Source organism: Brevibacillus sp. FSL K6-6036 (assembly GCF_037964015.1).
GTDB classification, from domain to species: Bacteria; Bacillota; Bacilli; order Brevibacillales; family Brevibacillaceae; genus Brevibacillus; species Brevibacillus borstelensis.
Genome location: NZ_CP150173.1, coordinates 3,709,990 through 3,767,660, shown reverse-complemented (window position 1 = coordinate 3,767,660; position 57,671 = coordinate 3,709,990). Strand labels below are relative to the sequence as shown.

Sequence of the window (57,671 nt, the reverse complement as noted above, 5' to 3'; positions counted from 1 at the left end):
GCCGCTCAACAAGGATGGCGGAGGCGGTCTCGTCGGACTTCTTTACACATACAAACAGAAGAATGACGGATACACCCTATTGGAAATCACGCCTTCGCACGTCATTGCCGATGTGCTGGGAAAAGGGAAAAACATCAAATTGATGGAAGATTTCGAACCTCTTGCCCGGATCCAGAGCGATATTTACCTGCTGTCCGTCCCGGCAAATAGCGGGATCAAGGACTTCGACGACCTGGTAAGGCAGGGCAAAGACAAGGAAATATCCTTCGCCGGCATCAGCCCGGGGGGGCTGGACGACTTGACATTGAGCGCTCTGGCTGATGCCACCGGAATCAAGATCAAGTTCATCCCTTACAAGTCCGGTTCAGAGGTCAAAGCGGCGGTTCTGGGCGGAGAAGTCGACGTGTACTTCGACAAGCTGATCTCAGCGGTGTCATACATCCAAAACGAGAAGGTAAGGCCGATCGTCGTGCTGCATGATGAACGGGTGACGCAAATCGAAGAGTTGAAGGACACCCCGACAACGGTGGAAAAGGGGATTGATTTGACGATAGGCTCCTGGCGCGGATTTGCCGTAAAAAAAGATACGCCAGCCGAGGTGAAGCAGTATTTGATCGACAAAATGAAAGCGGTTTATGAGACGGACGAGTACAAGGAGTTCGCCAAACAAAATCTGGCAGATATTCGCGAGGGGTTCCTCGGCCCGGATGATTTCAAAAAAGAGTGGGAAGAGCAGTATCAAATTTTTGACAAAATTGCCCAAAAAACCGGGCTGAAAAAGTAGGATAAGCGGTTTTCCGCCGCTCTTCTTCGGAGGTGACCATAATGGGAGAAATCGTGTTTCATGTTCTGCTGATTGGAGCAATCGGCTACTTTTTCAAAGAGTCGCTTTTCATCGATACGGCGCGGGCCAGCGATCCGATCGGCCCGGCAGGTTTTCCGCAAGGCATTTTGATCCTGGCGATTCTGCTAGCTCTTTTCTCGCTTTTCCAGACAATCCGAAAGAGAAAAAAGAGTACCGGGGAGCAGCATCGGCCGCCTGAGCTTTCCAAGGAGTTTGTCGGGCTGCTGGTCAGCATCGCCGCCTTCGTGCTCGCCGTGGATATCATCGGCTTTCTGATTGCCTGCTTTCTTCTGCTGCTTGTTCTTCTCTTGCTGCTCGGAGAAAAAAAGGTGGGAAAGGTAGTCGGCCTATCGGGGGTCATTTCGATCAGCTTTACGCTTTTGTTCGGCAATCTGCTCAGTGTTCCGCTGCCAAGAGGTGTGGAAGCGCTCAAAACGCTGAGTTACTACATCTACTGAGAACGGGGAGAATATCATGGACATCAATTTATTTGCCGAGGGTCTGGCGACGACCTTGTCCCTTGGCAATTTGGCACTCATCCTGCTGGGCATGCTTCTGGGAGTGCTGTTCGGGTCGCTGCCCGGCATCAGCTCCTCCATGGCCATCGTGCTCATGCTTCCGTTCACCTATTACATGGGAATCATTCCCTCTATCATCCTGCTCGTGTCCATATATGCAGGGGCAGCGTACGGCGGCTCGATTACCGCGATCCTGTTCAATACGCCGGGCACTCCCGAAGCGGTCGCCACAACGTTTGACGGTTATCCCATGGCCAAACAGGGCAAAGCGGAGCGGGCATTGGGTTTGTCTATCAGCGCTTCTGCTTTTGGCGGTATCTTTTCCGTATTTGTCATGCTGTTTCTCTCTCCGCCGCTGTCGCAGGTGGCACTCAAAATCCAGAGCGCCGAGTATTTTGCTCTCGCATTTTTAGGCATAACGGTCATTTCCGCCATCGGTTCGAAAAACATGACAAAAGCGCTGATTTCCGGTTTGCTCGGGATTGCAATTGCGATGATCGGGATTGACCCAATCGTCGGCACGGAGCGTTTTACGTTTGGCCAGATTGAGCTTTTGAACGGGATCGAGTTCATTCCGATCATGATCGGCGCTTTTGCGCTGGGCGAAGTGCTGAATCAGGTGGCGGAGAGAGCAAAGACACAGAACTTTACGACCACCGAAAAAATCAAGCTGGAAGGGTACAAGCTCAAAGATTTGTTCGTCCATAAGTGGTGCGTGTTAAAAGCCTCCGTGATCGGGACCTTGATCGGAATCCTGCCGGGGACCGGCGGTTCGATCGCTTCGATTGTGAGCTATGGAGAAGCGATGCGGTCCAGCAAGAACAAAGAGAAGTTTGGCAATGGAGCAGAAGAGGGCGTGATCGCGCCGGAAGCAGCCAACAACGCCGCGGCCGGCGGAGCGATGATCCCTACGCTGGTGCTCGGGATTCCCGGGAGTCCGACCACCGCCGTTATCCTTGCGGCGCTGACTCTTCAGGGCCTGCAGCCCGGACCGCAGCTGATGACGGAGCAGCCGCTGATGCTGTACTGCATTTTCTTTGCGATGCTGATCGCCAGCGCCATCACGTTTATCGGTGGGCGCGTAGGCGTCAGAAGCTTCGGTCTGGTTCTCAAGCTTCCGTATTCCATACTCGCCTCGATCATCATCGGCTTGTCCGTCATCGGTTCGTACGCGGTTTCCAACAACATGTTTGAGGTGTGGCTGATGCTCGCGTTTGGACTGATCGGGTATTACATGAAAAAGTACGAATTCTCCCCGGCTGCGCTGATTTTGGGGTTAGTTCTGGGAAAGATGATGGAGGAAACCTTCCGTCGGCAGCTCCTGATCACCGACGGAGACTTCACTTCTTTTCTCACGCAACCGATATCGGCGGTCATCTTGCTGATGGCTGCAGTGTCGCTGTTGTACCCGCTTCTCTCAAAATCATTTTCACTCGGGCAAAACAAGCGTAAACCCCAGGCAACTGAAGTGAAGTAAATGGGCTTCATCGCTGCCAGGACATGCCTATAAGCTGTCAGCCAACTCATCCAGGCACCGGATCACCGCTTCGGACACCTCTTCCAGACGGGAGAAAGCTGCTTGTGCCTCCTGGTGTCTGCCTTCCTTTACATGGAAGAAGATAGAGCGTACCAGCTCGTGAAATTGGCGATGCGGCTCCTCGAGCTTTCGGAACGTTTCCAGAGAGCCGAGCGAGCCGTTTTCTTTGGCCGCGTCGTACCATGTCCCCAAGCGGCATTGGTGATGGTTGACGAGTTCATTTTCTTCGATCTGGTGGTATCCGAGCATGAAGTTGTAGAGCCACCACTTCCACAGCAGGTGATCGGTCTTGACGATTCGCAGGTAGTGCTTGTCCCGCAGGGAAGAGGTTTGGCTGATGCTGAGTTTATGCAATTCGTTGACAGCGACGCCGATGTCGTACACGTTCTGGCCGGCGGTGGACACATTGGCTGCGATCAATTCCATGTTTTCCTGAACGCTGGAGACGCGCCTGGTTATGTCGGAGGTGGCGGCGGACTGTTCTTCTGCGATGGCCGCGATATGTTCCGTAGAGCGGCTGACCTCTTTGATGCTCTCCACAATCAGGTTGAATAGCTGAATGGCCTCCCTTGTATGGGCGACTCTTTCATCGATCTGTCCGGTCATCCGCTCAGCCGTTTGGCCTACCAGATTAGCATCGGACTGAACATTTTGAATGGTGGCGGTGATCGTTTGGACGGAGGATTTTGTCTGTTCCGCCAATTTCCGGACCTCCCCGGCCACGACCGCGAAGCCCCGTCCTTGTTCCCCCGCCCGCGCTGCCTCGATCGATGCGTTGAGGGCGAGCAGATTCGTCTGATCGGCGATGGAACGGATCATCTCCACGACCTGGGATACTTTGTCAATCGACTTTTGCAACTGGGCGATTTTCGCTTTGGTTTCGTAAAATTCTTCTGCCATGGCCAAAAAGCCGGTGAGGGAGGAGGCGATAATTTCCTTGCCCCTGTCCGCTTGTTCCATGGCGGACAGGGCATTTTCCGCTACCTCGGCTGACGATTGGGCCACCTTTTGAACGGACAGGGAGAGCTGCTCCGCAGCGGTGCTCACATTGCCAGCCTCGTCGGTGGTGCGGCCGAGCCTGTCCAGTACGTGTTTGATTTTATCGATCTGCATGACGAGCTCCAGCACATTGCCCAGCCGGTCAATTACCTTGAAGTCGTTGTCCGCCTGATACGATTCCAGCACGATTTGAGAGTCGAGCGTTATGACCTTGAGCAGTGCGAGAAGGGCGTCAGACAGCTCCGCGGGACGTTTGGCGTAAGCGCTGACGATGGCTGGCACCAGATGTTCGTAGACACGCAAATACGAGCCCATGTACCACTCAGGGGCCAATCCGATTTTGCTATGAATGACACCGATTTTTTCCCGGCCGGCAATATAGTCCTCAGTCAGTTCTCCCGTGGCGAGCGATTGCAAGTAGCGGCGAAAAGAACCGGACAGCCGCTCAATCGTCGTGTTTTGGTCGATGATCGACAGAAGCTCGGGAAATTCGCCCAGCATGCGGTAATGCTGATCGGTAATGACAGGCGTTACCTCCTGCAAGAGTGGCTGCAAGCGACGGATCATCTCCAGATCGTGATTGGTCAGATGCAAAAATTTGACCTTGCTCTCAATTCGCTCGGGGGGCTCCACGTCGCTATCCTTGATCGGGAAGGCTCTGCTATTGGATGCGATTGAATTCGAATGTTTCCATAACATGAAAAATACCTCCGCTGTCGTAAAAATGACCTATTCCTGACAAGGAGATAGGCCGGTTTTTACACTGTTGTCTCTCACCGTTTTATTTGTGGGGAAAAAAGCTAATAAAATAGTTCTTTTGAACTAGCCTACCATGGATGACAAGCGGGAAAAAGGAAATTTCTCATGAATGGGAAGATTTTGCCACTATTTAGTCCGTAGCGTCTGGTATTAGTCAAAAAAAGTCATGTGAGGCTTGGTTTCCCGGTAGTAAGCCAGCCGATCCTCCCTGGTGCCGGTATGCAACTCAAACTTGTGGCCATCCGGGTCTGTAAAGTAAATCGACAGCTTGTCCCGCTCATCCCGCTCGCGCCCGGGCAAAATGGCAGCACCCGAGGCTATGAGATGATCTTTCCACTCTTCAAACTGGTTCTCCTCCACAGAAAAGGCGATATGTGTGTACGACTGGTGAATTTCATTGCGGGGGATGTCTGTCTCTTCATTTAGGGCGAGCCACAGGCCGTTTAAGTCAAAGTAGGCCAGCTTTCGGCCACGGACAAGCAGCTTGGCTCCAAGTGCGTCCTGATAAAAGCGGATGGAACGCTCCAGGTCGGAAACAGAAAAAAGCAAATGATTGATACCTTGCAGTTGCAACATGCGAATCCAGCCTTTCCAATAGGTTTGCTTCTGCTATTGTAACTGGGTGAACGTGCAGAAAGCAAAAAGACACCCCTGACTTATGCCAGGTCGGAAACGCGCTGATTATCGGTTGTTTCCTTGCAAAAAGCTCTTGGGTCTCTGGGAAAGGCAAAGGGCAGACCGCCACGGATCTGCCCTATTTTTCAGGCTTGCTGTCCTTGCTGTTGAGACTGTGTCTGGATCGTCGATTGCACCTGGGAGACCATCGTTTGCGCCTGGGCAATCTCTTCGGAAGCTTGCTTGAGTGCTTGCTCCGCCAATTGCGGGTTGGCGGCGGACTGTTCAATCGCCTGCGTAATTAGCGTTTTGGCAAGAGTAGCGGATACCTCCGCCTTTTTCAATTGGTCGGTGTTGATTTGTGCTGGCACGAGCACCATTCCTCCTGTTCGTCATCATCTGTCTCATTTAGATTGTCCGCCCGGAGGAAAATTATGTGGCATGACAGCAGCACAACCGTGCAGAAGGACAGATGCATACCTTTAAAACAGGAGGTGTTTGCGGATGAACAAAGCATGGATACGGGCGATTGCAAGGGCCGAGGATTCGTTTTGGACGATCGTCTTTTCGGCCAGGAAGCGAATCGGGCAAAGAGGAGTTTTGCTCCCGGAGCGCTTCAATTCCAAGGTAAAAATCAAGCGGTACTTGCAAAAAAGCATGTCTGCTTGTCTGGCGGAGCGAGTGATCCGGAATCTGCAATTGAGAAGGATTGGGGGACGTCTGGCCATACCCGTAGGGGACGGAATTGGAGCGCCGCCCATTCTCAAAAAGAAATTGCTCTCTCATGCAAAAGGCAGGGTGACGATCGCCGTCTGGTTTGGCTTTGACAAGGACGACCGGTTTTTCCGCGTGTATCAATTGCGCCGAAACGCAAAGGGACAATGGATTGTTTACGGACGCCATCCATTGGACTATCCGTTCAACCGATCTTTTCGAAAGGTATCGACGGGCTGCTGCTCTGCCTGTATCAATTGCGCGTAAATGAGCGGCAGCGGTCTTCCTGTACTCGCAAGCGAAACCTGCCTGTATCGGGGTGAAAAAAGCAGTCTTCCCGGGATGCAAGGGGAAGGAAATGAGGAGGTGGTAAAGATTTTACTTGCTTTTTTACATAAAAACATGTATATTATTGAATTGTCGCCTAGGTGCGACAAAATCAGACAAAATGTGCCCTTAGCTCAGCTGGATAGAGCGTTTGACTACGAATCAAAAGGTCGGGAGTTCGAATCTCTCAGGGCACGCCATTTGCCTCAAAAAGCTGGTTTTCCGAAAACGATATCTTTTCGGGAACCTGCACCACAGTCAATGTCGGGAAGTAGCTCAGCTTGGTAGAGTACTTGGCTTGGGACCAAGGGGTCGCAGGTTCGAATCCTGTCTTCCCGACCATAGAATTTCATATGTGCCGGTATGGCGGAATTGGCAGACGCGCGCGACTCAAAATCGTGAGGGAAACCGTGGGGGTTCAAGTCCCTCTACCGGCACCAATACATATTGTTTGCAAGGTGGGAAACAGTGATCAACTCCTGTTTCTCATCTTTTTTTTATCGAATATTTTCTGTACACGGCTGGTCGGCAGGGAGATGATCCGCTGCCTTTTCAGGAGCGCTTTCGACTTGAGCAGCTTCAGGTAGCAGGCCGGATGTGGGCCAGGACATCGTTCATGATGGCGGGCAGCGTTTTTTGTCTTGCGCACAATAACCTCTTGATATAGGCTTTCTCCGATTTTTTCAAGTATTTTTGCGGTACCTTGTTTATGGCTCTCTTGATATCCTGGGGAGACAAGGCTTGTATTTTTTCAACCATTTGCGAAACCAGTGAACGTTTGTCCGATGTGAAGCGTTTTAACCCGGCTGGAATGCGCAACTGCTTTTTTCTTCTGTTGGTACGGGGAAAGAGGGCCCCGCTTCTCTGCGGTCGGCGCGCTTTTTTGGTCTTCCACCTCTCCGGCGATCCAAACAGAGCAATGCCGTGATCGATCAGGTACCAACGGTAGCGATCATCGGCTTGATTGCGGTATAGAATCAGGTTTCGGTTGGTCCGATCCGGATTCATGATCCAGGCATCGAAAACCGCAAGCTGAGCCAACAGGTCTGATTGATGGACATGCTGCTCCGGGTTCCGGTGAACCTCTGGCGAAGCTTTCTTCCACGGGATCACTTCCTTTGCCGTGGCTTTCAAGGAAACAATCCCCCGTTTTTTCCATCCTCTTCGCCCTTTTACTCTGATCTCCTTTACCTTGGCTGCGGGGAGTCCGACAAGCTTGGCAAGCTCCGCTGCGATATACTCGTTTGCGAGCAGAATACGATAGTTTTTCCGCTGTCTGGTCACCGGGAATTTAAAATACCCCTGCGTTCCCTCTCGGTTTTTCACGATCCATATTTCTCTTCCGTATCTGTTGCGAAGAACCTTTTTGAACTTCCATTTCCATCGTCCCACAATGGTCCTCCTGAAAACATAAGTTTCATACAGTGTATGTGACGAAAGGTTATTTGGAGGTGAAAAAAGAAGGAAGGCGGCCAATAAGGGCCGCCCAAAATCGTTTGCTTCCATTTTTTCTTGTCGAAAAGGAGTTATACCCAGCCAAATGCATAGGCAATCTGTGTCGTTGCATACGTGACCGCAATGGCGATGCAAAGCGGAATGGCTGCCGAGAGCACCGTCCATTTGACGCTTTTTGTTTCTTTGTAAATAGTAAACAGCGTGGTTCCGCAAGGGTAGTGCAAAAGCGAAAACAACATCATGTTCAGCGCCGTAAGCCATGTCCAGCCGTGTGCCAGGAAAATATCCTTGATGTTCGCCGTGCTTTCCAGATCGACCATCGCGCCGGAGGAGAGATAGCCCATCAGGAGGATCGGCAAAACGATTTCATTGGCAGGCAGGCCGAGCAGAAAGGCCATGATGATATAGCCGTCCAGTCCGAGCGCGTGAGCAAATGGATCAAAGAACGAAGCCATATGTGCAAGGATGCTGGCATCTCCTACCGTGATGTTGCCCAAAATCCAGGTGATCACCCCTGCCGGTGCCGCAACAATAATCGCGCGGTTGAGAACACTCAGCGATTTGTCCTTGGAGGCGAGGAGGACGGTTTTCAGAATTTGCGGCTTGCGAAACGGCGGCAGCTCCAATGTATAGTGCGTCGGTACACCGCGCAGCGCAGTCTTGGACAAAATCCAGGAGACGGCAAGCGTCACGACGATGCCGATCAGTACCATTCCCATCAGGACCAGAGCTGTTACGAGCGTGGTGTACTGACTGGCGACGCCTGCAGCCATAAAGAGGGAGGCCAACAGGATCAAGGTAGGCCATCTGCCGTTGCAGGGAACGAAGTTGTTGGTCAGAATCGCGATCATTCTCTCGCGGGGCGACTCGATGATCCGCGTCGACAGAATCGCAGCCGCATTGCAGCCGAATCCCATGGACATGGTCAATGCCTGCTTCCCATGGCCCCCCGAGCTTTTGAACAAGCGGTCCATGTTAAAGGCGACTCGCGGCAAGTATCCGAAATTTTCCAACAGGGCGAAGATCGGAAAGAAAATCGCCATCGGCGGAAGCATGACGGAGACGACCCAGGAGGTCCCGCGATACAGCCCCAGAACCAGAACGCCGTACAGCCAATCCGGCGCATGAACAGCCTGGAATCCGGCAGTCAAATAGTCTTCGATTACGCCAAAGAAAGAGGCTAGCATCGAAGAGGGAACGTTGGCACCAGCGATCGTCAGCCAGAAGACCACGCCAAGAATGGCCAGCATGATGGGAAAACCCCAGATGGGAGAAGTCACGATGCGGTCGAGACGATACGTCTGCTCCAGCCTTTTTTTGTCCTCGTACTTTACGGCTTCGTGGCATATGGAATGAGTCGCTCTGTAGATGTCGCCGACGATCTCGTCGCGGATCGACTCTCCGTTTGCCAGCCTTTGCGCCATTGCATAGAGAGCATCTAGCGAATCCGGTTTTTCAGTGGCAAGAGGCGTTCCCAAGCTGCATCACCTCCCCGGCTTCCGCCGCTGGAGCGCCCGCAGGCGACTTCAGTGTGGAGATGAGATCCGTGTCGCCGTCTAGGAGGCGAAGCGCCACCCAGCGCGGAGGAAACCGGTTCCCTAAAAGGCGGACGACGTGAGGCTCCAGCATTTTGATTTTTTCCTCGATCTCCCGGCTGTACACGATTGGCGCAGGCTCAGGGATCAATTGTCCTGAAGCGACTTGCCCGACTTTTTCCAGCAGTCCGTCGATGCCGATTTTTTTGCGGGCCGAAATCGTTGCGACTGGTACGCCAAGCCGTTCCTGGAGCTTTGCGACATCGATGCGCACGCCCAAACGCATGGCTTCGTCGATCAAATTGATGCAGAGGACGACCCGATTGGTCATTTCCATTACTTGCAGCGCAAGATTGAGGTTACGTTCCAGCGAAGTCGCATCCAGGACGACAACAGTAACATCGGGCTGTTCCAGAATAATATAGTTTCTCGCCACTTCTTCGTCAGTGGAGTTGGAATACAGTGAATACGTGCCGGGAAGATCAATGATCCGATATGCCTGGCCTTGGTATTCAAAATGGCCGGCAGCCATCGTGACGGTCTTTCCGGCCCAGTTTCCCGTATGCTGGGACAATCCGGTCAGGGCATTGAACAGCGTGCTTTTCCCCGTGTTTGGATTTCCTGCCAGAGCGATTGTTTTTTCCATCATGTGATTACACCTCCAGCAATTCTGCGAAGATCAGACCGCTTTCCTCTTTTCTGAGGGCAATCGTTGTATTGTTTACGCGAAAGGCAGTCGGGTCTCCGAGCGGGCTTTTTTGCAGAACTTCCACCACGTTTCCGGGGACAAACCCCAGATCGAGCAATCTTCTGCGAAGCACCCCTGTGACTTCCAGCTTTGTCAATCGGAGCTTGGTGCCGGTTTTCGCGTCGAGCAAACGGATTGGTGATGACATGGACACCTGCCTCCTTCTAAATAAAAGGCAAATTGCTTCCTCTTCCTTACACTATGAGCAATTGTCTATATGTTTCTCTTTAAAATTTAGTATAGACCAATATTTTTCGCTCAGCAACAAAAAGTTTACCGAGTGCAACTTTTGGGCCGGGTCTTCTCCGTCATGCGTAAAATGGGGCTGCGAGCAGGGCCGCGAATGCTCATGAATGATACAGTCGCGGACGACACCTTGCGCGAATTTTGCTATACTGACAAAAGAGGGTTATTGATGAGGGTGGTGTGTTGGATGGGTCAAGGAGATATGCAGGAAGCATGCGATGATACGTGTCAAGGGTCGGAGGCTTTGGACGCCGCAAGACTTGAGGATAAAATGATAGATGATCAAACGGCTGTTGATTTGGCCGATCTCTTCCGCGCACTGGGAGATCCGACGCGGGTCAAAATCATTTACGCGCTGCTGCAGCAGGAATTGTGCGTCCACGATATTTCTACGGCATTGGGGATGGGGCAGTCGGCTGTATCCCATCAATTGCGGTATCTGCGGAATTTGCGGATTTTAAAGCGGCGCAAGGTGGGCAAGACGGTCTTCTACTCGCTGGATGATGACCATATGGAACAAATTTTTGTTCAGACCCTGCAGCATCTGAAGCACGAATAAGCAAAAATAGCAGATGTTTTAGGAAAACTCGGTATCTGCCGGGTTTTTTTATTGGGAAAAGGAAAGGACATGCACTCAAAAAAGCTGACGAGGCTATTTTGCGAAATCTTGCCATGGCAGAAAAAAGGGTGTTGACTTTTCGAACGATGGAAAAATATGATAAGGGTGAGATTTCAAATATGAACAATTAATCATATGTTGGGGTGTTGGAGATGTCCAGAAAACCTGGTTGTTGTGAGCCCCTGTTCCAGTCAGAGACGCTTGTCAAGGCAGTTTCACACGGAAGTGAAGCCGCTCCAGGCTCACAGTCTGCCTCATGCTGCAGTTCACATAGTCATTCGCACAGTCATCACGATGGGCATCATCATCATATGCACGATGGGGAAAAAGGTCCGGATGCCGCGGTAGCATCGGCCGATATCCAGGGGGACGGGCAGCGAACTGTCTTTCGCATCAGCGGCATGGATTGCGCAGACTGTGCCCGCGGCCTGGAAAAAAAGGTAGGGGCGCTCGCGTCTGTCTCTCAAGTGGTGGTCAACTTCGGCGCTGCCAAAATGACTGTGCTGCACGAAGAGAACGCTGAGGAGGCGATTGTTCGGACAGTCAAACAGGCCGGTTATGACGCGGTACTGGAGAAGGACAAGAAGCAGCTGGAAAACAAGAGCTTCTGGCAGCAAAACAAGAAGGCGTGGTCGACGCTGATCTCCGGTTCCATTTTTCTCGTGGCGTGGACGCTTGATCTATGGGCCGGGATTCCGGAGACCGTCATCACCTTGCTGTATGCGGCAACGATTGTCATCGGCGGCTTTCGCATTGCCAAGAGCGGGATATACGGCTTGAAGTCCAGGACGCTTGGCATCGATTTTTTGATGACGATTGCCGTTCTCGGCGCTGCGGCTATTGGTGAATGGGCAGAGGGGGCGGCTGTTGTCTTCCTGTTTTCACTTGGGGAGACACTGGAGGCGTATACGATGGATCGGACGCGTCAGTCTCTCCGCAGCCTGATGAAGCTGGCGCCGGAGGAAGCGGCCGTCATAAGGGAGGGGCGGGAAGTAAGACTTCCTGTCGAGTCGATCCATGTAGGGGAGATCGTCCTCGTCAGGCCCGGCGAGAAGATCGCGATGGACGGTACGGTCATCGAGGGTGTTTCCACGGTCAATCAGGCCCCGATCACAGGAGAATCCGTGCCGGTCGAAAAGAACGCAGGTGACGACGTCTTTGCGGGCACGATCAACGAGCAGGGCGCGCTGAAGATCAAGGTAACAAGGCGATTTGAGGAGAATACCTTGTCCAAAATCGTCCATCTGGTGGAAGAAGCGCAGGCGCAAAAAGCTCCATCGCAGCGGTTTGTGGATGTGTTTTCCCAGTATTATACGCCGGCAGTGATCGTGGTCGCCGCTTTGATCGCCGTCGTTCCCCCTTTGTTTCTGCAGGAGCCGTTTGAGCTCTGGTTTTACCGGGCACTGATGATGCTGGTAGTGGCTTGCCCGTGTGCGCTCGTCATTTCCACGCCTGTTTCCATCGTGTCTGCGATTGGCAACGCAGCCAAACACGGCATTTTGATCAAAGGCGGGGTCCATCTCGAACGGCTGGGCGCGATCAGCACCATCGCATTTGATAAAACGGGAACACTCACAGTTGGGAGGCCAGAAGTGACAACCGTCATCCCGCTGGAAGGAAGAGATGAGGCTGAGGTAATGGCCATCGCTGCTTCTCTGGAAGCGATGTCCGAACATCCTTTGGCAGCTGCGATCCTGCGGCGGGCACAGCAAATCGGAGTGAGGCCCATGCCGATCAACGGTTTTACATCAGTGACGGGGCGCGGTGTGCAAGCGACTGTGGACGGCAACGACTACTATCTGGGCAACCCACGCTGGTTCCAAAATGAGCTTCATTTTGCGCTCGACTCTGTACAGTCGAGAATCGAGGCGCTGCAGCAAAAAGGTCACACACTGATGCTGCTTGGTTGCGGACAGCAAGTCATCGCCCTGATCGGATTGGCTGACCAGGTGCGGGAGGAGAGCGCTTCGGTCGTCGCCAAACTCCGGCAGCTGGGCATAAAACAGGTAGCGATGCTGACCGGGGACAACAGAGGAACGGCCCATGCCGTAGCGGAGCGGTTGGGGCTGACCGCGTACAAGGCAGAACTGCTCCCGGCCGACAAGCTTTCTGCGATTCAAGCGTGGCAGTCCACCTCGAAGGGCGTAGCCATGGTGGGGGATGGAGTCAATGATGCTCCGGCTCTGGCTGCGGCAACAGTGGGGATCGCGATGGGCGGAGCCGGCTCGGATACGGCGATGGAAACCGCCGATATTACACTGATGGCTGATGACTTGTCCAAGCTGCCATACGCGATTGGCCTCAGCAGGCGGACGCTTCGCATCATCAAGCAGAATATCGCATTTTCTCTGCTCGTCAAAGTTGTCTTTCTGCTGATGATTCTGTTTGGCTACTCGACGCTCTGGATGGCTGTGCTCGCCGACACGGGAAGCTCGCTGATCGTGATTGCCAACGGCATGAGACTCCTGCGCTCAAAGGATGGAGGATAAGACCGCGCCGCTTGCTGGAAAAACGCCTCGTATGCAGCGAGGTCGTCTTGCCGGGCATTTGGCCCATCCGCATACGATAAAAGACAGCAGCCGAAAGCAATAGCAAAAACAAAAGCCACCTTCCTGAAATACAGGGGTGGCTTTTGCCGCTTCAAAGGAATGGCTTATACACCTGCCAAGCGATCGCAAAATGCTTTTGCGTAAGCCGGCAAATCGGGCGGACGTCTGCTGGAAACAAGATGTCCGTCGACCACGACTGGTTCATCCAGCCAAATCGCGCCAGCGTTTTCCATATCGTCGCGAATGCCTGGCGTCGAGGTAACCCTGCGGCCATCCAGGATTTTTGCGGAGATCAAAACCCATCCTGCGTGGCAGATCTGTCCGATCGGCTTTTCCCGTTCGTTCATGCGGCGTACAAAAGCGAGCACTTCCGGATAGCGCCTCAGCTTGTCGGGCGCCCAGCCGCCAGGTACCAGCAGACCGTCGTATTCGTCGATGTTGATGTCAGCAAAAGCAAAATCCGCTTTTGCAGGCACGCCGTATTTGCCCGTATAGCTTTTGCCGCTGACGGGACCTGCCAGATGAACGACTGCTCCTTCCTCCTGCACTCTGTAAATCGGGTACCACAACTCCAAGTCCTCAAATTCTTCATCAACCAGGCATAAAACCTTTTTACCTGCAAGCCGCATCGAAAATACCTCCCCCAAGCGATGTTTCTGTACGCCATTATACATGAATCAAAATCAACTTGCGCTGTTCTTTGCAGGCTTCCCTTGCTCAGCAGGAAAAAAGGGGGAGGTCATTCCCCCTTCTGACCGGTGCTTCCATTTTTCCACGGCGGATCGCCATATTGGTGAAGCTTTTGAGAAGCCTTGTAGAACAGCCACGGGATCAAGATGGACAAAACCGCCCCGAAAAATGTCAAATAAGGCGGCAGAGTACCGAATATCTTTCTGAGCATAAACCGATCCTCCTAACGGATTTCCGTCTTGTTCACCGACCCTCCATTGCGGATGTAGACAACGGCCTTCACTTCAATCTCGCTGGAGGCAAACAGATTTCGGCCGTGGTCCCAGTCCTCTTTGAGTTGCTTCCACAGATCAGGATGGGTTTGTTTTACATATGTGCCCAGTTCCAACACGTCGGTTTTCATTTTCTTCTGCACTTTGCGGATGGCATCATGTGAAAGCCTTTCAATCTCTGCCGCGATTGTCTTTTGAAGGTTATCCATGATGCGACTCTCCATAAAGTCCAAGCGCTCGAAGGACTCGGCGATTACGCCCTCGCATTCGATGAAAAACTGAAAACGCATGCGTTTTTTATCCCGGACGTCGGCCTTGATCGTTCTTTTCGTTCCCTGAATATTGAAGATCACGAGATTGTCTTTCACTTTGGTTTTCAGCAGCCCTCCCTGGACGTTTCCCAAGAGAAAGTTCAATCCTTCCGTCTCCTCCTCTCCGAGAAAGCCGATCATCTTGTTTCCCTGGCCTTGAAATACGGCAGCGCCTGCTACTTTCACTTCATTGTTGGCGGCGACAATACGCGGGAGGACAAAGCTGAACTCGTTGATCATATCTTCATGTACTTCCCCCAAGCGAACCTCGGGGATCATGCGTGCTGTGCGGTCTGTATTTTCCGCAACAGAGTTGATGTAGAGGGAAGGGAGCTTTTCCGTTTTCGGTTTTACCTCCAGGACAGGCTTGGCCTTCCCTTTGGAGATCATGACCTTGCTGGTCCTCCTCAAATCAGGATCGCGCAAGAAGTAATCGAGAACATCGGCAAACGTATTGGGCGATTTCGCCACTTCCTCGGAGACGATGACAACCTTTAAATGTTGATAAAACGGTGAACGGCTTGTCCGGACAGCCAGCTCACGCGAGATTTCGAACAGAGAATCTCCCTCAGACGTCAGGTTCTGGAACGGGTCGCCCGTGCTGCTCTGGCTGCCGCCTCCTCCTTGCGAGTTTGAGACAAGTCCTCCCGGAACGACGAATTGATGCGTAACGAGATACCGCCGTTTCCCTTTCGGTTTGTCCGGAGCCTCCTTTTCTGCCTGTCTTTCCATCTCTTTGGAGGACGGCAAATCAATTCCAACGCCGACTACAAAGCCGCGTTCCTCGATTTGTACCTGGTCCCAGCAGCCGGAGAGGAGGGAGACGGATAATACCGCCACTAAAAGGCGAGCCGAGCTTTTACTCATCTCCCCGCACCCCCCTCCATTTGGCGATCAGCAAGAGAAGAATCGGGACCAGGTAAGTGATGAATATTCCAAAATAGACGAGCTGGTCCCCCAGCGAGAAAAACTGAACCAGATTTTGCGGCCAAAGCGAAATCATGTAGACCAGAGGGGAGATGATCAAAAGCCAGGTGAACTTTCTGACGTTCGGGAAAATCGATCCCAGGTTGAAAATCGCCAGATCGAAAAAGACCGTGCAGGTATTGAAAATCGTCATGATCCAGATGGTGAAAAAGAGCGACTCCACACGTTCGATAAACCCTCCGGGCACTTCGACGTCTTTGGCCAGTTCAATCGTCGGGTAGGTCAAGTTTTTCACCACCTCAGCGGAGAATACGCCGATGACAAAAATGTAGATCGTCAGGTACAGGAAAATAGGGATCAACAGTCCTTTCACGACGGCCTTGGGAGCGTCCTCGGCCCGGGTCATCAGCAGCGTATAAAAAAGGACGACCTCGTAGCCGGAAAACGACAGATTGACTTCTTTTGAGCCTTGCAAAAGGGCACCTAATCCGGTAGTGAACAGCGGTCTGACGTTATCCAGCTCGAGCATTTGGATCGAATAGAGCTGCACAACGGCACTGATCAGCAGCACAATCGGAAAAAACAGCATGTTCAGCCGCAGCAGGGCGATCCGTGTGCCAGCCACAGCATATTGAACGATCAGCAAGAAAGCGAGCGTAATCACTTCAACAGGAGTAGTCGTAAACAAATACTGCTTGGCGATATTGCCGAGAGCCCTGGCTTCAAAAGAAACAAACAGCAGGAAGTAGATGCCGACAAGAAAAGTAATGACCTGTGCGACGGGCCGGCTTACGATCAGGGACGCATATTCAAAAAAAGAGTTTGCGGGAAAGCGACTGGCCAATTTGCCCAGCAGCCAGCCGATCACCGAAGCCACCAGACCGGAGATGAGGATCGAGATCCATCCGTCGATCGAACCCGTCTTGGCAGCCAGAGTCCGGGGGAAAGTGAGAATGCCCACCCCGATGACGACATTGGCGACAATAAACACCATCTCTTTTTGTCCAATCTTCTGATCCGCGTAGGGTAAGGTGTTCATTGCGATCTCCCTGCTTTCATGCGGGTTTTGTCTTTCGTTTGCAGCATGTCCGGCCGTTTTTTGAAGAACGTGATAGGAGCGCGCAGGATGTAATCTTTCCAGTCGGAAACAAGCTGCGGAGCAAGTGGTGCCAGGTAGGGCACACCAATGCTGGTCAAATTGGTGAGATGGATGACGATGAGGATAAAAGCCAGAACCACGCCGTAGAGGCCAAACATGGCAGCGGCAAGCATGGCGCCAAAACGGATCATCCGAAAAGCGATGGCCAGATTATAGGAAGGAATGGCGAAGGAAGCGATCGCAGTAATCGCCACGACAATGACCATGACAGGGCTGACGATCCCGGCGGAAACGGCTGCCTCGCCGATGACAAGCCCGCCGACGATGCCTACGGTTTGTCCGATCGGCTTTGGCAGACGCAAGCCCGCCTCCTGCAGCAGCTCCATGGTGGTTACCATGATCAGGGATTCGACGGCAGCCGGGAACGGAACGCCGTCCCGGGTGGCGGCGATGGAAAAGGCGAGGTCCGAGGGAATCAGTCCCGGATGAAAGGTGACCAGCGCGATATAGAGGGCTGGAGAAAAGACGGCCAGATAAGAGGCCAGGTACCGAAGCACCCGCGCAAGCGAGCCTACCATCCACCGTTCGTAAAAATCCTCGGGAGAATGAAGCATGATGCCCAGTGTAACCGGAGCCAAAAGCACCATGGGGGTACCGTCCAGGATGATGGCAACACGCCCCTGAAACAGGGCCGATGCGACTTTATCCGGACGCTCCGTGTTTTGTACTTGCGGAAACGGCGACAAGAAATTATCCTCGATCCATTGCTCAATATAACCTGACTCCTCCACCTGATCGATGTCAATGGTGGAGATGCGCCGTTTGATTTCGTTTACGATATTCGGATGTGCGATGTCTTCGATGTATGCGACGATCAGGTCTGTTTTGCTCCGCCTTCCGACAGTAGTGGCGTCAAAACGAAGCTTGGGATCCCGCACACGGCGGCGGATGCGGACTGTATTGTCCCGGATGTTCTCGTTGAAGCCGTCTCGAGGTCCGCGTACGAGACCTTCCGAAACAGGTTCTTCGATGCCACGCGTCTCCCAGCCCCTGCTGTCAATCAAAATGGTTGTATGGGAACCGTCCACGAAAAAGGCGGTATCTCCCACCAGCATGGCGTCCAGGACTTCCTCCATGGTGGTTCCGGTTTTCACCTCAATAATGGACAGCACTTCATTGAGCATAAAAGCCATGATATCTTCGTCGGGTGCCGGGATAGCTTTGCCGGCGGGAGACATCAGCAGCTGTATATGTTTTACTACCTTGTCGTGAACGAGCTCGCTGTCTACCAGTCCATCGATGCAGGCTACAGCGCAAGCCCGTCCGCTATTGTCGATCAGAAATGGACGGATGATCAGGTCTTGCGGGTTCCCCAGGCGCTGTTTGATGATATCGAGATTTTCCTGCAAGCTTTCGGAAAGCGGAGTTTTATTGGAAGCCTGTTGATCAGAATGGCTGCTTTGCTGTTTCCGGCAAGATGCTATTGCTTCGTTTTTCCATTTTTCCCATACTCTGCGAAACAATCGGATTCGCCCCCCTCCCTTACAGGAAAAATGTGAAAGTTCTTATTGGGATTTTTTCCAATCTGCAGGAAAGTATGCGGGGCTGTCCTGAAGACAGATGCGTTTTCCTCTGTTCTCAAACAGTTCCAATGGAAACTTTCGCGCAAAAGAATTGATCAACCGGGGGAGGTATGATACATTCGGCATGGTAGAGTAGGAGAATGGAGAGGATGGTACAGGTGCAAAGTCACGTCATGGAGCGGGCAGCGGATTTCGCCCAGCTTGCTGATCGACTGGAACGGATGGCGTCGTCTATTGAAGAGACAAAGGACGATGCGACACCGGGGAAGCTGCTTCAGCTCGCGGAGAAAACACGCGGAGCGGAGTTGAATATCGCATTTTGCGGCCACTTTTCGGCCGGTAAGTCTACAATGATCAATACACTGTTGGGAGCCAGTCTCTTGCCTTCCAACCCGATTCCGACCAGTGCCAATGTTGTCAAAATCCGCGGCGGCGAAAAGGCGGCGCGTGTATACACGCATAATAACGGCGTGCTGACCTTTGACCCTGACACCGAAATGGAAAAACTCAAGCAATTTGCCGTCGACGGCGATACGGTTGAGTGGGTGGAGGTCTCCTATCCGGGGACTATGCTCAATGAGAAGGCCAGCTTGCTTGATACGCCCGGAATCGACTCTACGGACGCGGCTCACAAAATAGCGACAGAGTCGGCTTTGCACTTGGCGGATGTCGTCATTTACATGATGGATTACAACCACGTGCAGGCGGAAGAGAACTTCAATTTTACCAAAACGTTGAAAGACCGCGGAAAGCCAGTTTATCTTGTTATAAATATGATTGACAAGCATATCGATTTTGAACTCGATTTTGACAGCTACAAGGAGAGCGTGGAAGAGGCTTTCGCCACGTGGAATATTGAACCGGACGGGATCTTTTACACGTCGCTGGCGGAGCCTGATCACGAGGAAAACCAGTACGAAGCATTCCGGGCGTTGCTGGAGCAGCTGATCGCGGACCGCGAAAAGCTGGTCAGCAAAACGGTGGCGGACGCTGCCGAGCATTTGATCGAGGAACACGTTCAAGTGCTGCGCAGACAGAACGCTGCCGAGCGCCAGGAGTTGGAAAACAGGCTGGATGAGCTGCAGATGCCCGCTTTGGACAGCCGGGATGCCGGTCGGGTAAAGAACGCCTTGCAAACAGCCGAGGAAGCAGCAAGCGAACTGGCGAGCCGGGTGGACAAGGCGCGCAAACAGATGGAAAAAGAGCTGGCGGCGCTGCTGGACAATGCCCGCCTCACCTATTACAGCACGAACGAGGCAGCGGAACAGTATTTGGAAAGCCGCAAGCCGGGCTTCAAGATGGGGTTGTTCTTTTCCGGGAAAAAGACAGAGGAAGAGCGGGCGAGAAGATTGGACGTACTGCTTGCAGACTTCCGCGAAAAGGTAGCGGCCAATCTCGATTTTCACTTCAAGGAGCTGCTCAGCAAATTTCCGGAGCAATTCGATCTGCGTGACGAGGCTTATCATGCCGCAGTCTACGCCACGACGATCGAGGTAACAGCCGAATTTCTCGCCTCCCACGTAAAGGATGGGGCGAGTACCCGCGAGTATGTCATGAATTACTGTTCGGACATTTCGAACGGTATCAAGACAGAATACCGCCGTGCCGGATTGGGCTTGATCGACCAGGTAGCAGCGCTCATCAGGAAGCAGACCGAACAGGAAAGCATGGCGCTGCAAAAGCAGCTCGCGGTGCTTCGTGAGCTGATGCAGATCCACGCCCGCCTGGGGCAGCTTTCTGCGATGGAGCAGGCTGCACGGCAACGATTGCAAGCGATTTTGCGTGAAGGAGCGTAACTTTCAATCATGAACCAGCTAAAAGACAAACTGATCGCTGCGGCACAACGTCTGCAGCAGGCAAGCAGGGAGATTCAGTCAATACCGGGGATGCAGGCGCAAGCCGAGACCATGCTGGAGCGAGCCGAGCGCTTGCAGGCCAATCGTTTTACCGTCGCCCTGTTCGGAGCATTCAGCGCAGGGAAATCGTCGTTTGCCAACGCCTTGATGGGAGAGCTGGTCCTGCCGGTTTCGCCGAATCCGACGACGGCGGCGATCAATAAAATCATGCCGCCGACAGAAACGCATCCGCACGGCACGGTTCGCGTCGTGCTGAAAAGCCGGGAAGCCGTAGAGCAGGACGTCATTCGCTCGCTTGCGATTTTTGGCCTGGCTGCCTCCGATCTGGAGGAAGCGTTGGCAGAGCTGAACAAAATCGATGTTTCCAGCATCCCGCCGACGGCCAAGCCGCATTACACGTTCTTGAAAGCGGTCACCAAGGGCCTCGGCGAGATGTCCGCTCACCTGGGCGGCGAGCTGCTCGTCGACATGAAAGCCTTCAAAGGGTTTGTGGCAAAAGAAGAAAAGGCTTGCTTTGCCGAATATATTGAACTGTTTTATTCTTGTCCGCTCACCGATCAAGGGATCGTGCTGGTGGATACGCCGGGGGCCGATTCGATCAACGCCCGCCATACCGGTGTCGCCTTTGAATATATGAAAAATGCCGACGCGGTTCTGTTCGTTACGTATTACAACCACGCCTTCTCGCAGGCGGACCGCGAATTCCTGCTCCAGATGGGGCGTGTCAAGGACACATTTGACATGGATAAGATGTTCTTTCTCGTCAATGCCGCCGATCTCGCGGCTTCCGAGGAAGAGCTTGCCGGGGTTGTTGCCCATGTGGAGAAAAACCTGTTGAGCTGCGGCATTCGCCATCCGCGCATTTATCCGGTTTCCAGCCAGACCGCCTTGTTGGCCCGTATGCACGAAGCCGGGAAGCTCGCAGGCTCTGCGGAAAAGGTCTACCGTCAGCGCACAGGCACGCCGGAGGAGGAGCCGCTCGCTCCTGCAGAGGAAGCCCTTCGCCTGTCGGGCATGGCCGTGTTTGAACAGGATTTTCTTCGCTTTACGCTGGAAGAGCTGACGCAAATCGCTGTCAATGCAGCGATGGGCGAAATACGCCGGGCACACACCACCCTCGAAGAATTCATCCGCATGGCAGAGGCTGATGAATCGGAGCGCGACGCCAGAAGGCAGGCAGCCACGAAGGCTCGCGAAGCGGCCCTGGCTGCTGTGGAAGGCCTGTCGATTGCCTCGGCGGAACGCGATTTGCTGAAAGAGCGTGAAGAGCTGGTGTACTATGTAAAGCAGCGCCTGTTTTTCCGCTTTAATGAACTGTTTAATACCGCCTTTAACCCGGCCGTACTGAAAGAGGACGGCCGCAATATGAAGCAGGCGCTCCAAGGCTGCCTGGGCGATCTGCTCCGGTCGATCAGCTACGATCTGGCTCAGGAGCTGAGAGCGACGACCTTGCGTCTGGAGAAGTTTCTGGGCAAGCAGGGAGCGGCTCTCGTGCAGCAGTGGCAGCGGGACGTTCAGCAGTACGCATCCGGCTTGACGCTGGCGCCTTATCAGCCGCGAAAGGTGGAAACCTTGTCGTTTGCCGATGAGCTTCCGGTCTCTCTGGCAAGCCTCCAGCCATCCTTGTCGCTGTTCCGCAGCGCGAAAGACTTTTTTGAACAGGATGGCAAGGCCAAGCTGCGCGAGGATTTGGAAAAACGCCTGCAGGAACCGGTATCTGCCTACCTGAATACAGGAAGCGCCCAAGTAGGCGAGCAATTCGCGTCGCTCTTGACGCAAATGGTGGCCGAAGAACGAAGCCGCGTGGCCGGCCAGGTGGAAGCGTACTTCACCGGCATCTTTGCCGCTTTGGACATGAATCTGGACATAGATGAGCTGAAGGCCAAGCTGGAGCGTGTGGCTTCGCTCATCACGGAAGCATAAGGTTTTTTAAAAGGGAGAGCAGGAGTCAGGGCGACGGCGCGGAAGAAGCCGTCCCCTGACTTTTTTGCGTTTAGACAGTCTTTGTAAGGTTCAATATATTAGAATTATATCAATTAAAATATCAGGTTATCTATTGACACTGTAGTATTTAATGTTAGAATTTAAAATGTTAACTAATATTGGTAATAGAGGGATTAATTATGAATCAATCGATGAAAAAAATTTTAGTTACAACACTCACTTCATCAATGGTCCTCTCAGTTACTGTTCCTGCAATGGCTTCTACAAATTATTCAGCTTCTAAGCAGATAGTTGTTGCTGCTAATGTATCTACTAACCAATATTCTGTAGATTTTATTAAGAAAATTGACAGATTTGTCAAAGTTGATGAAAATACATTTCAATTCTTTTTAGACCCAGTAGTACAGAACAGTTTTTCTCAAGAAGAAATTGAGCAAGCTCAAATTATAATCGACGAATCAAACAAAAGCATACGGGCCATCTTGGATGAAGGGTTTGAATTGATGGTAACACCTAGTGGTACGGTAAAAGCCAAAACCTCTGATTCTGTAGGAACCTTTAAAATGGTTGGAGACATAGACACCAGCAAATATTTTGATTGGGATTATGAATGGTGGGGATTCCGTTTATGGATAAGTCCAAGATTGGTCTCAGAAATTCAAGATTATAATGGATATATTTCTGGTACAGCTGCTCTTGCGACAGAAGTTACTCTAGACTTGTTGAAAAGAAGAGGTATTCCTGTCCCAGAGGATCTAAAGGGGAAACTCAGCATATTTGCGGGAGCCTTAGTTTCGTTTGGTGTCACCGCATTTTATCGCGCGTATAAAGACACTGGGGTATTTTACCATCATGGCATTATTCAAAAGGGTTTCTATAGTGAAGACAATCTTCCGGCTTTTTAACTTACAAATAATAAGAGGGGTGAGATAATTGGGGAAATTTCTTAGATATTACACAACTCAGAGAAAATATAAATTTGATTTGATTATCCTACCTCTTATAATTATTTTTGCAACATTTACATCTGACCAAAATGCATCTTTATTCAAGTACTTCATTAGTTACTTCACGATTCTGACTATTTCTTTAATAGTAACGTACATCATGTCTAGAAAAAATTAAGAGCATACCTAATCTATATGGAGGAAAAAAATCGTTAGAAAATGACTTATGGATTCTTCACCTGGTGTAGTATTCATTAAGGAATCACTTTTGTTGATTTAATTGCTTATCTCTTTGATACACTCCTTCAGAGTTGATGTGATTAGTCAGCTTTGGAGGGAGTATTTTTTTGTTTAAGCGAAATATTGGGAATTATTTGTTTTCACCTTTTGAAATAGTAATTACAAAAAGAATCTTCGTCGAAATAAAGTAAATATAACAAATAAGTGGAATTGGATATTTTTGGGGGGAGTACACGAAAAGGGCAATGCTCTCAAAAGTAACTGAGAACCAACTCGTTTAGGTGCAAAATGAGGCAGATTCCCTTTAGCGTAGGGTAGAAATGCTATTTGATGTTTAATTTAGGTGTTGCATTCTGGGATTATCTTGGTGTGATTCCACCGTAAAATAATTTGCCCATTAAGAAGTAGCAGTAGTTTTCCATAAAACTATTAATTAAGCAAAGAGTTACCACCAATTTTCTTTTTCATCCTTGCTCTACCCGAGAAATGCCAGTACAAGTACAAAAGCAGTAGAGATGAAACAGGAGAAAAAAGTGAAGGGTCTTTGGGACACTGCCCAGGCTCGCATGCAAAAGCGGAACCCGAATTTGCGTCCAACCTCTGAGATGCTCACAGAATCGGCTGCTTTTGGACGCAGGTTCCGCTTTTGTATACGAGCCGGACAGTCAATCTCCCATGCAGGTGTCCCACCGAACCCTGAGCGTTTTCTCCTGTTTCATCTCCTCCACTGCAGTCAGACCTGAGCTCTTTTCCTCGTCTCCCACTCTTCCCGCAAAATCCCCATCTTGATCGCATCGTAATACTCGCCCCGAACGATCCGCGCTTTTCTTACACGGGCTTCCTCAATCATCCCGCAGCGCTCGGACAGCCTGAAAAGCGGAGAAAGCCCCTCGGCGTACATGCAGCCAAGGGGCTTTCGGAATCATTTATTTCGTAAATTTTTGATAGCTGTCGAATTGCTCTTGGATCTCTTTCGCAGGCTTCTGTGTCAACAGGCTGACTACGACAATGGCGACCAAGCTCACGGCAAATCCCGGGATCATTTCATAGAGGAGATCTTTCAGCATATCGGATTGCGTCCAGAGAATAACGGTCGCTGCACCCGCCACCATACCGGCCAGCGCCCCCCATTTGTTCATCCGCTTCCAATACAGGCTGAGCAGGATCAGGGGACCAAAGGATGCGCCAAATCCGGCCCAGGCATATCCGACCAGATCGAGGATCGTATCGTTCTTGCTGTAGGCGAGAATCAAAGCGACCAAGGATACAATCAGAACAGACAGGCGACCGACAAAGACGAGCTCCTGATCTGATGCTTCGCGGCGGAAAAATGTCTTGTAAATATCCTCGGTCAAGGAGCTGGAGGTTACCAGCAGTTGGGACGAGATCGTACTCATGATCGCCGCCAGGATCGCTGCCAATAGGAAGCCGGTGATCAGAGGATGGAACAAAATTTTGCCCAGTTCGATGAACACAGTTTCCGGATCAGTCAGTGCAAGGCCCTTCTTGGAGTAAAAGGCGATGCCGACCAGTCCTGTAAACATCGCGCCCACGATGGAAAAGATCATCCAGCCCATGCCGATGAAGCGGGCCTTTTTGATTTCTTTTACCGAGGAAATCGCCATAAAGCGGACGATGATATGAGGCTGTCCGAAGTAGCCAAGTCCCCAGGCGAAGAGTGAAATGATTCCGAGCAAGCTGGTGCCCTTGAAAATATCGAGCAGTGCGGGATTGATTGCATGGATTTCCGTAAACGTAGGACCGATGCCGCCTACGTGGAAAATAGTGACAAGCGGTACCAAAATAAGTGCGATAAACATGATCAATCCTTGCACGAAGTCAGTCCAGCTAACAGCGAGGAACCCGCCGAACAATGTGTAAGCGATTACGACAACAGCGACGATCCAAAGGCCCGTGTGGTAATTCAGATGGAATGTGTTTTCAAACAGTACGCCGCCGGAGACGAGTCCGGAAGAGACGTAGAAGGTAAAAAAGATCATGATGACCAGCCCGGATACCAGACGCAAAATGCGGGAGGCGTCCCCAAAGCGGTTTTCCAAAAAAGCGGGAATGGTAATCGAGTTGTTCGCCACTTCTGTATAGGTTCGAAGGCGAGGGGCAACATACAACCAGTTGGCATAAGCACCCAGCGTCAGCCCGATGGCTATCCATGAAGCGCTTATTCCTTGGGCAAACATGGCCCCCGGCAAGCCCATCATCAGCCAGCCGCTCATGTCGGAAGCGCCGGCACTAAGCGCCGTGACAGCCGGACCGAGCGTTCGTCCGCCCAACATATAGTCGGTCAAATTGGAAGTGCGTTTGTAAGCAAAGTAGCCGATGAGCAGCATGCCAACCATGTAGACAACAATAGAAGAAAGAAGCTGCAGGTCCATTTTTTAGCACTCCTTGATCATTTTTAATAATTGTAAACAAATTGTGAACGATTTATACTTTACCACGGTCATGTATAAAAATCTACTGCTAAAATCAGAAGATTCGATAACGTAAGCGCTTAAATTTTTTTTATCGAGAAAAGCCTAGAAAGTCTGTACCGATCATCTTGTGACAACGCTTCTTGTAATTTTTTCCGCCGGGTCGGTATCCATGAGAAAGAGACAAAAGAAACCTGCATCGGGTACGCAGGTTTCAAGTCCATACTGGTTTTATATTCGCCCCGCAACGGTTCGGTTCGGGTCATCAGCCAAGAGAAATCGATGCTCGAAAGCAGGCGCGCACAGGCTCCTTAGCTTTTTTTACTGCACCTGGATTTGTCCGTTCGTATCCAGCGAGACGTTAAATTCCTTCACCACCTGCGGTTCCTCGCCTGGATTGTTCAGGTTTTTCTTCAGGACCTTGAATTTTCCGTCGCCGGTCAACTGGCCGGTATATTCAACGCCGAACAGGTCCGATTTGTAAAAGCTGAAGCTGGCCAGCTCCGTTTTTTGCAGCTCTTCTGCCAGCAATGTCCCGTCACCGCTGAACATCGCTTTGCGCAAAGGCTCAGACGATTCGTATTTCTGCTGCAGGTAGCTCTTCAATTGCTGTGCGATCTCGGATTCTGCCAATTGTTTCCCCGCTTCGACGACCTGCTTGCCAGCTTCAATCGCTTGTTTTCCGGTCTCTACAGCCTGCTTTCCGGTTTCTATCGCTTGCTGGGCAGTCTGTACCCCTTCCGATACCTCGGAGCAAGCGGTCAGCAGCAAGCTGCTGAGCAGGACGATCACCATTTTGCGCATGTGAGGACTCTCTCCTTTTCTGTCGAATATTTATCTTGTGAAGCTCTTTTGCGCCTGACACTCCTTTCAGCATTGTAACATAGACGGACGGGGAAATGAGTCCGACTCTGGCCGGAGATTCACCTTGGTCCAAAGGGAAAGCCGCGCTGGACTTATGCCCCTTCTGGCACACGAAAAAGCGCTGTTTCGTTGTCTCCACTTTCTCCGCTCCCGCATATGCTATGGTATGAAACAAAGCTGTTCCGAAGACAGGGAGGAAACAACGATGCAGGGGAAAGTCAAATGGTTCAGTAAGGAAAAAGGCTACGGTTTTATTGAACGAGACGGGGGACCGGATGTGTTTGTCCATTACTCCGCGATCAGCGGCTCAGGCTACCGCAATCTGGAGGAAGGCGAGCTGGTTACGTTTGAAATCGTCAATGGCCAGCGCGGTTTGCAGGCGGCCAATGTAACCCGCGCCACCAACGGATCATAACCAAAACAACACGCAAATGAAAGCCGGTTGTTCCATCAGGAGCAAACGGCTATTTTTATGATCCGCGTCCAGACTCTCGATTTGCTGTGGTCCCCTGCGGACGTTCCGCGCTCTTTTGAATTCACCAGTCCTCTGCTATAATGATGATGGTTTTCTTGGCGCGTGAGAAGCGGCATTTGTCATGACCAGATTTTGAAAACGAGGTGGCTTATGAAGGCTTATTTGGAACTGCTTCAAGATATATTGGACAATGGTGTAAAGAAAGAAGACCGTACAGGCACAGGGACGATCTCCGTCTTCGGAAGACAACTGAGAATGGATCTTCGGCAAGGATTTCCGCTTTTAACCACAAAAAAGGTGCATATGAAATCCATTATTCACGAGCTTCTCTGGTTCTTAAGCGGGGAGACGAACATTCGCTATTTACATGACAACGGCGTTACGATCTGGGATGAATGGGCGGACGAAGAAGGCAACCTGGGGCGAGTGTACGGTGCTCAGTGGCGTACCTGGCTTGGTCCAAACGGACAAGTCGTCGACCAGATTGCAAACGTCATCGAGCAGATTCGGACCAATCCCGATTCTCGGCGTCACCTCGTCAGTGCCTGGAACCCAGCCGAGGTGGAAGATATGGCGCTGCCGCCTTGCCATTACGCGTTTCAGTTCTATGTGGCGAATGGCCGCCTGTCGTGCTTGTTTAACATGCGGTCGGTGGACACCTTCCTCGGATTGCCGTTTAACCTCGCTTCGTATGCCCTCCTGACCCACATGGTAGCGCAGCAATGCGATCTGGAAGTAGGGGAGCTGATCTGGACAGGCGGGGACGTTCATATTTATTCGAACCATTTGGAGCAGGTCAAGCTTCAGTTGACGAGAGAGCCTTATCCTCAGCCGACGTTGCAAATCAAGCGGAAACCGGACTCTATCTTTGATTATAAGTACGAGGATTTTGAATTGGTTGGCTATCAATCTCATCCCGGCATCAAAGCACCAATCGCAGTGTAAGAGAGACAATTTGGGAAGGGAGGGATCGGTATGATCAGCCTGATCGTCGCCCATACGCGCAATCGCGTAATTGGCAAAGACGGGGCCATGCCTTGGCATCTGCCCAATGATCTGAAGCATGTAAAAGAAATTACGACCGGACAAACCATCGTCATGGGGCGAAAAACCTTTGCTTCCATCGGCAAGCCGCTGCCAAACCGGCGCAATGTCGTTTTGACGAGGAGCAAAGACTTTTCTGCGGAGGGTGCAGAAGTCGTCCATACCAAGGAAGACGTGCTGGCTTTGGGCGATGTGATTATTTTTGGCGGAGCCGAGCTGTACCGCCAGTTTTTGGATGTCGTCGATCGGATGTATATTACCGAAATCGATATGGAAACGCAGGGCGATACGTTTTTCCCCGAATGGGACCGGGAGGCTTTTGAGCTGGTATGGAGACGGGAAGGCGTCGTAGACGAGAAAAATCCTGTACCGCATACGTTCTTACTCTATGAACGGATCCGGAGCTAAATAAAAGACAATCGCGTAAAAAGGCGTCTGTCCCTATGTGGATATGGCGCTTTTTCCTTTGGGCAACCATAAGCTAGAGATGAGGACTTTTCCGAGAAAGAAGGTGTTGCCACAAGTGGACAAACGAATCGGCATCTTGGTATACCGGGGAGATAAAGGTTATGGAAATCCGGCTTTTTTGCGTCGTCTCGTGGAAGAGGGGACGTCAATGGGAGTGGAGGTCTTTGTCTTTTCCCCTCAGGATGTAGATAGGATATTCCACCAAATCAGGGGCTATGAGCCATACGGTGCGGGATGGAAGTGGAGATGGCGCGAGTGGCCGGACATCGTCATTGACTATTATCGCTATTATCCGTTAGCAAAGCATAGGCATTACTTGCCCATTCGAGAGGGGAGCATCTTTCGCTTTGCGAACAATCGTTTCGCCAACAAGTTCCGCGTCCATCAGATCCTAGAGCAGGAACCGGAGGTGTACCAATGGCTCCCGGAGACAGTGCCGTTCAGCAAGAAAAATCTCAGTGACATGATCAAAAAGCATCCTCGTCTGTACCTTAAACCATCAAACGGCACTGCAGGCCGAAGCATTCTGCGGATTGAGCGAAAGGGAGACCGCTTTCTTTTGTGCGGACGGACCAAAAAGCAAGGACAGAAGAACGAGATTCTGCCGAACACAGCCTCCTTGACTCAGCGTATCAAACAGTGGGTGGAGCAGGAAAAGCGGGGAGACGAACATTTTTTCCTGCAACAGGGGCTTGACCTCGGCTTGCTGTCTGACCGAACCGTAGACGCCCGCCTGCTGATTCAAAAAGACGGGCAGGGAGTCTGGCGGACGACCGGTATGGGAATGCGTGTCGGGCCGGCTCACTCCTCCACGTCGAATCTGCACGGCGGGGGTACGGCTTTGCCAGCTGGCCAATTCCTGTCCAGCCGCTTCGGGGTGGACCTGGCCGAGATCATCATACACCAATGCCAGGAGCTGGCCCTGGTCACCGCCGAGAAGCTCGAAAGCCATTTTGGTCAGATGATGGAGTTTGGCTTTGATCTGGGGATAGACACAGAGGGGCGCGTTTGGATCATTGAGATCAACCCCAAGCCGGGACGGGACATCTTCCGTAAGCTCGGGCAGCTCAGTCGTTACCGGCAAGCAGTACGCCGGCCGCTGGAATACGCCTTGCACCTTTTGGAAAAGGATTCGCTTGTTTCACAATAGGCATAATGAAAAGTAATAGGTTGAAAAAGTCGTCATGGGAGAATGCAGCATGTACGGACGTTCCAGAGTGTATCAGGACGTCCGTATGTGCAAAAGATCCGTCAGGAAAGGAAAAACATTCGGGCAAAAATGGACAAGCTGTCTTCATTTCGGGACCGATACCACGCATAATATAGAAAAAACAAAATGGAGGTGTCAGGAAATGATGGAGTCATTTCGCATTCCTGTCGACGAAGAATTGGTGATTCGGGGAGATTTTCATGCGCAGGAAAAGGACGCAGGACAACCGCTGTTGATTTTCTGCCACGGCTTTAAAGGCTTCAAAGACTGGGGAAGCTTTCCTTATGCGGCAAATCGGTTGGCGAAGCTGGGTATGGCTGTGGTCCGGTTCAATTTTTCCTGCAACGGTGTGGGAGAAAGCGGAACAGAGTTTGATGAGCTCGAAAAATTTGGGCGAAATACGTATGCTCGTGAAATCGCTGACCTTCGGGTACTGACCGAGTGGCTGCACAGCGAAGCTTGCCCGTTTAAAGCTGCGTTTGACAGGGAGAAGCTGTTTGTCATGGGACATAGCAAGGGGGGGGCTGACGCCATCCTGTTCGGGGCGAACCATCCGCTTGTCAAAGGGATCATCACATGGAACGGCACGGCTGATGTCGACCTGTTCGACGCCAGACTGCGACAGGAAATTGCCGAAAAGGGAGTCGGATACATCGCCAATGCCCGGACCGGCCAGCAGATGCCGATCACAAAGGCAGTCATCGACGATGTCGACCAAAACCGGGAAGCGTACAATCTGCTTGCCAAAGTGAGCTCCATGGAGCAGCCGCTCTGCATCATTCAGGGAACAAAGGATTACGAACGCCTGGTAAAAGGGGCCAAGCGTCTGCAGGAAGCTGCCAAGGACGTCCGTGTCCACTGGATTGAGGAGGGGGACCACACGTTTAACACGCGCCATCCTTTCGCCGGTCCAAGTCCGCAATTGGAGAGCGCGATCGAGCATGCAGCAGCCTTTGTCCACGCCCTGTGTACATAAGCAAAAGCCGCGAAATCACGCGTTTTCTTTCCCTCTGGGCTATGGTATACTGAATAGCGTCATAAAGATAAATTCAGTGACAATTCTGAAAAATGAAGAAACTCATGGGGTGGAGAAACGATGAAACCAAACGTATGCTTGTACGATACGACTCTCCGGGATGGCACCCAGGGAGAGGGCGTCAGCTTGTCAGTGGAGGACAAGGTGAAAATCGCCCTCCGTCTGGATCAGTTCGGTATCGATTTCATCGAAGGCGGCTGGCCGGGGAGCAATCCAAAGGATATGGCTTTTTTTGAGAGAATCAAAGAAATTCCCCTGCAGCACGCAACGATAACCGCATTCGGCAGCACCTGTCGTCCGAATGTGCCTGCAGCCGAGGATGAAAACCTGCGGGCGCTGCTCCAAAGCGGCGTGAGTGCCGCAGCGATCTTCGGAAAATCATGGGATTTGCATGTCACAGACGCACTCAAGACGACCTTGGATGAGAATTTGCGCATGGTTGCCGATTCCGTCGGATTTCTTAAATCAAAAGGACTGACTGTTCTGTTTTTGGCCGAGCACTTTTTTGACGGATATAAAGCCAATCCGGTTTACGCTCTGCGCGTACTGGAAGCGGCGGAAGGGGCGGGAGCTGATTGGATCGTGCTGTGCGATACAAACGGCGGCAGCTTGCCCCATGAAATCTATGAAACAGTAAAGACGGTAAAAGGGAGCCTGCAGACGCGGCTCGGCATTCACCCGCATAATGACTGCGAGCTGGCCGTCGCCAATGCGCTGGCTGCCGTTCAGGCCGGAGCGGAGCAGGTGCAGGGGACGACAAACGGCATCGGGGAGCGCTGCGGCAATGTCAACCTGGTATCCGTCATTCCCAATCTGCAGTTGAAGATGGGATACCAATGTGTCGAGCCGGAGCAATTGCAGCAGTTGACCAAGCTATCCCGCTTCGTCGCGGAGGTAGCCAATATGGCAATGCCGAACAATCAGCCGTTCGTCGGCAACAGCGCGTTTGCCCACAAGGGCGGAATCCATGTAAGCGCCGTGCTGAAGGACCCGAAAACGTATGAGCATATCGACCCTGAGCTGATCGGCAACAAGCGGCGCGTACTCGTCTCCGAGCTGTCGGGACAAAGCAACCTGCTCGCCAAGACTGATGAGCTGGACATCGATGTGGCGCTGGATAAGCAGGAAGCGCGAGAGATCATCCAGCGGATCAAAGAACGGGAATTCCAGGGCTACCAGTATGAAGGAGCAGAAGCTTCTCTCTCGCTGATGCTGCTCGATGCCGGAGGCAAGCTGGAGCAATTGTTTACTCTGGATTCCTTTAAAATTTTGATGGAAAAGTCAGCGGACCGGTCGATTCTGTCCGAAGCGACTGTAAAGCTGCATGTGAACGGACAGTTGGTTCATACCGCCGCCGAAGGAAACGGCCCTGTCAACGCGCTTGACAATGCGCTCCGCAAAGCGTTGGAAAATCACTTTCCTTGTCTGTCCGAAATGCATCTCACCGACTACAAGGTGCGTGTATTGGACGAGAATGGCGCCACCGCGGCAAAAGTCCGCGTGCTGATCGAATCAGGCCGCAAAGGGGAGAAGTGGAGCACTGTCGGCGTCTCGACCAACGTGATCGAAGCGAGCTGGGAAGCGCTCGTGGACAGTATTCGCTACCTGTTGTGGAAGGAAGGCTGCGAGCTTTCCGAACCGCAGGAGCAGGCAGAAGTCCGTGCGGGCATCGTCAATCACTAGTCTCTGACGAGAAGAATATAGAGCTTATTGTGAAGTCTATCAAAGCGATAGGCTTCTTTATTTTGAAGAAAGGTTATCTGACCCCGGCTCCTCAGTGATCTCCCTCTCCGGAATTCCTCTATGCTGATCTATTTGTCCGCCTCTTCGCATAGATTTGTAGCAAGAATTCCTATCTTTCAAAATCAAGGGAGGGGGATTGGGATGAAAAAAGCGTGGAGAGGGAATCTGATCACGCAGATCATGGTCGCATTTGCAATCGCTATCATTGTGGGGATCATCGCAGGCACGAGCGCGGAGACCGTCAAGCCGTTGGGAGATTTATTTTTGCGTTTGATCAAGTTCATTATCGTTCCGCTCGTGTTGGCTTCACTGGTCACAGGTGTTTCCAGTACGGGAGATGTCAGAAAGCTGGGGAGGATGGGCGGCAAAACCATTGCCTATTACCTGGTGACGACCGCTCTGGCTGTGATCCTCGGTTTGATCATCGCCAGCCTGATGTCGCCCGGAGCGGGACTGGAGCTGAAGCCGGAGGAGGCCAAGGTAGAGGCCAAGGAGACTCCGGGAATCATCGACACCCTGCTTGCCATCATCCCGACCAATCCGTTCGCCGCACTTGTACAGGGCGACATGCTGCCCATTATTTTCTTTGCGATTTTTCTCGGTATCGGGATTTCGCTGGCAGGAGAGAAGGCGCGGACCGTTCAACTGTTTTTCGAGCAGTTCGCCGAAGTGATGTACAAGATTACCGGCATCGTCATGCGATTTGCTCCGATCGGCGTTTTCGGACTCGTGGCGCCGATCGTCGGGAAATACGGTCTCTCCGTATTGCTGCCATTGTCCAAAGTCATTCTCGGTGTCGCGATCGGCTGTTTGCTGCATGCCGCGATTGTCTATTCGCTGAGCGTCAAGCTTTTTGCCGGGATGAAGCCGCTGCAGTTTTTCAAAGGCATTGCTCCTGCCGGGATGATCGCTTTTTCCACCTCCAGCAGCTCGGGAACACTCCCCATCACGATTCAAAACGTGGAAAGCAATCTGGGCGTCTCCAAACGGGTAAGCAGCTTCGTCCTGCCGCTCGGAGCGACGATCAACATGGACGGTACGGCGCTGTACCAGGGTGTATGCGCCCTGTTTGTCGCCCAGTTCTACGGGATCGATCTGTCTTTTGCCCAGTTGCTGACGATCGTCCTGACGGCTACGCTGGCGTCGATCGGAACGGCAGGAGTGCCGGGGGCAGGCTTGATCATGCTGACAATGGTGCTGACCTCCGTCGGGCTGCCGTTGGAGGGAATGGCGCTGATCGCTGGGGTGGACCGGATTCTCGACATGTTCCGGACCTCGGTAAACGTCATCGGGGACGCTTCTGCGGCAGTCGTAGTTGCTTCCTCTGAGGGAGAACTGGAGCAAAGCGTCCATGTCTGAAGCGTGAAGATGCCAGAAGACAGACATAGAAAAGGAATCTGACAACACGGATCAAAAAAGATTCTCACGAAGCACAGAAATCACCGTTCGAAAACGGTCGCCCGTACACAACAAAAGCGCCGCTCCCCAACGGATACGGCGCTTTCGCTTTGGACACATATGCTTACGACTGCTTGCGCATACCGCCCAGCTCTTCGACGATGGCAGTCATTTCATTGATGCTGAAGCTCGCTTTCTTCTGAACCATATTGTACAGGTACAAAAGGTCTTCGTAATGCTCGAGGTCAAAATCCTCCGGCCGCATAACGGCGGTGTTGGCCATGTTCAGCTTCGCTTTGATGCCTTCGATGATCGTAGCCAGGTTTTCTTGCGTTGGCAAAGTCAGGTCTGCCATGGGCTATTCTCCTCCCTGTATCGGAAATGGGCGTCCGTCGCACAATTTCCGTGAGATATACATCAATTGGACTTCCGGTTTATTTGATCAGCTGGCCGCGGGTTACACCCAATTGGTTGGTCGCTTTCAGCGAGCGCCATACGTGGGAGCCGCTGACTTCGCCGCGCAGCGCTTGGCGGTACAGGCGAATCACTTCTTGCACTCGCTCCGGCTCTTCCTCCAAAAATTCGATCCGGTAGCTGCCTACGCCCAGCTTGGTAAATTCGCTCAAGTACTCGGCGCCAGACTGGTCGATGGCGTTGTAAACGGTATTGCGGCAGCCGGTATCGACACGCACCGGATGGGAGAAGCCGACCCGGTCGCGCAGCGAAACGCGGGAGGTTTCGCAAGGCGTTCCGCAGTTGGTATGGTCGGTGCCGGGACTGAGGAACGTGCAATATACGCAGTGCTCGGTGTGGAACATCGGCAAATGCTGATGAATGACCACTTCCATCTTGGACGCGTCCGCGTTTTCGAGGAGATCGACCATCTGCTGGATGTTCAGGTCATAGGAAGGCGTTACCATCTCCAGCCCGCAATCCAGGAACAGCTCGACTGCCTTATGGTTGGCGATATTGAGCGAAAAATCCCCGATCAAGGGAATACCCAGCTCGTGTCTGCGGGCCATGTAATAGTGAAGCGCTCCCGTATTTCGCACAAGAATGGCATCAGGCTGGCTTCTGGCGATCAGGGCGAGGACCCCGTTCTCGTCAGGCATGTGGATGCGCATTGTTGCGATTGCGATCTTTTTGCCATAGCGATGCGCCAGTTTGACCGCATCCGGGTACTGCTTGACGAATTCAAAATCGGCGTACAGGAAATCGACGTCGGTCTGAGCAGCGGCTTCCACTTGCTCAAGCGAACGGCAGAGAGCAGTCAGCTTCGGTTTTTCCACTTGGCCGCGCTCTTTTACATCTGCGTACGCGTCAACAGTGCGTTTTTGATAGACGGGCGGCTTGGTCCGCAGGAAGAGCAGCTGTTCGACAGCTTCCCGGCGCATCCGGTTCAGCTCGCTGACAGGCACGATTACCTCGCCGTCGAGTGCTACCGTCAAGTCTGCCGCTTCGAGGCGGTAGATCGTGCCGCCGAGGCGTCCGAGCTGATCGAGCAGCAGCTCTGCAGTCAACGGGCGCTTTACGGCTGCTTCCAGCGGTATCTCCGATTGGCTCGTGACGGCGTTGTTCGCCATTTTGTCCACCCACGTGACAGACAGCTTTTCCCCGAGCTTGCCGCTCACATGTACGCTGAGCGGGAAGGTCCGGTACGGCTTTTCCGTTTCAAAGGTTTTGCGCAAACGTTTGTCCAGCTCCGGATCGCTCGTTTTCCAGACGCGGTCGCCGACATGAATGCGCTGCAGCTTGACGTCGTTTCGTCCCATGACGATCTCGTAGAGTCCGCTGTTTACTTCGCCCTCTACTTTTTTGCCGCGCTGGAGCAGATCGTACACGCGTCCGCCCTCTTCCTTCTGGGTCGGATCACCAGCGTCAAATACGATTCCGTCGCCGCGCTTCAATGGTGAAGACAGCTCGACGAGAACAGCGTTTTTGAGCACCTTCTTGACGGTTCCGAGGAAGACGCCGCGGCTTTTCGGGAAGCTGCCGTCCAGCAGGGTCTTGTTGTTGGTTCCCTCCAAAAAGCCGTGCGTAAAGCCGCGGGAAAAGCTTTGCTGCAGCTCCCGGATGTCCTGCTCGCTCACAGAGGCGTCCTGTCCGGCAAAATAGCGGTCGATGGCGGCGCGGTATTTGCTCACAACATTGGCCACGTATTCGGGCGATTTCAGCCGGCCTTCGATTTTAAACGAGGTGACGCCCGCTTCGATCAGCTCCGGTACCAGCTCGATCGCGGCCAAATCCTTTGGTGAAAGCAGGTAGGCGATATTGCCCATCTCTTTTTGAACACCGTCGACGATCAAATCGTACGGCAGACGACAGGCTTGCGCACACTCGCCGCGGTTTGCGGAGCGGCCTCCCCACATTTCCGAAGTCAGGCACTGACCGGAGTACGATACGCAGAGAGCGCCGTGGACAAATACCTCCATCGGCAGCTTCGCTTTTTCGCCGATGACTTTGATTTCCTTCAATGAGTTTTCCCGTCCCAGGACGACGCGCTCGATCGAGAACGGCTTCGTGAATTCGACTGCCTCCGGCGAGGTGATCGTCATCTGGGTGGACCCGTGAATCGGAAAATCAGGGGAGATTTCACGAATCAGCTTGACCAGCCCCAGATCCTGGACGATCAGCGCATCCACGCCGGCGTCAATACAGGCCTCGACCAGCTTGCGGGCTTCGTTCATTTCATCTTCAAAAACGAGAATGTTAAAGGTCAAGAAGCCCTTGACTCCATACATGTGCAAAAAAGCCATAATCTCCGGCAGTTCCGCCATCTGGAAATTTTCGGCTCTTGCCCGTGCGTTAAACTTCTCCACACCGAAAAAGACGGCGTTTGCTCCGTTGGCGACTGCAGCCTTCAGACACTCCCAGTTTCCTGCGGGCGCCAAAAGTTCAATATCTTCACGTTTGATACCATTTCGCATTTGTGTATGTTACCTCCAAGGTCAAAAACAGGCTATCTTCATCATCATAGGGAAATGTCCCAGTCTCCGCAAGGAAAACCTCGATCCAATGTGCGTTTTCAAAAACTTCCCTTTCCGTTTGTACCGACAGACTATTTTTCAGGGAAGAGTCAGACAATTGTGAAGAGCCGAGAGTATCATGCTGGTTGTAGAAAACATCCTGTTCCAGTTGCTTATCATTATGGTGCCTGCCTGGCTGTACAAAGCATATGGTGGGACAGGTCCGTATGAATCTGTTGAAAAACGGCATGGAAGCGATGCAGCATGGCGGAATGGCGGAATTTTGGAAATAGGAGCGAAACGGCAGGACAGGGATGTGGTTGTTTCCATTAAAGACGAGGGAAAAGGCATGACACAGATACAGCTTGAGCAGGTGGGAGCTCCTTTTTATTCGACACAGGAAAAGGGAAATGGACCGGGGCTGATGGTGAGGTGCAGAATTGTGGAAACGATAGGGGGAACTTGACCTGTGTATGGGGGAACGGGGGCAGCTGTCAATGCCGCCAGTATGAGAGAAGGTCCGGACGTCAGATGTTATTCTGCGTCCAGGCCTTCAAAAACAATCGAGACCTTCTCTTCCATGATTTCTTCCAACGCCCAGGCACCTTCGTTGCGTACCCAATCGTAAAGCGCATTGTAGTAAATATTCTCCAGCATGTTGGCTGCCACCAACGGATTGAAGCGCGTTTTCAGCCGGCCTTTTTCCTGCGCTTCCTCGATCAGATCGGCAAACAACTGGCGCAGCTCATAATAGACGTTTTTTTCGTTCTCCAGAATCTTTCTGTGCTTCATGGAGGACTCTACCAGCACTTTGATGAAGTCGTAGTTTTGGATATTGACCTCATTCATGATTTTGTAGATGCGAAGTACTTTTTGCTTGCAGCTATCCCCGTAATCCCACTCTTCCCGGCGTTCCTCGATTTCATGCAACCGCTCATATCCCCAGTTGGCGAGGATTGCTTCCTTTGACGTGAAATGAAGAAAAATGGTTCCGCGGGCAACATCCGCTTCTTCAGAAATCATGTCAATCGTGGTGGCTTCAAACCCGTGCTGTTTAAATAGTTTGATAGCGGCATTAAAGATTTTTTCGCGCGTTTCCCGCTTCTTTCGTTCTCTGCGTGTCGTCAAAAGGAAGACACCTCCTTTTTGGTTATAGAAGATTATAGCACAACTAATTCCTGCAAAAAAATTCCTGATCGTCGAAAAAACAAAAAAGAGGGGCGAAAAAAGGATAGACTTCTCACGATACCGGATGTATATTTATATATCATAATGAATATTTATTATGTCATAGATGACTGTGAGAGCATGGAGTGGGGGAGAGTAAAATGGTTGTCACCAAAGCGATAGCGGTGCGAAAGGCAACGATGAAAGACGTAGATCAGATGCTGGAGATTATTAATCAATATGCACAACAAGGACTGATGCTCCCGAGGACAAAATTATCGGTTTGTGAACATTTGCAGTCGTTTGTTGTCGCTCACGACGGCGAATCGGTAGTCGGCGTGGCGGGGCTGCATATTTTGTGGGAGGATCTGGCGGAGATCCGTTCTCTGGCCATCGCGGAGCGGGCAAAGGGATTGGGGGTAGGCAAACAGCTGGTGCTTCACTTGGTTGATCAGTGCCGGGACCTTGGCATCAATCGGGCATTGGCTCTTACCTACCAGAAGGAATTCTTTGAAAAGTGCGGTTTTCATATCGTCGCCAAGGAAACGCTGCCGCAAAAAGTATGGAAGGACTGCATCAATTGCTCCAAACTTCCTATGTGCGATGAGATTGCCATGATTTGCGAAACGGCTGTGTAAACAAAAGAAAAAGAGTTTCGAGAGAGAAGAGTCGTTGGGTGTGAGGTGTGCCGCTCTCTGCTGCTTGCATGGTCCAATCCGTGCCGGCGGTTTAGAGAACGGTGCAACCTGAAACCGGCGGCTCTTTTTTGCCTTGAAGCTGAGCGGGATTGTCAAAACATGAAAAATAGTCATTTTTTCGTGAACCGGTTGGCTCACTCGCGCGTCTAGACTCATGTAGATGAAATTGTGGACAAAGGAGGCTTTCCCATGTGAACAGCGAACCGAGCATGCTGCAGGATGTCCTGCTTGCAAAAAACGGCGACAGAGATGCTTTCGGCAGGCTGGTTGTGGCCTATGAGCGGAGACTTTACGGTCTGGCAAAAATGTATCTCAAACGCGACGAGGATTGCGCTGACGCGATACAGGAAGCGATTCTCAAATCGTATCGTGCCCTTCGCAGTTTGAAAGAGCCTGCATATTTCAAAAGGTGGCTGTTTCGGATTCTGATTCGCGAATGCATACAATTGCTGCGCATGCAAAAACGGATGCGGATCATCCAGTCGGGATTTTGCGGTGAAACCGTGGTTGGTCTGCAAGAAACGGTTGCATTGAAGGAGGCCGTCGCCGGATTGGATAACGATCTGCGCGTTGTCGTCCAGCTTCATTACTTCAAGGATCTGCCCGTCAAACAAATCGCTGAGCTTGTAGGTGTCCCGGCAGGAACGGTAAAATCCCGCCTGCACCGGGCTCGCATGATTTTGGCTGAAATTCTCGAATCCCCCGATGAAAGAAGGATTGATTATGACCCGATTATCAGAGGGGAGCACTGGCGCAAACGCTCTGCTCCCCTGCCTATCCCCGTACCGAAGCGAGTCGTTCAAGCATCCATGAGGATTCTGTTGAAGCACTTGAAGGGCCGGGACATTCATGAACAAAGAACAGACGGGGGTTGCCTGCATGCCCTTTAGACGAAAAGAAAAGCCGAGCATCGGCAAGAAAGGAGCCTGGACGAGTGATTTTCAAACTGGACCGGCAGGATCATCGCAAGGTCAGGAGCCTGCTCCCGGCAACGGAGCAGATCTACAACAGAACGGTACATGCAATTATCGATGGCGTAAACAGAGGGACGATTTATGTTGACGACCTGAGCCAGCCGAAAACGGCGCTGGTCGATGTCACGGGAATCAGCTCCTTATTCATCGGCGATCCGCACAATCAGAAATTTATTGCCCCTCTCCGGGAGTTTATCGACACAAAGCTGAAAATCGACACCTACGAATCGTGCGGAGGCACCTATTTCATCGCGGTATTGAGCGATGAAGCGTGGGAAAAAGCCATTGAAGAAGCAATCTCACACAGAGACTACGAGCCGGATTTTGAATGCTACTTCACGTTTCATCCCGATCGCTTTTTGGTCGCGAAGAGCAGCTTCAAGCCATTGCCAAGCGGGTATAGCGCGAGGAAAATTGACGCTGCGGTGATCGAAAGAGATCGGGACGAGTACCTGTCGAACGCGATTGCGGAATTCTGGTACTCGGTCGACGATTTTCTGAAACAGGGTCTCGGGTATTGCATCATGAAGGGCGACGAGGTCGTCAGCGCGTGTTTCTCCTGCTGTGTATACGGCAAGCACCACGAGATCAATGTGGAAACGTACAGGGAAGAAGAGAGAAGCCAAGGGCTGGCGACAGCAGCATGCGTCTTGTATTTGGAGCACTGCCTGCAATTCGGGCTTACCCCGCATTGGGCGACAATGGAAACGAATGAGGCGTCCATCCGGTTGGGAGAAAAATTGGGGTTCCAATACGACTCCAGGCTAAAGACGCTGGAATTCGAGTTTTGAAGAGCTGCCGGGAACGTATCGATTGTCTGAAAGAGGAAAAGAGTAGATGCCAGTTGCCTCGGGTTTACGGAGCGGCTGGCATTTTTTGCTGCTTTCTCCGGTTGCATTCCTTGCTTGCCGATCCCTTATTTAGGAAAAATGGTATGCCTCTATGACATGTTTTCTGGTACTATGTTCTTACTAGTCATAAAATTTGAAAATATCTACCGGAGAACAAGAGAGACAAGGGGGCAACTCTATGAAACTGGGGGCTCGGATGTTGATTGCCTTGCTGTTGGCAGGAATTGTGCCGCTGACAGCTGCGGGTGTATTTGCCTATTCGCAAACGAAGCAGGAGCTGTTGGAGGGGAGCGCAGCCACACTGGAGGCGCTTCGCAACAGCAACAAGGAACAGGTGGAAAACTATTTTCGCGAGCGATCCAAGAACCTGGAGACACTGGCTGCATCCGGCTCGGTGATTGATGCCTTGCCTGCTTTTGAAGCCGTATGGAAACAGGGCAGGGAAGCCCCCGTTTATCAGGAGGTAGAGGAAGCGCGGGGCAAGGAGTTGAAGATGGAAGTGGCGAGATACGGCTTCGCCAATGCGTATTTGCTGAATGACAAAGGAGAAGTCGTCTTTGAGACAAAACCGCAGGCTGATTTTGGCACGAATCTCCTCAGTGGGCCATATAGTGGTACGACATTGGGGCAGACGGTGGCAAAGGCATTCAAAGGCTTGAGCCTTGAACTGTCAGATGTCAGCCGGTATGAACCGTCTGGCGGCGCTCCGGCCATCTTCATGGCAGTCCCGATCTTTGATCACGGCACCGTCATCGGACAATTGGCGGCAGAAGTCCCGCTCGATTACATATCCCGGCAACTGAACAGAAGAGAGGGACTCGGCGCCACTGGGAAGGTGTATTTGATCGGACAAGACAAACTGATGCGGACTGATCTTGGCGGCGGGGAGCCAACTCTGTTGCAGGTGAAGGTCGACACGGAGATTGCCGATCAGGTGTTGTTTTCCAATCAGACCGCTGCTACCGTGCAGTCGACAGACTATCGCGGAGAGGAAGTGCTGGTATCGTACGATCAGGTGAAGGTGGGCAAGCTGACCTGGGCGATCCTGGCGGAAATGGACATGACGGAAATTATGGCCGGACCGAACAGTATCCGCAATGCCATTTTGCTGTTCAACGGAATCGTCCTGATATTGGTGGTGGTTATTGCGTCTGTCACCGCTGCCTGGCTGCGCCGCTCTTTTGCCGGAATGCTGCTGGTAGCCAGAAGGATCGGGCAGGGCGACTTTACCTGTGCTGTTCCGCCTGCTCTTTTGAAGCGAAAGGACGAATTGGGAGAGCTGGCGCGATCGCTGTTTGCCATGCGGGATCAGCTGAGCGACATTTTGATCCAGGTCCGGCACGCCTCTCATTCGGTTGCGGAGTCGGTACGGGAGATCCACGGAAATACGGGGGAAATTTCCTCATCCAGCGGGCAAATTGTGCAGGTCGTCGACCATGTGGCAGCATCTGCAGATCGACAGGTCGACAAGCTGGCGCGCACGTTGCACTTGGCAGAGGATTTGACGGCAACGGTCTCGGGCGTAACGGGACACGTCGAGCAGGTGGCGATCTCCTCCAGGGAGATGAGAATTCACGCAGAGGAAGGGCGGCAGGCCATCGAGGCTGTCGTCAGCAGCATGGATCAGATTAACAGAGCTGTGGAAGCGACGACACAAGTCATTCACGGACTCGAGCTGCGCTCACGGGAGATTTCCAAAATCATCGCAGCGATTACGGAGATCGCCCGTCAGACAAATCTGCTCGCGCTCAATGCCAGCATCGAAGCAGCGAGGGCAGGCGAGCACGGCAAGGGATTCGCCGTCGTGGCCAATGAGGTTCGCAAGCTGGCAGAAGGTACGAATGAAGCCGCCCAGCAAATTGTCGCCATGATCAGCGACGTCCAGGCGAGCACGACTGCCGCTGTGGAGAAAATGGCCGAAGGCACGCGCACCGTCAAGGACGGTTCCCGTACAGCCCGTCAGTCCGGCGAGCTGTTTCAGCGAATCGAAGAGAATATCCGCAGAGTCTCCTCCGAAATGGAGGGGGTTCGGCAGGCTTTTGCCAGGATCGCTCCAGAGGCCCAGCAAGTCGTTGCAGTCGCACAGGAAGTATCCGCTGCCTCGACAGAAGCGGCTGCCGGTGTCCAGAGCATCTCCGCAGCGGTGGAAGAGCAGAGCGCAGCCATGGAAATGATCGCGGCTTCAGCCGATCAGCTCTCTGCACTTGCCGACAGACTGCGAGAATCGCTGGCAGCCTTCCGGTTGGATGCGAAAAATTAAGAGACCCGCTGCGGTCTCTTTTCTCATGCAGGGGAGGATATCTCTAGCAAAATGTTGAATCATAAGGACGATGGAGTTTCGGGTCGGAGGGAACTAGCATGCAGAAACTAGACTGGGAACTATACCTGCTACCGTTCGAACAAGCCGTGGAAGAGATCAAGGTTAAGCTGAAAAACATCCGCAACGAGCTGCGGAAGCGAAAAGAGCACTCTCCTATCGAGTTCGTCACCGGTCGGGTGAAGTCGGTCCCGAGTATATACAACAAGGCGAATCGCCTTCAATTTCAAATCGATGAAAATATTTGCTGGGAGCTCCGGGATATAGCAGGAATTCGGATCATCTGCCAATTCATTGACGATATTCCAGCTGTGGTGGAAATGATCCGGCGACGCAAAGACATGCGGATTTATTTGGAGAAGGACTACGTGTCCAGGCCAAAGGAGAGCGGGTACAGAGGCTATCATCTGGCCGTAGCGTACGAGCTGATGACAGCCCGGGGTCAGGCGGTCATCCCTGTGGAAATCCAGATTCGCACACTGAACATGAATTTCTGGGCGACGATCGAACACTCTCTCAACTACAAATACGAAGGAATCATTCCCTCCGCGATCCGACAGCGCTTGATTGAAGCCGCCAAGGCGTCATCCAAGCTGGACAGCGAGATGAACAATATCCGCGAGGAAATCAAGGAGGCCCAGGTGGAGTTCACCGCCAAGGAAGTAGCGATGGAATCGCTGATTTCACTTGTGGAGCTTGATTTGGACGTGGACGATGAGGAAACGGGAGAAGGCATGAAGACCAAAGAAGGGAAGAAACATCTACATGACGACGATGAACTGGCTGCAGGAAGTTGAAAAGCGAAAAGACGACCTGATTTCCACGACGCAGGGATTTTTGCGGATCAAAAGCTTGCTGGACCCATCCACAGCACGGGAAGGGGCTCCTTTCGGCGAAGGCATCCGTGAAGCGCTGGACTTTGTGCTTGAACAGTGCAAGCAGGCAGGAATGACGGTAAAGGATGTCGGCGGCTATGCCGGGCATGCGGAGTTTGGACAGGGCAGCGAACTGATCGGCGTGCTCAGCCACGTGGATGTCGTTCCAGAAGGGGACGGCTGGACTTCGCCGCCATACGCTGCGGAAATTGTGGACGGGAAGATCGTCGCCCGCGGAGCGATTGACGACAAAGGACCGACGATTGCGGCGATTTTTGCGGCGAAGCTGGTCAAGGAATCCGGTCTGCCGCTGTCCAAACGGGTCAGACTCATTTTTGGAACGGACGAAGAGTCTGGTTGGCAGTGTGTCAAAACGTACTTTGAAACCGAAGAGATGCCGACCATGGGCTTCACGCCGGATGCCGATTTTCCTTTGATATATGCGGAAAAGGGACTGACAGACCTGACTGTTTTGCAAACGCATGAAGCGTTCCTCGGGCAGCAGCTCCCGTCGGCCGACAGCCCGGCAGCTCAGCTTCTGGAGCTTGCCTCTGGCAGAAGGATGAACATGGTGCCGGACAAAGCGGAGGCCAGATTGTTGCCGATGGGCATGGGAGCCGAGGAATTGATTCAAGCATACGAGGCGTATTTGAACGATTCGGGCATGAAGGGCAAGGCCGAATGCTCAAATGGGCATGTGCTGCTCCATATGGAAGGCGTCTCCGTTCACGGAATGGACCCTGGCAAGGGCGTCAATGCAGGCACCGAGCTGATTCATTTTTTGGGAACACTGACGCTGGATGCCCGAGCGGATCAATTCGTCCGCTTCACCGAGCAGTACCTGTATCGGCAGCATTACGGCGAAGCGCTCGGCATCTCTCATCATGACGAGGAGATGGGACCGCTCACGCTGAATACAGGCGTAATTCAGTATGAGGCAGATGGCGATGCCCTGTTCCAGCTCAACATTCGCTATCCTCACTCCTTGCCGTTTGAAAAGTGGAGCGCCATTTTCAAGGAGCGGATTGCCCAGGCTGCATTCGTGTTCGAGGTGGTCGAGCATTTGCGCCCTCACCGGGTAGACCCGAATCATCCACTGGTGACGACTTTGCAGCGGGTTTACACGGAGCAGACCGGACTGGAAGCGGGAATTATCGCGATTGGCGGCGCTACTTACGGCCGTTCGCTGGACGTAGGCGTTGCCTTTGGCCCGCTTTTCCCCGGCCGTCCCGACTGCGCGCATCAGCGGGATGAATACATTCTCATAGACGATTTGATCAAAGCGACGGCTATCTACGCTCAAGCGATTTACGAGCTGGCGAAATAACCGGAAATGCAGGCGGTTCGAAGCAGCATGCACGCATGCAGCCGAGCCGCCTGTTTCATCCCCGTGACTTTTGCGAAGCCAAAAAGGGGCATTCTGACCGTTTTGTTGTGTTTTTGAAAAGACTCCTATACTATAGGGAGACAGAACCAGCGCTCGTCGCTGAAAATGAAGGACGGATGCCGTTATCCGCTCGTCAGGCAGGGATGGCCGACAGACGGGGGAGGGCGGCTTCCTTTGAAAAGGAAGTGAGCATCATGACAAAGACATTTGCGTCGTTTGGCTTTCGCCCGGAACTGATGCAAGGCATACAGGATTCGTTTTACAAGGAACCGACGCCGATCCAGGCTGAAGCGATACCATTGATAACAGAGGGCAAGGACGTCATCGGTCAAGCGCAGACCGGTACGGGGAAAACAGCGGCTTTTGTGCTGCCGATCCTGAATCGTCTGCAAGCGGGCAAGAAGGATATCCAGGCTGTGATCCTGACGCCGACGCGTGAGCTGTCAATCCAGATCGCCAAAGAGGCTGAGAAGCTTGGCAAGCATATGGGTGTCAACGTTCTTTCTTTGCACGGCGGCACGGATATTGAAAAGCAGCTGAACAAATTGAAAGAAACGGTTCACATCGTCGTGGGAACGCCGGGACGGGTACTGGACCATATGAAGCGGGGCTCCCTGCACTTTGGCCGCATATCCACGCTCGTTCTGGACGAGGCCGACAAAATGCTGGAGATGGGCTTTCTCGAGGATGTCGAGCAGGTCATCGTGAACACGCCGCAGCAGCGTCAGATTCTTCTTTTCTCCGCCACGATGCCCGATCTGGTGAAAAAGCTGGCGCAGCAGTTCATGAAGCAGCCGCCGCATATCAAGATCGAATCGAAGCAAAAGACGGTTGAATCCATTGAGCAGTTTTACTATGTGGTCAACCAGACCGAAAAGACGGATGCGCTGGTCGATCTGCTGGAGCAAGAAAAGCCATATCTTTGCATTGTGTTTGCCAACACCCAGGTACGCGTGCAGCAATTGACTGCGCGGCTTCAGGAAAACGGATTTTCGGCAAGCGCGCTGTATGGAGACTTGTCGCAAAACAAGCGGGAACAGCTAATGAAGCAGTTCCGCGATATCAAATTCCAGTTTCTCGTGGCTACCGACATCGCGGCGCGCGGGCTGGATGTGGAAGGCGTCACTCATGTGATCAACTACGACCTGCCAAATGACGTGGAGAGCTACATCCACCGCGTCGGACGGACGGGACGGGCCGGACAAAAAGGGAAGGCGATTTCGCTCGTCTCTCCTCGCCAGAAAAGCATGATGATCCGGTTTGCAAAAGCGACAAAGGCGTCGATCGAGGAAAGGCTGCTGGTAGTCGGACGCCATCTCGACGCGGGACGCCGCGAGCGCGCCAAAGAACGCGAAGCGTATTTTATTGAACTGCGCGAGCAGAAGGCAAAGGAAGAAGCGAAGGAAAAGGACAAGCAGATCGCTCCGGTCCGCGAAGCCATCAAAAAGAAGACAAAGGTAAAGCCGGGCTACAAGAAAAAGCTGGCTCGCGAGCTGGAAGAGCTGCAGACCAAATACGAAAAAAATCGCCGCCGCGCAGAAGCGATCGCTGCCCGCAAGGCAGGGAAATCGGGTGATGCGGGGAAAGCTGGCGGCGCTGGCAGATCCGGAAAACCGGGCGGAGCTGGCAGCCGTGGCGGAAACCGCTCAGGAAATTTCGGCGGGAAACGTCCGCGCGGTTAACAGTCGACGGGTAGAAGCAAAAGCACCCAGCGTGCCAGCCCAGAGTATGTGGCTAACCTAAGTCTGGGGCAATTGATGCCGAAACAGCCTTAGTCCTGAATTTGCAGGGGCTAAGGCTGTTTGCTGTACAGATATTCTGGCAGCAGGATACCTTTCTGTTTCCAATGTCGGTATCATTTTCGTCACCTCAATCATTTGATTTTTTGATGGATAAGGGCGGCCAGAGACGAAGCGGACATAGGGCAGGTGGTCTTTGGATTCCATTTTGCGCATGCGTTTCCCAGCTTGGCAGGCCAGATCGTTGATCGCTGCGAATAATCATTGTCTGCTGGAGCGAAAAGAGCTGCGAGATTTTTTGAAAGATAATCAATTGGCTGACAGAGTGCTGGTACCCGAGGACGGAGAGCGCTTTTCATTTTCGCAAGCCGGGCCGCAGGTCCGATTTCCTCTCCGCCTCTTGACGGATTTCCAACTTGGTTTCATCTGGTAATGTAGTCATCGACAACGATTGACGCAACCGCCTCAGGATGACCAGGAAAAGGAGTCTGTCATGAAGAGCTTATTATCCGTGCAATCTTTTCGGTTTTACAGCTATTTTTTATGTTTGTCCTTGATCGTCTCAACCCTGATTTTGCCTAGTCAGCATGCTTCTGCGGCACAGCAGGCGATTTCCGCCGAGCTGCAAGCCAAGCTTGATGAGATCGATGCCTACATCGATGATGCCGCCGCGAAGCTGGGTGCCCCCGGAGGCTCCATGGTGCTGGTAAAGGACGGGCAGATTGTCTACAGAAAAACATGGGGAGTGACCGGAGACGGGAAGACGGCTGTGACGGCACAAACGCCGTTTTTGCTCGGTTCTCTCAGCAAGGGTCTTACTGCCTATGGAATCATGCTGCTTGTTCAGGCCAATAAAATCGACCTGGATGCGCCTGTCCGGCAATATTTGCCTTCGTTTACGCTAGAAAGCGAAGAGGACGCCGCGAAAATCACTGTCCGCCAACTGCTCACGCAAACGAGCGGGCTTGGTACGGAATCCGGCATGAAATTTGCCGACCAGGGAGCGGACGACAGCGAAGCAGTCCAGCGATATGTTCGTGAGCTTTCTACGGAAGCCACCACCGCACGGCCGGGTGAACGGCACCAGTACAGCAACGCAAACTACGGGATACTCGGAGCGCTGATCGAACGGATTTACGGCGTTTCGTTCGAGGAGTACATGGATAAATCCGTATTCGAGCCGCTTGGCATGTCCAACGCTGCAGCCAGTGTCCGGCAAGCCAAAGAAAAGGGCTGGATGTCCGGTTACCGCTCCTGGTTTGGTCTGTCTGTCCAAAGCGACATCGCATATGACAACGGGGGAGCTCCTTACGGGTACATTGCGGCAAGTGCCGAAGACATGGGACATTATCTGATCGGAATGCTGCAGCCGGATGCCGTGCTTTCTGCCCGCTACACCAGGATGATGATGGAGCCTGCCGTCTTGACAAGAGCCAATTCACAGACCTCTTACGGCTTCGGCTGGAGGATCACGCCGCTGGCTGAAGGCGGAGAACGCATCTGGCATGCAGGCTCAACCCCCGATTATCGCTCGGAGATCATGCTGCTGCCCGGGGAAGGATGGGGAGCCGCCATTTTGACCAATCGCAACAATTCGCTGGAGGAGATCAGGCTTACGCAAGTAATGAACGGGGTCCAGCAGATTTTGCTGGGAAAAAAGGCGCAGCCCGCAACCTTTTCAGTGCCGATGGAAAGATGGCTGTTTGCAGTTGTTTTTCTCGTCCTGCTCTTGGTAACGGCAATGGTGGTCTACAGATTGTTCCGAGTACGGCGGAAGTCAGGGAACAGGCGGATATGGGCCGGGCTTGCAACAGTCTTTATCCTGCTTGCCGTTCTCTTGCTGCCGGTGCTCCTGTACGGATTGAATGTGACCTGGCATACCTTTTCACTTTTTGTGCCCGATATGGCTGCTTTGGCTGTCGGATGCGTCGTTTTGCTTACCGCAAGCGGTCTTTTGTCAGTGAAAATGGCAGTGAACGGCTGAATCTAGTTCTATAGATGCAGGGTTTTCCTCTTACCCTAAAACGGGTACAATAAATAGAAGTACCAGAAAATATCGGCCACTTTGGACCTGGGTCCTGCTCAGGGGACAAATCAGGGTATGAGGAGAAAGCTGTCATGACTCAACTATTCTGTGAACAATGCGGTTTGCCTATTCCGGCGGCTGAATCGGCATGCCGTTCGTGCACACAGGAAGAACTGGATGAGTATCGGGTAGTTCGCGAGTATCTGCGAATGAACCCCAACTCCAATGCGATGCAAATCGCCAACGCAACCGGTATTTCCGTATCCAGAATCCTTCGTTACATAAAAAACGGCTCCTTGACGATGGTAAACGACGGGCCGAATCGGCGGAACCGCTAACAAAAACCCACCTGCGGGAAGAATCTGTGCTCCCGATGCAGGTGGGCTTTTTTCTTGCTAGCTGGATTACAGCCAGCGCAATCCCTTGGGATAATGGTTTTTCAGTTGTCCGTCAGCCTGCTTGCCCCAGCCGATGGGGAAGCCGTCCACACAGACCAGAGTCCAGCCAGCTTCTCCTTCCCGCGATAATGCTTCTCCCTTGAGATAGCGGATCAGGTCAGGATCGGCTGCAGAAAAGCTGGCGACGCGTGCTGCTGCCTCCGCACATACTGCCAAGGCGAGAGCGTGTGAGGGCTCCAGGCGATTTTTTTTCAGCGTTCCCAGGTGCAAGCCGGCCCGGTTGATGCGAAGGCCGTCCAAATCCAGTCCGGGTCGCGGGGTATAATAAAGCTGGTCGCCGAAGAGGAGAAGGGCAGAGTCGTCGGCGTACAGATCGCCAAGGTTCGGCAGGGCTTCCCGGACAAAGCTCTGCCAGCTTGCGACCGCTTCCTTTTTGCCGGCAAAAGAGGCAGGTTTTGCTTTTTTCTTCGGACGGCTGCGGGACAGTTCTGCCGTGTCCGTTTCAGCCGACTTTCTCAGCTTGGCGACAAAGTGGCCTTCCCCTCGCAGTTTATGGGGCCAAAGGCGTGCGGCCAAAGACACATCCTGCAAGGACGGGTCGGCCCACTTGGGCTCGCCGGGCGAATACAAGTCTGCGGAAGGAAGCGGGATCATGCCAAACTCCGGATGGCGCTGTAGAAAAGCAGCCACGGATTGCTCGTTTTCCAAAGGAGCGAATGTGCAAGTCGAGTAGACAAGCGTTCCCCCGGGCTTGAGCATGGCGCTGGCCGCATCCAAAATATCGAGCTGCATGAGGTGGCACTCCGTCACTTTTTCCGGTGACCACTCTTCGACTGCCTCCGGGAGCTTGCGAAACATGCCCTCGCCGGAACACGGCGCGTCGACCAGTATCCGGTCAAAGAACAGCGGGAATCGCTCTGCCAGCCGCTCCGGTGTTTCGTTGGTCACGATAGCGTTGGTGATGCCCAGCCGCTCGACGTTTTCCGAAAGGGCCTTGACCCGCGACGGGTGAATTTCATTGGCGATCAACAGCCCGCTCCCTTTCATGGCCGCAGCCAACTGGGTTGTCTTGCCGCCCGGAGCCGCACATAGGTCGAGTACTGTTTCGCCGGGGAGCGCCTCCAGTGCTTCCGCAGGGGACATGGCACTCGGCTCCTGCAAATAGTACAGACCGGCTGAGTGGTAAGGATGCTTGCCGGGACGATCTCCTTCCCTGTAGCAGAAGCCATTTGGACACCATTCCACCGGCTCCAGGGAGAAGGGGGAGAGCGACAGGAAATCAGCCGGCGCAAGCTTCAACGGATTGATTCTGAGGCCGTGGCTCGCAGCCTCTTCATAGCTCGCGATAAAGGCTTCGTATTCGTCTTGCAATAGCGCCTGCATACGTGCCGTAAATGCAGCGGGCAAAGGGTTTTTCATGGTAGCCTCCGATGTCAGATTTTGTCTGGCCCTAAGAGGAAATTGGTGAATCATGGCGAATCCATTTGAAAGTGAGGTGAGAACAATTGAAAGAATCCCGTGCGGAAAGGTACCGCTCTCGCCGGCGCAACGATTCCGAAGTAAGCCGGTTTTGGATCATGGGTTTGCTCTTCTCACTGCTGGTACTCGCCTTTGAATTTTTGTTTGAGATTCCTGCCGATGCCACTTGGCTTCAGGAGATGGAAATGGCATTGTTCAGTGCGAGTTTTACTCTGCTTGCCTTTTATCTTTTGGGGCTGACGTTTGTTTTCTCGCGCCAGCAGGAGGCAGGCAAGGTAAACCACCATGTGATTATTTACGCATGGCTGGGGGCAATTTTGTTTCATCTGTTCTTGCTCATCAGCAACCTGGCAAACCAACATGTATACAAAGCAGGAATCATTTTGTTTTTGGGGCCTTTATTTTTAACTGTTTACCATTTTATCACGTACCTGTCCGCTTTGCGCGCCGCAAGACAGGAACAGGAACAAGCGACGGCCGCCTCCTATGAGCGCGCGGCTTATCAACTGATTCTCGAAGGTACCAAGGTATACGGTGAAATCAATCGGCTCAAAACCGCCTATCCGGAAGTGGAGCAAATGCTGCGGGCCAATGAATTTTACGGCAAGCTGGAGAGATACGCCCTGGAGATGCAGCAGTATTTGCAGACGAAGCAGTTTACCCGCAAGGACGTGGAAGTACTGGAAGGCCATTATTACTACCTGGAAAACCTGCTTCTTTTGGCCAAGCAGCATCCGGGAATTATGGAATCGCGCGCTTTTGCGCACCGGGAGAGCCACACACGCTAGCCAGAAGAAAAAAGAGGAGAGTGACGTCAATGTTCTGGAAGAAAAAGAAGGACGAAGCCCAGCAGGAAATAGCTGCGACCGCCGTAGCACTGCAGGAGCCGGATGCGCGGGGAGACCGCGAAGAAATCAAGCGAGAGCTGATGGCGGTTTACGAGCAAATGGGCGCGATCATTCATCAGCATGGCGTTGTAAACGACCAGCACGGCTCCCTTGCCGAGCTGGCAAACCGGATGGAAGGCATTATCGCGAAGATTCAGCGGATCAGCACAGAGTCCGAGGAGTCGGCCGACAACCTTTATTCCCGCGGAGAGCGTTTGACGAGCATCTGCATGCAGTCCGTAGAACGGGCAAATGAAGGCAAGCTCTCAATGGCAGAGGTCGTCTCGGTGATGAGCGTGCTGGAACAGCAGTCTGCCAGCACGTCCGCATCCATGGGCCGTCTCGAAGAGCGTTCGTCGGAGATTACCAGCATCGTTCAAGTGATCAGCGATATCGCCAATCAGACGAACCTGTTGGCTCTCAATGCAGCGATTGAAGCCGCTCGCGCAGGCGAACAGGGAAGGGGTTTTGCGGTCGTAGCGGACGAGGTTCGCAAGCTGGCAGAAATGACAGCCAATTCGACCAAAAACATTGCCGAGCTGATCGGCAAAATTCAGGAAGAGACAAAAGAAGCGATCGCCAACAGCGAGAAGAGCGGCAGTGCGATCCAAAAAGGCTTGTCGACAAGCAAGGAAGCGGCTGAAAAAATGGAAAGCATCGTATCCGCCCTGCGGGAAGTGAGTGAAGAGACGGCGGGTGTCATGGAAACGATCCAGCAGCAAAAGCGCTACACGGACGAAAACAATCTGCAGGTCCAGGAAGCAAAACGGGCTCTGGAGCAGATGAATGAGGCGCTGCGCCATCACGTTCAGGAAGCGGGAGCAGTCGACAGGCAGCTGGAAGCCAGCTACCAAGACGTAAAACGATTGCTGGCTGAATAAAACAGCGCAAGCAAGTGAGCAAGTAATTATGTAAGGAAAAACCTCTTTGACAAAAAACGTCCCTCAACCGGCTGAAACAACCGGTGCAGGGACGTTTTTTTATTAGGTCTGGTACCTGAGTGCCGGGGTACCAGGGTGCCGGGGTACCAGAGTGCCGGAGTATCTGAGTGCCGGAGTATCTGAGTGCCGGGGGACCGAAGTGCCGAAGTGCTAATTCGCCGGGAGCGGCTTTTCGGACATATAGCGGTATATAGGGATACGGTCACCTTTTTGCACAGGGAGGTAGCTGTTCGTCACGAAGCTGTCCACGGACTCCGGCTCCAGCGCGAGCGCAATAAAGTTGGCGAGCGGCTGGTCCATCGCAAATACGTAGCTGCCGGCAGGAAAGGTCACCTGCTCCTCAGTGACCCAGGTCTCCACCCGGTTGGGAAAACGGCCGTTTTCAAGGCGAGCCTGTACCTTGTTATCCGTGACAAGATAGCTTTCTACAGGGAGAGCAGCAGGCTCGGACAATGTCGCGATGTTCACGCCCAGCCGCTCCAGCCGGTCAGCGATATGGTGATAAGCGGGAGGCATCAAATAGGCAGTCGGCCTTTTCCTCTCCAGGGTCGGATAAGCATTTGTCGCGCTCACCCACGCAACCGTGATGGAGACGCGCTTGGACTGTGCCAAATCAATCACATCCAGTGAGTAACCGGTCATTCGTTTGTTTTCGCTAGTGACGACAATCCGGTCGTCGTCATCAGCTTTTTTCCCCTGCTCGATCAACCGGCTGCGTGATCTGGCGACCGTCTGTTTTATTTTTTCTGCATGTCGGGCTGTGGCCTGGATAAAGGCGGCATGTGTCGTCACCTGTCCATATACACGGCGTTCAAAATCGGCCCGGCCGATGCCGATTCCCCTCGTCTCCACCAAAAAGGAAAGGCTGTTTTTCAATCCGAGGGCATTGCGGCCGATTCGCGTTTCCGTACTGCCTTCTGTCGCGATAATCTGCCCGTCCTTGTTCTGGGATAACGTGTAGTAGGGGTGATGCGTCAGCTTGGCCTCATCCAGCGCTTTTTCAACTTCCGGCAGCAGCAGTTGATCGGACATGCTCCGCAGTTCTTTTGGGATGTTCAAATTTTTGGCCGAAGAGATCAGCACATCATATGAAGAAGGCGCTCCTTTTTTCCCTGTCTTCGCCAGGGAAGCGGACGTGACGCCATACTCATGAGCGTCCAGCACGACATCGGGCCGGAAGCGGTCGAATGCCTTGTGGATCGCCTGCACCTCGGGGTATTCGGCCTTCATGTAATCGCGATTGGCATCTTGACCGACAGCGATCGTTCTTTGAAACCGGTAGGACCCATCGGGGTTGATTCGCGGAACGATGATTACATGTACCTGGTCCAAAAGGTCTTTTCCCAGATGTTCTGTTGCCAGCCATTGCGCGATGACCAGAGCGGACTCACCTGAAGCGGGCTCATTGCCGTGAATTTGGGCCTGGAGCCAGACGATAGGTTTTGTCTTGTCAGTTTGGACCTGGTCAGGCTGGCGGGACAGGATCAAAAGCGGAATGTCCCGACCTTCGAGGGATTGCCCGATGATTTCCAGGCGGACGTGAGCGTACTGACTGTCCAGCTTCTTGACGAACGCCATCATTTCTTCCTGACTGGTAAAGGCTTGGCTGGCCTTTTGAAAAGCAGGCGTATCGAAAGAAACAGAAGGGACGGGAAAAAGCGGGGCGATTGACCCGGGCTGCACGTAAACCTCTCCGGTCCCAAAATAGGGGAGAGGCTCTTTTGGCTCTTTGGCTGAAGGTGCTGCGGCAAGCGTCGGATGTGATTGGATTCCCCAAGCTGCCGGCGGGCAGGCGGCCAAAGAAATAAAGAAAAAGACGAGGGCAGCAGAAATAATTTTGTTTGTCATGACATCCCCTCCGTGTCGAATGTAATAGTCGCTTTCCCTACATCTTTATCAGATTGCAAGGCATTTCATCATGGTACTTTCTAATCATATTTGATAAATAATGGAGGAAATGCGAAGATAATGTGGAACCTATTACATCATGGCGTGGCAGTTACTCCGAAAACAGAGCGAGCGGGTTCGCAAACTTCTGAGCAAGGGGGATTACATGACCAAGGTAAGAAAGTCCGTATTGTTTTTTCTCGCATTGCTAGTCTCACTCGCAATGCCCCCTTCCGCCTCAGATGCTTTTCAGTGGGAAAAGCCGACGATCAAGGAAGAGTCTATTTCGGTAAGCGGTGGAGCTTTGAAACAGAAGATCTACCAGTTTAAAAATGGTGACGTGTTTCGCATGTACAGGCTGGAAGGGCAGATCGACAGCAGTCCGTATGTGCTGTCGGTGCCGTTTGCAGGCGAAGGGTCAACCTTTCGCCACGTTCTGAGCACGGATAATAATGGCCAGATCACGCGGGTATGGAATTTGCTCTCTTTGGCGGAGACAAATGAATTGCCGCTGGTTCCCGGCTTTATTGAATCACCAAGTCGTTACTTCTGGGTCGCCTCGCCGATTGTCTACAATCCTCTGGGGAGAACGACAATCGAGGAAAAAAAGGAATTGGCTCTGCCCATTGCCGTGAAAAAAGAGTGGTATCGCATGCATCTGGAGGTACAGCTCCCGGTAAAGGCGGGAATGGTCAGCGAATGGTGGATCATGGAGTCCAGCTCCCCGCTGGTTCCCTGGGATAGTGAGCCGACAGCCAATCTTTGGCTGGGAGTCGATCTCTCGGATAAGGCCAAGTGGTTGTACGACGGCTATTACTACACGAGTCCGTCTACATACGTTCCCTACACCGTCAATGCGTTTTGGCGCAATCCGGAGAACTATGTAGTCCGCTCCTTCCTGGCGAATCCAACCAGCAAAGCGGCGCAAAACATGGCCTACGTCATGCTCGATACCGCTGTCCGCAATCAGGAAGCGGAAGGGCACTGGAAGACGTATCCACAGTCCCAGTGGCTGGCTGACGATTACGGGATCCCTGATGGCTTTTACGATACGCGGTTTAATACCGGAATGGCCGAGCTGCTGCTTGATGGCTGCAAAAAGTATAATGAGAGTGAATTTTGTGAATCGGCCAAAAGGTACGCCCTGTATTTGCGCAATCACGCCAGTCAGTATCACTACGTAATACCCGGTCCTACAGATGGATGGCTGGTTGCCGATTACGCCCACCCGACACCGCATAAGCCGACACATGTTTCGCTCAACCACCAGTTGGCGGAAATTAACTTTTTGTGGAAAATGTACATGCAATTTCAAGATCCGGCCGACCAAGCGCTGGCAACAGTGATGCTTCAGGGAGTCACCAATCTGGGAGAACGATGGATCACGCAAAATGGAGATCTGCACTACGCCTGGTTCCCTGATGACACCTTTGGCAGACCGGATTACCCTTATCTGACCTACAATGATTTGCGGGAAACCCAGCGACTCTATCGGTCGCTTTACGGAACGGAACAGCCCGTAATCGCACAGCTGATGAAAAGCAAAGAAATGTGGATGGCAGCCAATAAAGTCGTCAATCCATTTCAGTAACAAAACGCCAAAAAAGGTGCCGGTCGCGGCACCTTTTTTTATGGCTGGCACGGGCGGGGCCGTTCTTTCTATCCTTTTTTCAGCACAAACAATGTCAAAAAGCTGAGGGCCTCGCGCAATTCCGCGGGTAACCGATTTGCCAGCTCGGCAGGTACGCCTTCTTTATAAACGGGTTCTTCCTCCAGCAGGACATAGCCATTTTCGCTGGCCAGTTGCTTCGCTTCCCACGGCATCATCGTGTTTTGGATCGTCGCCTCCCCGTACAGGCGGCGATAGCTGTGTCCCCGTGGTCCTGCCGTCGGGCCGAGTATGCCGAGGAGCAGGATGCCCCCCGGTTTGAGCAAACGATGGAACTCCAGGAGTGCAGCGAGTGGCGAAGGCGTGAATTCCGTCACGTTAATGCAGAGAATCCCGCTGAAGGTTTGATCGGAAAAGGGAAGGCTGGACACATCCCCAGTCTGAAAGCGGACAGCTATTTCACCGTTTTTTGCCCGGTCATTTGCCCGGTCTTTAGCCAGGCGAATCATTTCCCCGGCAATGTCGACTCCTTCCACAGTATAGCCGCTTGCGGCCAGCTTGCAGCTGGCGTATCCATCTCCGCAACCAGCGTCCAGAACAGGTCCATTTTCCGCGGGGACATAGCGGGTAAACAGCGGCAGGATCGTCCTGCGGCTGCCCGTTTCCCACATGGCTTCGCTGCGCTTATGCCAATCCGCCGAAAATTGGTCCCATTGCTCTTTTGCCATTTCACTCCATTGTGTCATTCGTATAGTCCTCCTTACCTTTCAGCAAGCATTTTACGCTTCATCCCTTGTTTTTCATCTATCCGGGCAAATATTCCTGCATCGTACCGGAAGACGCTGATGATGCGCACTTTATTGGAGAAAAGCTGTTGCGCGTTTTCGCGTTGTTCCGTGTTCTTGCGGGAGTAAACGCTTTCCATGTACTCTCAAGATAACAAACAAAATCATCCCAATCATGCAAAAATTTGAAAAAGTCGGAGGGGTAGGCAAATGAGCAACACCGATTTCTTTCCCATTCAGGACTGGGATTATGTGGAGTTCTATGTAGGAAATGCGAAGCAAGCCATGCATTACTTCACCAAGGCCTTCGGATTTCAGGCTGTGGCCTACGCAGGGCTGGAAACAGGCTCGCGGGAAAAGGTTTCCTATGTATTGAAACAAAAACATCTTACGTTTGTCTTGTCAGGGGCGCTTACTCCTGACAGCCCGATCAACGCGTTTGTGAGCAAGCACGGGGACGGCGTAAAGGACGTGGCTCTTCGCGTGGACGACTGTGAGCAGGCGTATCGCGAGGCCGTTTCCCGCGGAGCCGTGCCGGTCATGGAGCCGACCGAGTTTTCCGATTCCTTCGGCACTGTGAAAAAGGCAATCATCGGCACCTACGGGGACAACATCCACACCTTTGTCGAGCGGAAAAACTACAACGGTCCCTTCCTCCCGGGCTACCAAGCGTATGAATCT

At 52.6% G+C, this 57,671-nt stretch carries 50 protein-coding genes, 3 tRNA genes and 1 pseudogene (2 of these 54 only partly in view); 33 read left to right on the top strand and 21 right to left on the bottom strand.

From position 1 onward, the window contains the following. The 3 genes in view from NST37_RS18915 to NST37_RS18905 are tightly spaced (at most 41 nt apart) and all read left to right on the top strand, a layout consistent with a single transcriptional unit that may run on beyond the window. Window positions 1-784: the 3' portion of a tripartite tricarboxylate transporter substrate binding protein gene (locus NST37_RS18915; RefSeq protein WP_170208330.1), read on the top strand. The gene continues 218 nt to the left of window position 1, outside the view; the window shows 784 of its 1,002 coding nt (coding positions 219-1,002); its start codon lies beyond the left edge, outside the window; it ends in the stop codon at window positions 782-784. 41 nt (window positions 785-825) lie between these two features. Further along, window positions 826-1,302 carry a tripartite tricarboxylate transporter TctB family protein gene (locus NST37_RS18910; protein ID WP_122957894.1) on the top strand — a complete coding sequence of 159 codons (477 nt, stop codon included), beginning with the start codon at window positions 826-828 and terminating at the stop codon, window positions 1,300-1,302. 16 nt (window positions 1,303-1,318) lie between these two features. Then, complete coding sequence (locus tag NST37_RS18905; RefSeq protein ID WP_339185654.1) at window positions 1,319-2,839, top strand: tripartite tricarboxylate transporter permease; 1,521 nt, start codon at window positions 1,319-1,321, stop codon at window positions 2,837-2,839. 27 nt (window positions 2,840-2,866) lie between these two features. Here the strand turns inward: NST37_RS18905 and NST37_RS18900 are convergent, their stop codons facing one another. The 3 genes from NST37_RS18900 to NST37_RS18890 form a co-directional block, all read right to left on the bottom strand. After that, entirely contained in the window at window positions 2,867-4,597 is a 1,731-nt protein-coding gene (locus NST37_RS18900; protein WP_024983932.1) for a protoglobin domain-containing protein, read from the bottom strand. Between the two features lie 210 nt (window positions 4,598-4,807). Further along, window positions 4,808-5,233: a metallothiol transferase FosB gene (gene fosB / locus NST37_RS18895; RefSeq protein WP_031931860.1), complete on the bottom strand. Its 426-nt coding sequence runs from the start codon at window positions 5,231-5,233 to the stop codon at window positions 4,808-4,810. Window positions 5,234-5,418: 185 nt separating this feature from the next. Continuing rightward, entirely contained in the window at window positions 5,419-5,643 is a 225-nt protein-coding gene (locus tag NST37_RS18890; RefSeq protein WP_003388981.1) for a hypothetical protein, read from the bottom strand. Between the two features lie 133 nt (window positions 5,644-5,776). Here NST37_RS18890 and NST37_RS18885 point away from each other — a divergent pair, with 133 nt between their 5' ends. The 4 genes from NST37_RS18885 to NST37_RS18870 all read left to right on the top strand — a co-directional run bounded on the left by NST37_RS18885 (window position 5,777) and on the right by NST37_RS18870 (window position 6,753). Then, the gene (locus NST37_RS18885) at window positions 5,777-6,253 is read left to right on the top strand and encodes a hypothetical protein (RefSeq protein WP_024983934.1); all 477 of its coding nucleotides are present in this window, start codon (window positions 5,777-5,779) and stop codon (window positions 6,251-6,253) included. 183 nt (window positions 6,254-6,436) lie between these two features. Beyond that, window positions 6,437-6,513, top strand: a tRNA-Arg gene (locus tag NST37_RS18880). A gap of 65 nt (window positions 6,514-6,578) precedes the next feature. Next, window positions 6,579-6,655 (top strand) — tRNA-Pro (locus NST37_RS18875). 15 nt (window positions 6,656-6,670) lie between these two features. Continuing rightward, window positions 6,671-6,753 (top strand) — tRNA-Leu (locus NST37_RS18870). A gap of 139 nt (window positions 6,754-6,892) precedes the next feature. Here NST37_RS18870 and NST37_RS18865 read toward each other — a convergent pair. The 4 genes from NST37_RS18865 to NST37_RS18850 form a co-directional block, all read right to left on the bottom strand. Then, window positions 6,893-7,705, bottom strand: a complete 813-nt coding sequence (locus NST37_RS18865) for a HipA family kinase (protein WP_024982838.1) — start codon at window positions 7,703-7,705, stop codon at window positions 6,893-6,895. 134 nt (window positions 7,706-7,839) lie between these two features. Beyond that, entirely contained in the window at window positions 7,840-9,246 is a 1,407-nt protein-coding gene (locus NST37_RS18860; RefSeq protein WP_003388985.1) for a nucleoside recognition domain-containing protein, read from the bottom strand. Further along, window positions 9,224-9,952 (bottom strand): FeoB small GTPase domain-containing protein, encoded by a 729-nt coding sequence (locus tag NST37_RS18855; RefSeq protein ID WP_003388986.1) that lies wholly within the window; start codon window positions 9,950-9,952, stop codon window positions 9,224-9,226. Before NST37_RS18855 ends, NST37_RS18860 begins: the two co-directional genes overlap by 23 nt. A 4-nt stretch (window positions 9,953-9,956) precedes the next feature. Continuing rightward, window positions 9,957-10,199 (bottom strand): FeoA family protein, encoded by a 243-nt coding sequence (locus NST37_RS18850; RefSeq protein WP_003388987.1) that lies wholly within the window; start codon window positions 10,197-10,199, stop codon window positions 9,957-9,959. 285 nt (window positions 10,200-10,484) lie between these two features. Here NST37_RS18850 and NST37_RS18845 point away from each other — a divergent pair, with 285 nt between their 5' ends. Then, on the top strand, window positions 10,485-10,856 hold the full coding sequence (locus NST37_RS18845) for a metalloregulator ArsR/SmtB family transcription factor (RefSeq protein ID WP_339185653.1): 372 nt from the start codon (window positions 10,485-10,487) through the stop codon (window positions 10,854-10,856). Window positions 10,857-11,227: 371 nt separating this feature from the next. Continuing rightward, entirely contained in the window at window positions 11,228-13,405 is a 2,178-nt protein-coding gene (locus tag NST37_RS18840) for a heavy metal translocating P-type ATPase (RefSeq protein WP_339185652.1), read from the top strand. A gap of 164 nt (window positions 13,406-13,569) precedes the next feature. Here NST37_RS18840 and NST37_RS18835 read toward each other — a convergent pair whose 3' ends face one another. The 5 genes from NST37_RS18835 to NST37_RS18815 all read right to left on the bottom strand — a co-directional run bounded on the left by NST37_RS18835 (window position 13,570) and on the right by NST37_RS18815 (window position 18,173). Continuing rightward, on the bottom strand, window positions 13,570-14,094 hold the full coding sequence (locus tag NST37_RS18835; protein WP_003388991.1) for a type 1 glutamine amidotransferase domain-containing protein: 525 nt from the start codon (window positions 14,092-14,094) through the stop codon (window positions 13,570-13,572). A gap of 110 nt (window positions 14,095-14,204) precedes the next feature. Next, window positions 14,205-14,366 (bottom strand): hypothetical protein, encoded by a 162-nt coding sequence (locus NST37_RS18830; RefSeq protein WP_003388993.1) that lies wholly within the window; start codon window positions 14,364-14,366, stop codon window positions 14,205-14,207. Window positions 14,367-14,378: 12 nt separating this feature from the next. Then, on the bottom strand, window positions 14,379-15,605 hold the full coding sequence (locus NST37_RS18825; RefSeq protein ID WP_327956408.1) for a Ger(x)C family spore germination protein: 1,227 nt from the start codon (window positions 15,603-15,605) through the stop codon (window positions 14,379-14,381). Beyond that, window positions 15,598-16,704 carry an endospore germination permease gene (locus NST37_RS18820; protein ID WP_172920292.1) on the bottom strand — a complete coding sequence of 369 codons (1,107 nt, stop codon included), beginning with the start codon at window positions 16,702-16,704 and terminating at the stop codon, window positions 15,598-15,600. Before NST37_RS18820 ends, NST37_RS18825 begins: the two co-directional genes overlap by 8 nt. Then, complete coding sequence (locus NST37_RS18815) at window positions 16,701-18,173, bottom strand: spore germination protein (RefSeq protein ID WP_227277933.1); 1,473 nt, start codon at window positions 18,171-18,173, stop codon at window positions 16,701-16,703. Before NST37_RS18815 ends, NST37_RS18820 begins: the two co-directional genes overlap by 4 nt. Before the next feature lie 323 nt (window positions 18,174-18,496). Between NST37_RS18815 and NST37_RS18810 the strand changes: the two genes are divergently transcribed. The 3 genes from NST37_RS18810 (at window position 18,497) to NST37_RS18800 (ending at window position 23,052) form a co-directional block, all read left to right on the top strand. Continuing rightward, complete coding sequence (locus NST37_RS18810; protein WP_339185651.1) at window positions 18,497-20,143, top strand: dynamin family protein; 1,647 nt, start codon at window positions 18,497-18,499, stop codon at window positions 20,141-20,143. Window positions 20,144-20,152: 9 nt separating this feature from the next. Further along, window positions 20,153-22,126: a dynamin family protein gene (locus NST37_RS18805; protein ID WP_339185650.1), complete on the top strand. Its 1,974-nt coding sequence runs from the start codon at window positions 20,153-20,155 to the stop codon at window positions 22,124-22,126. Window positions 22,127-22,326: 200 nt separating this feature from the next. Further along, on the top strand, window positions 22,327-23,052 hold the full coding sequence (locus tag NST37_RS18800; protein ID WP_003388999.1) for a hypothetical protein: 726 nt from the start codon (window positions 22,327-22,329) through the stop codon (window positions 23,050-23,052). 1,015 nt (window positions 23,053-24,067) lie between these two features. Here NST37_RS18800 and NST37_RS18795 read toward each other — a convergent pair. The 3 genes and pseudogenes from NST37_RS18795 to NST37_RS18785 form a co-directional block, all read right to left on the bottom strand. Further along, a pseudogene (locus NST37_RS18795) lies at window positions 24,068-24,211 on the bottom strand (GNAT family protein); the annotation flags it as partial. A 49-nt stretch (window positions 24,212-24,260) separates the two neighbouring features. Then, a complete protein-coding gene (putP, locus tag NST37_RS18790; RefSeq protein WP_339185649.1) occupies window positions 24,261-25,727 on the bottom strand; it encodes a sodium/proline symporter PutP in 1,467 nt (488 codons plus the stop codon). Between the two features lie 360 nt (window positions 25,728-26,087). After that, window positions 26,088-26,570, bottom strand: a complete 483-nt coding sequence (locus NST37_RS18785; protein WP_003389004.1) for a hypothetical protein — start codon at window positions 26,568-26,570, stop codon at window positions 26,088-26,090. Between the two features lie 265 nt (window positions 26,571-26,835). Here NST37_RS18785 and NST37_RS18780 point away from each other — a divergent pair, with 265 nt between their 5' ends. From NST37_RS18780 to NST37_RS18750, 7 genes are all read left to right on the top strand, one after another. Further along, window positions 26,836-27,045, top strand: a complete 210-nt coding sequence (locus NST37_RS18780; RefSeq protein WP_003389005.1) for a cold shock domain-containing protein — start codon at window positions 26,836-26,838, stop codon at window positions 27,043-27,045. Window positions 27,046-27,255: 210 nt separating this feature from the next. After that, window positions 27,256-28,050, top strand: a complete 795-nt coding sequence (locus NST37_RS18775; RefSeq protein WP_003389006.1) for a thymidylate synthase — start codon at window positions 27,256-27,258, stop codon at window positions 28,048-28,050. Between the two features lie 30 nt (window positions 28,051-28,080). Then, window positions 28,081-28,557: a dihydrofolate reductase gene (locus NST37_RS18770; protein WP_003389007.1), complete on the top strand. Its 477-nt coding sequence runs from the start codon at window positions 28,081-28,083 to the stop codon at window positions 28,555-28,557. A gap of 115 nt (window positions 28,558-28,672) precedes the next feature. Then, entirely contained in the window at window positions 28,673-29,767 is a 1,095-nt protein-coding gene (locus NST37_RS18765; protein ID WP_003389008.1) for a YheC/YheD family protein, read from the top strand. 202 nt (window positions 29,768-29,969) lie between these two features. Beyond that, window positions 29,970-30,803, top strand: coding sequence for an alpha/beta hydrolase (locus tag NST37_RS18760; protein WP_039071074.1), 834 nt, complete (start codon window positions 29,970-29,972; stop codon window positions 30,801-30,803). Window positions 30,804-30,923: 120 nt separating this feature from the next. Further along, window positions 30,924-32,546 (top strand): citramalate synthase, encoded by a 1,623-nt coding sequence (gene cimA / locus NST37_RS18755; RefSeq protein ID WP_003389010.1) that lies wholly within the window; start codon window positions 30,924-30,926, stop codon window positions 32,544-32,546. Window positions 32,547-32,747: 201 nt separating this feature from the next. After that, window positions 32,748-33,965 carry a dicarboxylate/amino acid:cation symporter gene (locus tag NST37_RS18750; RefSeq protein ID WP_339185648.1) on the top strand — a complete coding sequence of 406 codons (1,218 nt, stop codon included), beginning with the start codon at window positions 32,748-32,750 and terminating at the stop codon, window positions 33,963-33,965. A gap of 163 nt (window positions 33,966-34,128) precedes the next feature. On the opposite strand, the gene NST37_RS18745 is transcribed toward NST37_RS18750, so the two are convergent. Together NST37_RS18745 and NST37_RS18740 are read right to left on the bottom strand one after the other, a co-directional pair. Continuing rightward, on the bottom strand, window positions 34,129-34,359 hold the full coding sequence (locus tag NST37_RS18745) for a DUF1128 domain-containing protein (protein ID WP_003389012.1): 231 nt from the start codon (window positions 34,357-34,359) through the stop codon (window positions 34,129-34,131). A gap of 79 nt (window positions 34,360-34,438) precedes the next feature. After that, the gene (locus NST37_RS18740; RefSeq protein WP_003389013.1) at window positions 34,439-36,931 is read right to left on the bottom strand and encodes a U32 family peptidase; all 2,493 of its coding nucleotides are present in this window, start codon (window positions 36,929-36,931) and stop codon (window positions 34,439-34,441) included. A gap of 178 nt (window positions 36,932-37,109) precedes the next feature. Between NST37_RS18740 and NST37_RS18735 the strand changes: the two genes are divergently transcribed. Beyond that, window positions 37,110-37,436, top strand: coding sequence for an ATP-binding protein (locus tag NST37_RS18735; RefSeq protein ID WP_171506077.1), 327 nt, complete (start codon window positions 37,110-37,112; stop codon window positions 37,434-37,436). Between the two features lie 68 nt (window positions 37,437-37,504). Here NST37_RS18735 and NST37_RS18730 read toward each other — a convergent pair whose 3' ends face one another. After that, entirely contained in the window at window positions 37,505-38,098 is a 594-nt protein-coding gene (locus NST37_RS18730) for a TetR/AcrR family transcriptional regulator (protein WP_003389015.1), read from the bottom strand. 200 nt (window positions 38,099-38,298) lie between these two features. Between NST37_RS18730 and NST37_RS18725 the strand changes: the two genes are divergently transcribed. The 9 genes from NST37_RS18725 to NST37_RS18685 all read left to right on the top strand — a co-directional run bounded on the left by NST37_RS18725 (window position 38,299) and on the right by NST37_RS18685 (window position 49,342). Beyond that, a complete protein-coding gene (locus NST37_RS18725; RefSeq protein ID WP_003389016.1) occupies window positions 38,299-38,775 on the top strand; it encodes an N-acetyltransferase in 477 nt (158 codons plus the stop codon). A gap of 251 nt (window positions 38,776-39,026) precedes the next feature. After that, window positions 39,027-39,725, top strand: coding sequence for a sigma-70 family RNA polymerase sigma factor (locus NST37_RS18720; RefSeq protein ID WP_003389017.1), 699 nt, complete (start codon window positions 39,027-39,029; stop codon window positions 39,723-39,725). Window positions 39,726-39,769: 44 nt separating this feature from the next. Further along, the gene (locus tag NST37_RS18715; protein ID WP_003389018.1) at window positions 39,770-40,600 is read left to right on the top strand and encodes a GNAT family N-acetyltransferase; all 831 of its coding nucleotides are present in this window, start codon (window positions 39,770-39,772) and stop codon (window positions 40,598-40,600) included. Between the two features lie 238 nt (window positions 40,601-40,838). Next, on the top strand, window positions 40,839-42,920 hold the full coding sequence (locus tag NST37_RS18710; protein ID WP_003389019.1) for a methyl-accepting chemotaxis protein: 2,082 nt from the start codon (window positions 40,839-40,841) through the stop codon (window positions 42,918-42,920). Window positions 42,921-43,018: 98 nt separating this feature from the next. Beyond that, window positions 43,019-43,774: a GTP pyrophosphokinase family protein gene (locus tag NST37_RS18705; RefSeq protein WP_003389020.1), complete on the top strand. Its 756-nt coding sequence runs from the start codon at window positions 43,019-43,021 to the stop codon at window positions 43,772-43,774. Further along, complete coding sequence (gene pepV, locus NST37_RS18700; RefSeq protein ID WP_003389021.1) at window positions 43,743-45,179, top strand: dipeptidase PepV; 1,437 nt, start codon at window positions 43,743-43,745, stop codon at window positions 45,177-45,179. The genes NST37_RS18705 and pepV overlap by 32 nt, the downstream gene beginning before the upstream one ends. Before the next feature lie 254 nt (window positions 45,180-45,433). Further along, window positions 45,434-46,921 (top strand): DEAD/DEAH box helicase, encoded by a 1,488-nt coding sequence (locus NST37_RS18695; RefSeq protein WP_031931847.1) that lies wholly within the window; start codon window positions 45,434-45,436, stop codon window positions 46,919-46,921. Window positions 46,922-47,471: 550 nt separating this feature from the next. Further along, window positions 47,472-48,962 carry a serine hydrolase domain-containing protein gene (locus NST37_RS18690; protein WP_003389024.1) on the top strand — a complete coding sequence of 497 codons (1,491 nt, stop codon included), beginning with the start codon at window positions 47,472-47,474 and terminating at the stop codon, window positions 48,960-48,962. 134 nt (window positions 48,963-49,096) lie between these two features. After that, a complete protein-coding gene (locus NST37_RS18685; RefSeq protein ID WP_003389025.1) occupies window positions 49,097-49,342 on the top strand; it encodes a hypothetical protein in 246 nt (81 codons plus the stop codon). Between the two features lie 66 nt (window positions 49,343-49,408). On the opposite strand, the gene NST37_RS18680 is transcribed toward NST37_RS18685, so the two are convergent. Beyond that, window positions 49,409-50,821 (bottom strand): RsmB/NOP family class I SAM-dependent RNA methyltransferase, encoded by a 1,413-nt coding sequence (locus tag NST37_RS18680; RefSeq protein ID WP_024983855.1) that lies wholly within the window; start codon window positions 50,819-50,821, stop codon window positions 49,409-49,411. Between the two features lie 86 nt (window positions 50,822-50,907). Between NST37_RS18680 and NST37_RS18675 the strand changes: the two genes are divergently transcribed. Further along, window positions 50,908-51,669, top strand: coding sequence for a hypothetical protein (locus NST37_RS18675; protein ID WP_003389029.1), 762 nt, complete (start codon window positions 50,908-50,910; stop codon window positions 51,667-51,669). A 29-nt stretch (window positions 51,670-51,698) separates the two neighbouring features. Beyond that, the gene (locus NST37_RS18670; protein WP_003389030.1) at window positions 51,699-52,649 is read left to right on the top strand and encodes a methyl-accepting chemotaxis protein; all 951 of its coding nucleotides are present in this window, start codon (window positions 51,699-51,701) and stop codon (window positions 52,647-52,649) included. 210 nt (window positions 52,650-52,859) lie between these two features. Here NST37_RS18670 and NST37_RS18665 read toward each other — a convergent pair whose 3' ends face one another. Beyond that, window positions 52,860-54,557 carry a M14 family metallocarboxypeptidase gene (locus tag NST37_RS18665; protein ID WP_339185647.1) on the bottom strand — a complete coding sequence of 566 codons (1,698 nt, stop codon included), beginning with the start codon at window positions 54,555-54,557 and terminating at the stop codon, window positions 52,860-52,862. A gap of 205 nt (window positions 54,558-54,762) precedes the next feature. Here NST37_RS18665 and NST37_RS18660 point away from each other — a divergent pair, with 205 nt between their 5' ends. Further along, complete coding sequence (locus NST37_RS18660; RefSeq protein WP_003389032.1) at window positions 54,763-56,187, top strand: hypothetical protein; 1,425 nt, start codon at window positions 54,763-54,765, stop codon at window positions 56,185-56,187. A gap of 68 nt (window positions 56,188-56,255) precedes the next feature. Here NST37_RS18660 and NST37_RS18655 read toward each other — a convergent pair whose 3' ends face one another. Then, the gene (locus tag NST37_RS18655) at window positions 56,256-56,951 is read right to left on the bottom strand and encodes a class I SAM-dependent methyltransferase (protein ID WP_024983857.1); all 696 of its coding nucleotides are present in this window, start codon (window positions 56,949-56,951) and stop codon (window positions 56,256-56,258) included. A gap of 249 nt (window positions 56,952-57,200) precedes the next feature. Between NST37_RS18655 and hppD the strand changes: the two genes are divergently transcribed. Then, window positions 57,201-57,671, top strand: partial view of a 4-hydroxyphenylpyruvate dioxygenase gene (hppD, locus tag NST37_RS18650; protein ID WP_003389034.1) — the start only. Its footprint extends 621 nt past the window's final position; the window shows 471 of its 1,092 coding nt (coding positions 1-471); its start codon is at window positions 57,201-57,203; its stop codon lies beyond the right edge, outside the window.

What these genes read in the sequence shown, in the direction of transcription:
- NST37_RS18910 (WP_122957894.1), top strand. Translation starts at nt 826, where the DNA reads ATGGGAGAAATCGTGTTTCATGTTCTGCTGATTGGAGCAATCGGCTAC.
- NST37_RS18905 (WP_339185654.1), top strand. Translation starts at nt 1,319, where the DNA reads ATGGACATCAATTTATTTGCCGAGGGTCTGGCGACGACCTTGTCCCTT.
- NST37_RS18900 (WP_024983932.1), bottom strand. Translation starts at nt 4,597, where the DNA reads ATGTTATGGAAACATTCGAATTCAATCGCATCCAATAGCAGAGCCTTC.
- fosB (WP_031931860.1), bottom strand. Translation starts at nt 5,233, where the DNA reads ATGTTGCAACTGCAAGGTATCAATCATTTGCTTTTTTCTGTTTCCGAC.
- NST37_RS18885 (WP_024983934.1), top strand. Translation starts at nt 5,777, where the DNA reads ATGAACAAAGCATGGATACGGGCGATTGCAAGGGCCGAGGATTCGTTT.
- NST37_RS18855 (WP_003388986.1), bottom strand. Translation starts at nt 9,952, where the DNA reads ATGATGGAAAAAACAATCGCTCTGGCAGGAAATCCAAACACGGGGAAA.
- NST37_RS18850 (WP_003388987.1), bottom strand. Translation starts at nt 10,199, where the DNA reads ATGTCATCACCAATCCGTTTGCTCGACGCGAAAACCGGCACCAAGCTC.
- NST37_RS18845 (WP_339185653.1), top strand. Translation starts at nt 10,485, where the DNA reads ATGGGTCAAGGAGATATGCAGGAAGCATGCGATGATACGTGTCAAGGG.
- NST37_RS18840 (WP_339185652.1), top strand. Translation starts at nt 11,228, where the DNA reads ATGCACGATGGGGAAAAAGGTCCGGATGCCGCGGTAGCATCGGCCGAT.
- NST37_RS18835 (WP_003388991.1), bottom strand. Translation starts at nt 14,094, where the DNA reads ATGCGGCTTGCAGGTAAAAAGGTTTTATGCCTGGTTGATGAAGAATTT.
- NST37_RS18830 (WP_003388993.1), bottom strand. Translation starts at nt 14,366, where the DNA reads ATGCTCAGAAAGATATTCGGTACTCTGCCGCCTTATTTGACATTTTTC.
- NST37_RS18825 (WP_327956408.1), bottom strand. Translation starts at nt 15,605, where the DNA reads ATGAGTAAAAGCTCGGCTCGCCTTTTAGTGGCGGTATTATCCGTCTCC.
- NST37_RS18820 (WP_172920292.1), bottom strand. Translation starts at nt 16,704, where the DNA reads ATGAACACCTTACCCTACGCGGATCAGAAGATTGGACAAAAAGAGATG.
- NST37_RS18810 (WP_339185651.1), top strand. Translation starts at nt 18,497, where the DNA reads ATGGTACAGGTGCAAAGTCACGTCATGGAGCGGGCAGCGGATTTCGCC.
- NST37_RS18805 (WP_339185650.1), top strand. Translation starts at nt 20,153, where the DNA reads ATGAACCAGCTAAAAGACAAACTGATCGCTGCGGCACAACGTCTGCAG.
- NST37_RS18800 (WP_003388999.1), top strand. Translation starts at nt 22,327, where the DNA reads ATGAATCAATCGATGAAAAAAATTTTAGTTACAACACTCACTTCATCA.
- putP (WP_339185649.1), bottom strand. Translation starts at nt 25,727, where the DNA reads ATGGACCTGCAGCTTCTTTCTTCTATTGTTGTCTACATGGTTGGCATG.
- NST37_RS18785 (WP_003389004.1), bottom strand. Translation starts at nt 26,570, where the DNA reads ATGCGCAAAATGGTGATCGTCCTGCTCAGCAGCTTGCTGCTGACCGCT.
- NST37_RS18780 (WP_003389005.1), top strand. Translation starts at nt 26,836, where the DNA reads ATGCAGGGGAAAGTCAAATGGTTCAGTAAGGAAAAAGGCTACGGTTTT.
- NST37_RS18775 (WP_003389006.1), top strand. Translation starts at nt 27,256, where the DNA reads ATGAAGGCTTATTTGGAACTGCTTCAAGATATATTGGACAATGGTGTA.
- NST37_RS18770 (WP_003389007.1), top strand. Translation starts at nt 28,081, where the DNA reads ATGATCAGCCTGATCGTCGCCCATACGCGCAATCGCGTAATTGGCAAA.
- NST37_RS18760 (WP_039071074.1), top strand. Translation starts at nt 29,970, where the DNA reads ATGATGGAGTCATTTCGCATTCCTGTCGACGAAGAATTGGTGATTCGG.
- cimA (WP_003389010.1), top strand. Translation starts at nt 30,924, where the DNA reads ATGAAACCAAACGTATGCTTGTACGATACGACTCTCCGGGATGGCACC.
- NST37_RS18750 (WP_339185648.1), top strand. Translation starts at nt 32,748, where the DNA reads ATGAAAAAAGCGTGGAGAGGGAATCTGATCACGCAGATCATGGTCGCA.
- NST37_RS18745 (WP_003389012.1), bottom strand. Translation starts at nt 34,359, where the DNA reads ATGGCAGACCTGACTTTGCCAACGCAAGAAAACCTGGCTACGATCATC.
- NST37_RS18740 (WP_003389013.1), bottom strand. Translation starts at nt 36,931, where the DNA reads ATGCGAAATGGTATCAAACGTGAAGATATTGAACTTTTGGCGCCCGCA.
- NST37_RS18735 (WP_171506077.1), top strand. Translation starts at nt 37,110, where the DNA reads ATGCTGGTTGTAGAAAACATCCTGTTCCAGTTGCTTATCATTATGGTG.
- NST37_RS18725 (WP_003389016.1), top strand. Translation starts at nt 38,299, where the DNA reads ATGGTTGTCACCAAAGCGATAGCGGTGCGAAAGGCAACGATGAAAGAC.
- NST37_RS18710 (WP_003389019.1), top strand. Translation starts at nt 40,839, where the DNA reads ATGAAACTGGGGGCTCGGATGTTGATTGCCTTGCTGTTGGCAGGAATT.
- NST37_RS18705 (WP_003389020.1), top strand. Translation starts at nt 43,019, where the DNA reads ATGCAGAAACTAGACTGGGAACTATACCTGCTACCGTTCGAACAAGCC.
- pepV (WP_003389021.1), top strand. Translation starts at nt 43,743, where the DNA reads ATGACGACGATGAACTGGCTGCAGGAAGTTGAAAAGCGAAAAGACGAC.
- NST37_RS18695 (WP_031931847.1), top strand. Translation starts at nt 45,434, where the DNA reads ATGACAAAGACATTTGCGTCGTTTGGCTTTCGCCCGGAACTGATGCAA.
- NST37_RS18690 (WP_003389024.1), top strand. Translation starts at nt 47,472, where the DNA reads ATGAAGAGCTTATTATCCGTGCAATCTTTTCGGTTTTACAGCTATTTT.
- NST37_RS18685 (WP_003389025.1), top strand. Translation starts at nt 49,097, where the DNA reads ATGACTCAACTATTCTGTGAACAATGCGGTTTGCCTATTCCGGCGGCT.
- NST37_RS18680 (WP_024983855.1), bottom strand. Translation starts at nt 50,821, where the DNA reads ATGAAAAACCCTTTGCCCGCTGCATTTACGGCACGTATGCAGGCGCTA.
- NST37_RS18670 (WP_003389030.1), top strand. Translation starts at nt 51,699, where the DNA reads ATGTTCTGGAAGAAAAAGAAGGACGAAGCCCAGCAGGAAATAGCTGCG.
- NST37_RS18665 (WP_339185647.1), bottom strand. Translation starts at nt 54,557, where the DNA reads ATGACAAACAAAATTATTTCTGCTGCCCTCGTCTTTTTCTTTATTTCT.
- NST37_RS18660 (WP_003389032.1), top strand. Translation starts at nt 54,763, where the DNA reads ATGACCAAGGTAAGAAAGTCCGTATTGTTTTTTCTCGCATTGCTAGTC.
- NST37_RS18655 (WP_024983857.1), bottom strand. Translation starts at nt 56,951, where the DNA reads ATGACACAATGGAGTGAAATGGCAAAAGAGCAATGGGACCAATTTTCG.